Annotated in this window: 44 protein-coding genes, 1 tRNA gene and 3 pseudogenes (1 of these 48 running past the window's edge); 21 read left to right on the plus strand and 27 right to left on the minus strand. The window is 58.7% G+C overall.

The window, feature by feature from the left end; translation table 11 throughout:
• The 8 genes from P1K88_RS17150 (at position 1) to P1K88_RS17185 (ending at position 8,563) form a co-directional block, all read left to right on the plus strand.
• The gene (locus P1K88_RS17150; protein WP_276411462.1) at positions 1 to 408 is read left to right on the plus strand and encodes a PIN domain-containing protein; all 408 of its coding nucleotides are present in this window, start codon (positions 1 to 3) and stop codon (positions 406 to 408) included.
• A gap of 239 nt (positions 409 to 647) precedes the next feature.
• Positions 648 to 1,838, plus strand: a complete 1,191-nt coding sequence (gene glmU / locus P1K88_RS17155) for a bifunctional sugar-1-phosphate nucleotidylyltransferase/acetyltransferase (RefSeq protein WP_276411464.1) — start codon at positions 648 to 650, stop codon at positions 1,836 to 1,838.
• Positions 1,838 to 3,634, plus strand: a complete 1,797-nt coding sequence (gene glmS / locus P1K88_RS17160; RefSeq protein WP_276411465.1) for a glutamine--fructose-6-phosphate transaminase (isomerizing) — start codon at positions 1,838 to 1,840, stop codon at positions 3,632 to 3,634. Before glmU ends, glmS begins: the two co-directional genes overlap by 1 nt.
• Before the next feature lie 311 nt (positions 3,635 to 3,945).
• Positions 3,946 to 4,488, plus strand: coding sequence for a metal-dependent hydrolase (locus P1K88_RS17165; protein ID WP_276411467.1), 543 nt, complete (start codon positions 3,946 to 3,948; stop codon positions 4,486 to 4,488).
• Between the two features lie 301 nt (positions 4,489 to 4,789).
• On the plus strand, positions 4,790 to 5,686 hold the full coding sequence (locus P1K88_RS17170) for an alkaline phosphatase family protein (protein ID WP_276411468.1): 897 nt from the start codon (positions 4,790 to 4,792) through the stop codon (positions 5,684 to 5,686).
• 181 nt (positions 5,687 to 5,867) lie between these two features.
• Complete coding sequence (locus P1K88_RS17175) at positions 5,868 to 7,019, plus strand: glycosyltransferase family 4 protein (RefSeq protein WP_276411470.1); 1,152 nt, start codon at positions 5,868 to 5,870, stop codon at positions 7,017 to 7,019.
• A 150-nt stretch (positions 7,020 to 7,169) separates the two neighbouring features.
• Positions 7,170 to 8,183 carry a DUF1616 domain-containing protein gene (locus tag P1K88_RS17180; protein WP_276411472.1) on the plus strand — a complete coding sequence of 338 codons (1,014 nt, stop codon included), beginning with the start codon at positions 7,170 to 7,172 and terminating at the stop codon, positions 8,181 to 8,183.
• A 176-nt stretch (positions 8,184 to 8,359) separates the two neighbouring features.
• Positions 8,360 to 8,563, plus strand: a complete 204-nt coding sequence (locus tag P1K88_RS17185) for a hypothetical protein (RefSeq protein ID WP_276411474.1) — start codon at positions 8,360 to 8,362, stop codon at positions 8,561 to 8,563.
• On the opposite strand, the gene P1K88_RS17190 is transcribed toward P1K88_RS17185, so the two are convergent.
• Entirely contained in the window at positions 8,548 to 9,849 is a 1,302-nt protein-coding gene (locus tag P1K88_RS17190) for a sulfatase-like hydrolase/transferase (RefSeq protein ID WP_276411475.1), read from the minus strand. The two genes, P1K88_RS17185 and P1K88_RS17190, sit on opposite strands and share 16 nt — an antisense overlap.
• Before the next feature lie 192 nt (positions 9,850 to 10,041).
• On the opposite strand from P1K88_RS17190, the gene P1K88_RS17195 reads away from it, so the two are divergent.
• Complete coding sequence (locus P1K88_RS17195; protein WP_276411476.1) at positions 10,042 to 11,568, plus strand: flippase; 1,527 nt, start codon at positions 10,042 to 10,044, stop codon at positions 11,566 to 11,568.
• Between the two features lie 160 nt (positions 11,569 to 11,728).
• On the opposite strand, the gene P1K88_RS17200 is transcribed toward P1K88_RS17195, so the two are convergent.
• Together P1K88_RS17200 and P1K88_RS17205 are read right to left on the minus strand one after the other, a co-directional pair.
• Positions 11,729 to 13,054 (minus strand): sulfatase-like hydrolase/transferase, encoded by a 1,326-nt coding sequence (locus tag P1K88_RS17200; RefSeq protein WP_276411478.1) that lies wholly within the window; start codon positions 13,052 to 13,054, stop codon positions 11,729 to 11,731.
• 85 nt (positions 13,055 to 13,139) lie between these two features.
• On the minus strand, positions 13,140 to 14,708 hold the full coding sequence (locus tag P1K88_RS17205; RefSeq protein WP_276411479.1) for a hypothetical protein: 1,569 nt from the start codon (positions 14,706 to 14,708) through the stop codon (positions 13,140 to 13,142).
• A 580-nt stretch (positions 14,709 to 15,288) separates the two neighbouring features.
• Between P1K88_RS17205 and P1K88_RS17210 the strand changes: the two genes are divergently transcribed.
• Positions 15,289 to 16,920 (plus strand): hypothetical protein, encoded by a 1,632-nt coding sequence (locus tag P1K88_RS17210; protein WP_276411480.1) that lies wholly within the window; start codon positions 15,289 to 15,291, stop codon positions 16,918 to 16,920.
• 127 nt (positions 16,921 to 17,047) lie between these two features.
• Here P1K88_RS17210 and P1K88_RS17215 read toward each other — a convergent pair whose 3' ends face one another.
• Positions 17,048 to 18,202, minus strand: coding sequence for a glycosyltransferase family 4 protein (locus P1K88_RS17215; protein WP_276411482.1), 1,155 nt, complete (start codon positions 18,200 to 18,202; stop codon positions 17,048 to 17,050).
• A gap of 204 nt (positions 18,203 to 18,406) precedes the next feature.
• On the opposite strand from P1K88_RS17215, the pseudogene P1K88_RS17220 reads away from it, so the two are divergent.
• Positions 18,407 to 18,670 (plus strand): annotated as a pseudogene (locus P1K88_RS17220) (SIS domain-containing protein); the annotation flags it as partial.
• A 33-nt stretch (positions 18,671 to 18,703) separates the two neighbouring features.
• On the opposite strand, the gene P1K88_RS17225 reads toward P1K88_RS17220, so the two are convergent.
• Positions 18,704 to 19,093, minus strand: coding sequence for a CBS domain-containing protein (locus P1K88_RS17225; protein ID WP_276411484.1), 390 nt, complete (start codon positions 19,091 to 19,093; stop codon positions 18,704 to 18,706).
• A 148-nt stretch (positions 19,094 to 19,241) separates the two neighbouring features.
• Here P1K88_RS17225 and P1K88_RS17230 point away from each other — a divergent pair, with 148 nt between their 5' ends.
• Positions 19,242 to 19,688: an Hsp20/alpha crystallin family protein gene (locus P1K88_RS17230; RefSeq protein WP_276411486.1), complete on the plus strand. Its 447-nt coding sequence runs from the start codon at positions 19,242 to 19,244 to the stop codon at positions 19,686 to 19,688.
• Between the two features lie 57 nt (positions 19,689 to 19,745).
• Here P1K88_RS17230 and P1K88_RS17235 read toward each other — a convergent pair whose 3' ends face one another.
• The 12 genes and pseudogenes from P1K88_RS17235 to P1K88_RS17290 all read right to left on the minus strand — a co-directional run.
• Positions 19,746 to 20,351 (minus strand): hypothetical protein, encoded by a 606-nt coding sequence (locus tag P1K88_RS17235; protein WP_276411487.1) that lies wholly within the window; start codon positions 20,349 to 20,351, stop codon positions 19,746 to 19,748.
• 21 nt (positions 20,352 to 20,372) lie between these two features.
• Complete coding sequence (locus P1K88_RS17240) at positions 20,373 to 21,152, minus strand: DUF4330 family protein (protein WP_276411489.1); 780 nt, start codon at positions 21,150 to 21,152, stop codon at positions 20,373 to 20,375.
• A gap of 78 nt (positions 21,153 to 21,230) precedes the next feature.
• A complete protein-coding gene (locus P1K88_RS17245; protein ID WP_276411490.1) occupies positions 21,231 to 22,655 on the minus strand; it encodes a sugar transferase in 1,425 nt (474 codons plus the stop codon).
• Between the two features lie 120 nt (positions 22,656 to 22,775).
• The gene (gene aglF / locus P1K88_RS17250) at positions 22,776 to 23,531 is read right to left on the minus strand and encodes a UTP--glucose-1-phosphate uridylyltransferase AglF (protein WP_276411491.1); all 756 of its coding nucleotides are present in this window, start codon (positions 23,529 to 23,531) and stop codon (positions 22,776 to 22,778) included.
• A 133-nt stretch (positions 23,532 to 23,664) separates the two neighbouring features.
• On the minus strand, positions 23,665 to 24,651 hold the full coding sequence (locus tag P1K88_RS17255) for an NAD-dependent epimerase/dehydratase family protein (RefSeq protein ID WP_276411493.1): 987 nt from the start codon (positions 24,649 to 24,651) through the stop codon (positions 23,665 to 23,667).
• Entirely contained in the window at positions 24,644 to 25,573 is a 930-nt protein-coding gene (locus tag P1K88_RS17260; protein WP_276411495.1) for an NAD-dependent epimerase/dehydratase family protein, read from the minus strand. Before P1K88_RS17260 ends, P1K88_RS17255 begins: the two co-directional genes overlap by 8 nt.
• 3 nt (positions 25,574 to 25,576) lie before the next feature.
• Positions 25,577 to 26,749, minus strand: a complete 1,173-nt coding sequence (locus P1K88_RS17265; protein WP_276411496.1) for an NAD-dependent epimerase/dehydratase family protein — start codon at positions 26,747 to 26,749, stop codon at positions 25,577 to 25,579.
• A gap of 187 nt (positions 26,750 to 26,936) precedes the next feature.
• On the minus strand, positions 26,937 to 28,190 hold the full coding sequence (locus P1K88_RS17270; RefSeq protein WP_276411498.1) for a Glu/Leu/Phe/Val family dehydrogenase: 1,254 nt from the start codon (positions 28,188 to 28,190) through the stop codon (positions 26,937 to 26,939).
• Between the two features lie 123 nt (positions 28,191 to 28,313).
• Positions 28,314 to 28,616, minus strand: coding sequence for a hypothetical protein (locus tag P1K88_RS17275; RefSeq protein ID WP_276411499.1), 303 nt, complete (start codon positions 28,614 to 28,616; stop codon positions 28,314 to 28,316).
• Between the two features lie 49 nt (positions 28,617 to 28,665).
• Complete coding sequence (locus tag P1K88_RS17280) at positions 28,666 to 28,809, minus strand: rubrerythrin-like domain-containing protein (protein ID WP_276275408.1); 144 nt, start codon at positions 28,807 to 28,809, stop codon at positions 28,666 to 28,668.
• A gap of 111 nt (positions 28,810 to 28,920) precedes the next feature.
• Positions 28,921 to 31,800 carry a bacterio-opsin activator domain-containing protein gene (locus P1K88_RS17285; RefSeq protein ID WP_276411502.1) on the minus strand — a complete coding sequence of 960 codons (2,880 nt, stop codon included), beginning with the start codon at positions 31,798 to 31,800 and terminating at the stop codon, positions 28,921 to 28,923.
• Positions 31,801 to 32,010: 210 nt separating this feature from the next.
• Positions 32,011 to 32,388, minus strand: a pseudogene (locus P1K88_RS17290) (NUDIX domain-containing protein); the annotation flags it as partial.
• Between the two features lie 168 nt (positions 32,389 to 32,556).
• On the opposite strand from P1K88_RS17290, the gene P1K88_RS17295 reads away from it, so the two are divergent.
• Both P1K88_RS17295 and P1K88_RS17300 read left to right on the plus strand, forming a co-directional pair.
• Positions 32,557 to 32,629 (plus strand) — tRNA-Pro (locus P1K88_RS17295).
• A gap of 783 nt (positions 32,630 to 33,412) precedes the next feature.
• Positions 33,413 to 34,405: a transposase gene (locus P1K88_RS17300; RefSeq protein WP_276411503.1), complete on the plus strand. Its 993-nt coding sequence runs from the start codon at positions 33,413 to 33,415 to the stop codon at positions 34,403 to 34,405.
• A gap of 8 nt (positions 34,406 to 34,413) precedes the next feature.
• Here P1K88_RS17300 and P1K88_RS17305 read toward each other — a convergent pair whose 3' ends face one another.
• On the minus strand, positions 34,414 to 35,280 hold the full coding sequence (locus P1K88_RS17305; protein WP_276411505.1) for a hypothetical protein: 867 nt from the start codon (positions 35,278 to 35,280) through the stop codon (positions 34,414 to 34,416).
• Between the two features lie 528 nt (positions 35,281 to 35,808).
• Here P1K88_RS17305 and P1K88_RS17310 point away from each other — a divergent pair.
• Both P1K88_RS17310 and P1K88_RS17315 read left to right on the plus strand, forming a co-directional pair.
• Positions 35,809 to 36,498, plus strand: coding sequence for a 3'-5' exonuclease (locus tag P1K88_RS17310; protein ID WP_276411506.1), 690 nt, complete (start codon positions 35,809 to 35,811; stop codon positions 36,496 to 36,498).
• Positions 36,499 to 36,609: 111 nt separating this feature from the next.
• Positions 36,610 to 36,876: a hypothetical protein gene (locus tag P1K88_RS17315; protein ID WP_276411508.1), complete on the plus strand. Its 267-nt coding sequence runs from the start codon at positions 36,610 to 36,612 to the stop codon at positions 36,874 to 36,876.
• A gap of 147 nt (positions 36,877 to 37,023) precedes the next feature.
• Here P1K88_RS17315 and P1K88_RS17320 read toward each other — a convergent pair whose 3' ends face one another.
• From P1K88_RS17320 to P1K88_RS17355, 8 genes are all read right to left on the minus strand, one after another.
• Entirely contained in the window at positions 37,024 to 38,385 is a 1,362-nt protein-coding gene (locus tag P1K88_RS17320) for a restriction endonuclease (protein ID WP_276411510.1), read from the minus strand.
• A 179-nt stretch (positions 38,386 to 38,564) separates the two neighbouring features.
• Positions 38,565 to 39,359 carry a hypothetical protein gene (locus P1K88_RS17325; RefSeq protein WP_276411511.1) on the minus strand — a complete coding sequence of 265 codons (795 nt, stop codon included), beginning with the start codon at positions 39,357 to 39,359 and terminating at the stop codon, positions 38,565 to 38,567.
• A gap of 176 nt (positions 39,360 to 39,535) precedes the next feature.
• Positions 39,536 to 41,338, minus strand: coding sequence for an ATP-binding protein (locus tag P1K88_RS17330; protein WP_276411512.1), 1,803 nt, complete (start codon positions 41,336 to 41,338; stop codon positions 39,536 to 39,538).
• A gap of 6 nt (positions 41,339 to 41,344) precedes the next feature.
• A complete protein-coding gene (locus tag P1K88_RS17335) occupies positions 41,345 to 42,631 on the minus strand; it encodes a DNA double-strand break repair nuclease NurA (protein ID WP_276411514.1) in 1,287 nt (428 codons plus the stop codon).
• Positions 42,624 to 43,361 carry a hypothetical protein gene (locus P1K88_RS17340; protein ID WP_276411516.1) on the minus strand — a complete coding sequence of 246 codons (738 nt, stop codon included), beginning with the start codon at positions 43,359 to 43,361 and terminating at the stop codon, positions 42,624 to 42,626. The genes P1K88_RS17335 and P1K88_RS17340 overlap by 8 nt, the downstream gene beginning before the upstream one ends.
• Before the next feature lie 32 nt (positions 43,362 to 43,393).
• Entirely contained in the window at positions 43,394 to 45,352 is a 1,959-nt protein-coding gene (locus P1K88_RS17345; RefSeq protein WP_276411517.1) for an AAA family ATPase, read from the minus strand.
• Positions 45,345 to 46,544 carry a DNA repair exonuclease gene (locus P1K88_RS17350; protein ID WP_276411519.1) on the minus strand — a complete coding sequence of 400 codons (1,200 nt, stop codon included), beginning with the start codon at positions 46,542 to 46,544 and terminating at the stop codon, positions 45,345 to 45,347. The genes P1K88_RS17345 and P1K88_RS17350 overlap by 8 nt, the downstream gene beginning before the upstream one ends.
• Before the next feature lie 219 nt (positions 46,545 to 46,763).
• Positions 46,764 to 47,234 (minus strand): hypothetical protein, encoded by a 471-nt coding sequence (locus P1K88_RS17355; protein ID WP_276411521.1) that lies wholly within the window; start codon positions 47,232 to 47,234, stop codon positions 46,764 to 46,766.
• 181 nt (positions 47,235 to 47,415) lie between these two features.
• Between P1K88_RS17355 and P1K88_RS17360 the strand changes: the two genes are divergently transcribed.
• Positions 47,416 to 48,165: a hypothetical protein gene (locus tag P1K88_RS17360; RefSeq protein ID WP_276411522.1), complete on the plus strand. Its 750-nt coding sequence runs from the start codon at positions 47,416 to 47,418 to the stop codon at positions 48,163 to 48,165.
• 151 nt (positions 48,166 to 48,316) lie between these two features.
• Positions 48,317 to 53,026 carry an ATP-binding protein gene (locus P1K88_RS17365; RefSeq protein WP_276411524.1) on the plus strand — a complete coding sequence of 1,570 codons (4,710 nt, stop codon included), beginning with the start codon at positions 48,317 to 48,319 and terminating at the stop codon, positions 53,024 to 53,026.
• 62 nt (positions 53,027 to 53,088) lie between these two features.
• On the opposite strand, the gene P1K88_RS17370 is transcribed toward P1K88_RS17365, so the two are convergent.
• The gene (locus P1K88_RS17370) at positions 53,089 to 54,117 is read right to left on the minus strand and encodes a tyrosine-type recombinase/integrase (RefSeq protein ID WP_276411525.1); all 1,029 of its coding nucleotides are present in this window, start codon (positions 54,115 to 54,117) and stop codon (positions 53,089 to 53,091) included.
• Between the two features lie 775 nt (positions 54,118 to 54,892).
• On the opposite strand from P1K88_RS17370, the gene P1K88_RS17375 reads away from it, so the two are divergent.
• From P1K88_RS17375 to P1K88_RS17385, 3 genes and pseudogenes are all read left to right on the plus strand, one after another.
• A complete protein-coding gene (locus tag P1K88_RS17375) occupies positions 54,893 to 56,104 on the plus strand; it encodes a DPM/DPG synthase family glycosyltransferase (protein WP_276411527.1) in 1,212 nt (403 codons plus the stop codon).
• Positions 56,105 to 56,384: 280 nt separating this feature from the next.
• The gene (locus tag P1K88_RS17380) at positions 56,385 to 57,518 is read left to right on the plus strand and encodes a glycosyltransferase family 4 protein (protein ID WP_276411528.1); all 1,134 of its coding nucleotides are present in this window, start codon (positions 56,385 to 56,387) and stop codon (positions 57,516 to 57,518) included.
• Between the two features lie 139 nt (positions 57,519 to 57,657).
• Positions 57,658 to 57,671 (plus strand): annotated as a pseudogene (locus tag P1K88_RS17385) (NAD-dependent epimerase/dehydratase family protein) (its annotated part continues 1,102 nt past the right edge of the window); the annotation flags it as partial.

Consider the following 57,671-nt stretch of genomic DNA (forward strand, 5'->3'; position numbering starts at 1 on the left):
GTGGCGACGTACACCGCAGATGCCGTTTCGCTGCTCGTCTATCTCGTCGATGCGCTGCCCAGTGGAGCAGACAGGGTATTTGCCGAAGCCGAAGCCGGTGAAACAGTGCTCCAGGCACCGAGTACAGCACTCGCCGAGGTACTCTACTCAGTGTCCCGTGACAAAGACGTCCGCGGGGTCAGACTCACCGGCACACCGGAAGATGCTCGCCAGGCTCTGGTCGGGAATGGGCCAGTCTCGGTAGCGCCAGTGGGCGATACCGAACTGGTCGAGTACGCGCAGGTGGCAGCCGAGTTCAGTATCCACGACGGCCTGATCGTCGCCAGCCACCGGGCGCGAGAGACAGATGCAATCGTCACGTCCGATGGCGTCATCGATGACGCTGGCTACCGGACGGTCTGGACGTAGCGCCGCAGAGAGCGGTTCCAATCAGCCAGTCCGTCTGGCTGGAGAAGTCACCGCCTACCAGCCGAAACAAGCCCCCGCAGCACATGCTCGTCGGCGACTCGGGCAAAAGGAATCGATTCGGACGAACGTCCAGTCACGGTGGGATATCGTAACACGGTGTGCGAACGATCACCAGACATGTCTGTCAGAAATACTGTTAAGGCCGGCATATTGAAACCCCTTCTCCGACATATGGGAGTATGCAGATCGACACCGCGGTCGTCCTCGCAGCCGGGGAAGGGACCCGGTTGCGCCCGCTGACGCGAAACCGGCCCAAGCCGATGTTGCCGGCGGCCAACCGCCCAATTCTGGAACACGTCTTCGACGCGCTCGTCGAGGCCGGCATCGAGCGGCTGGTGGCCGTCGTCGGCTTCAAGCGCGACCGGGTCCAGGACCACTTCGGCTCGACGTACCGTGGCGTACCGATAACCTACGTCGTCCAGGAGAAACAGCTGGGCAGCGGCCACGCGCTTCTGCAGGCCCGCGAGGTCGTCGACGGGTCGCTGCTGGTGCTGAACGGGGACCGGCTCATCGACCCGGGGACCGTCGAGGCGGTCGCGAACTCGTTCGCCGAGACCGGCGACACGAGCATCTCGGTGGTCGAGCGCCAGGACACCCACCGGTACGGTGCCGTCGAACTCCGTGGCAGCGCCATCACCGAGTTCGTCGAGAAGCCCCAGAGCGACGACTACCGGCTCATCAACGGCGGCGTCTACGCCTTCGCCGAGACCATCTTCGACGCCATCGAGGCGACGCCGCGCGAGCACGGCGAACTGGGCCTGACAGACACCATCGAACGCCTGGTCGACCAGGACCGCGTCCGCGGCGTCGAGGTCGACGGGATGTGGGTCGACGCCACCTATCCCTGGGACCTGCTGTCGGTCGCCCGCGAGGTACTGGCCCGCGGTCGCCTCGTCGAGCGCCGGCGGGAGAACCGCATCTGGGTCGACGACTCCGCGACCGTCCACGAGCGCGCGGTGCTCCGGGGGCCCGTCGTCGTCGGCCCCGACTGCGAGATCGCCCCCGGGGCCGTCGTCGGCCCCAACACCGCGCTGGGGAGCAACGTCACCGTCGGCGCGAACGCCGTCGTCGAGCGCTCGGTGCTCGACGCCGACACGCGCGTCGACCCCGGGTCGACGCTCATCGATACCGTCACCGGCCAGGGCGTCGACCTCGGCGCGAGCACCGTCGTCCCCGGCGGCCCCGCCGACGTCCAGGTCGGCACCGAGGTGTTCGAGGACCAGCGTCTCGGCGCCGTCATCGCCGACCGGGTCAGCGCCCGCGGGAACGTGAGTTTCGACCCCGGCGCGCTCGTCGGCCCGAACGCCACGCTGCACGCCGGCGTGACCGTGAACGGGAACGTCCGCGAGAGCGCGGAGGTGGTCCGCTGATGTGTGGCATCATCGGCTGTGTCGGCCGCGATGACGAGACGCTCGAGACGCTCGTCCACGGCCTCTCGAAACTCGAGTACCGGGGCTACGACTCCGCCGGCGTCGCGATCACGAGCGCTGACGCTCCGGTCGACATCTGCCGGACCGCCGGCAAGATCGACGACCTCCGCGAGTCCCTGGAGGCCGTCTCGCTGTCGGGCACCGTCGGCGTCGGCCACACCCGCTGGAGCACGCACGGGCCGCCGACCGACGAGAACGCTCACCCCCACCAGGACTGCCACGGCGACGTGGCCGTCGTCCACAACGGCATCATCGAGAACTACCAGGCGCTCCGTGACCGCCTCGTCGCGGCCGGCCACAACTTCACCTCCGACACCGACACGGAGGTCATCCCCCACCTCGTCGAGGACGCCCTCGAGGACGGGGCCGAGCCGGAGGCTGCGGTCCGCGAGGCCGTCGCCCAGCTCGAGGGGAGTTACGCCGTCGCCGTCGTCATCGCGGGCACCGAAGCCGTGTTCACCGCCCGGCACGACTCGCCGCTCGTCCTCGGCCTGGACGGGGACGCGACCTACCTGGGGAGCGACGTCCCCGCGTTCCGCGATTTCACCGACCAGGTCGTCTACCTGGCCGACGGCGAGTTCGCCCGCCTCGACGCCGACGGCTGGGCCGTCACCGACAGCGACGGCGACGCCGTCGAGAAAGAGGTCAACACCATCGAGTGGGACGCCGAGGAGACCGGCAAGAGCGGCTACGACCACTTCATGCTCAAGGAGATTCACGAGCAACCGCGCGCCCTGCGCCAGTGTCTGCGCGGCCGCGTCGACGAGATGGCCGCCAGCGTCGACATCGGCGACCTGGGCGACCTCTCGCCGACGGGCATCCAGTTCGTCGCCTGTGGCACCTCGTATCACGCGGCGCTCCACGGCGCCCAGCTGTTCAGAGAGAGCGGCATCCCCGCCCAGGCGTTCCTCGCCAGCGAGTACGCCACGGCGCCCCCGCCGATCGGCGACGCGCTCGTCGTCGGCGTCACCCAGAGCGGCGAGACGGCCGACACCCTCTCGGCGCTCCGGGAGGCCCGGCGCCGAGGCGCGCGGACGATGGCCGTCACGAACGTCGTCGGGTCGACGGCAGCCCGCGAGTGCGACCACGCGTTCTACATCCGCGCCGGCCCCGAGATCGGCGTCGCCGCGACCAAGACCTTCGCCTCGCAGCTGGCCGCCCTCAACCTGCTCGCGCTCGGGATGACCAGCTGTCCCGACGCCCGCGAGGTCATCGCAGCCCTACGGGACCTGCCGAGCAACGTCCAGCAGGTCCTCGACGAGTCGGCCGCCGCCGAGGTGGCCGAACTCTACGAGGACGCGAACGCGTACTTCTTCATCGGCCGCGGCTACCAGCACCCCGTCGCGCTCGAGGGGGCGCTGAAGATGAAAGAGATCACCTACAAACACGCCGAGGGCTTCGCCGCCGGCGAACTGAAACACGGCCCGCTCGCGCTCGTGACCCAGCACACGCCCGTCTTCGCCATCGTCACCGGCGACGAGGAGCGCGCCCGCAAGACCGTGGGCAACGTCAAGGAGGTCGAGGCCCGTAACGCGCCGGTCGTGGCCATCTCCGACGGCCAGAGCGACGTCGACCGCTACGCCGACCACGTGCTCGAACTCCCCGAGACCCACCCGCGTGCGGCGGCCATCCTGGCGAACATCCACCTGCAACTGGTCGCCTACCACGTCGCCGCTCGGCTAGGGCGCAACATCGACAAGCCCCGCAACCTCGCCAAGAGCGTGACCGTCGAATAGCTGGTCAGTCAGCCCCGCCGGAGTTGCCACAGACTTGGCGTCTCACCCACCTACAAAGTTTTAGCACAGTGGAAGGTCGTGTAGGACCGAATTCGGTCGGCCGAACTGATTCATCGCGAATCGGGTCCAGAAGGACGATTTCCGTCTCTCTACGAGTGTGATGGGCTGCCATCTGGAGCAAAATAGGGGCACAGTCCTTCGGCGTTGTCCAAACATTCGTCCCAGTTGGTCTGTCTCTCCGTGACTAATTTCGGGGCGTAGTCATCCAGAATGCAAAGGATTTATAATTAGTTGAGTCCTGTCAGCCAATAATGTATCCACACGAACATTTTCTCCTCGCAGTCGTTCCTGTGGCCATGTTTTCGTTTCTGTTTCTGAGAAAACTTCCGTCTGGAAAGACGACACTGATCTTGCTTATCGCATCGCAATTTCCCGATCTGATAGACAAACCCCTCGCGTTCAGCTTGCAGGTGTTACCGAGCGGACGAATGCTCGCCCACTCGGTGGTCGTCTCCGTGCCTCTACTGTTGGCCCTGATAATTCTGGCAACTCGGTACGGGAGAACTCGGGACGCGTTGGTCTTCGTCTTCGGATATATGTCGCACCTGGTCGGAGATTTCTACAGGGTATTCACTCTCGGTACGGAGTATCACTTCTATCCGAACATTTTCTGGCCACTGTTGGAAGCCAATACAGGCAAGCGAGAGTCGTTCGCGGCGTTTTATCCAGAAAGCACGGCAGACTTGCTGATACCTGTCGGAATATTGCTGCTCGGTCTCGCGTACAGCGTCTTCATGATGTACGCATCCAGGAGTCACAGCCTCGAAAAGTCGCCTAAACCCGGCGGCCCCTGATCCGGATAGAGTAAGTAAATACAGAGAAATCTCATCTCCGTTTACAAGCTCTCTGTATGGGAGTGGTGACTTCATCTCGACAGATTGGTTGAATACCGTGGCTACCAGCCGACACGGACCGACCAGACACAGCGTTTCCTATTGTACCGCTGAGAATTCTGTCACAAGCAGCGGCGAAATCAAGCGTTCTACGGCCACACGGCCAAGGAGAGCCACCTCGAAGAGTTCCGACAGGGAACACGAGTCGGGTTCGGAAACGTGAGTCTAACTTTATTGGCACCGACCTGACCAAATCAATCAGATGGGTAACATCGAACCAGTTCTGACCGCCGTCGAGACGCCCTCGATGGCCCTGATGAAAGTGAATAAGATATATCAACAGATGGTGATCGGGGCGTACAATCCAAGCGGGGTCAAGATTCTCGAAGAAGACTGGGACAATTTGATAATACTTGATGCGTGTCGCGCCGACAAGCTCCAGGAGACTATCGATATGCGGGGTACGTTTGAGCAACGAACGTCTCGGGGGACCTCGACGCCACACTTTGTCCGCTCGAACTTCGCGAACCGTGAACTTCGGGATCTCGTCTACATCTCCGCGAACGGTTGGATAGTGAAGTTGCAGGACGAACTCGGGCTTGATTTCCACGCGATCGAATTTCTGGACGACACGAGTCGGCAGGATGACGAGGTGAGAGCGATTACGCCAGCTGCGGTGACAGAACGGGCCAGGCAGTGCGCTGATCGGTACCCCCACAAACGCCTGATCGTCCACTATGTACAGCCCCACAAGCCCTATCTCGGGGAGTTTGGACGGAGAACGTTCGGTCACGCGAAACGAAATCTCCAGCAGATAATGTCGTCGGGCGAGATATCGGAATCCGAGTTGGAAGAAGCCTACCTCGAGAATTTAGAACTGGTTCTGTCGAGCGTAAACGAGCTCATAGGGTCGCTAGAGGGGAAATCTGTCATCACGGCAGACCACGGCGAGTTGCTCGGAGAGCGCGTGTCGCCGATTCCGATAAAGGGCTACGGTCATCCGGATCATATCTATCACGACGCCTTGACCGAGGTTCCGTGGTTCGTCTGTGAGTACCAGACCAGACGTGAAATCCGCGAGGACACCCGGAAACAGGAGACCAGGGTAGGTGAGAAGCGGTTGAGCGAGCATCTCAAAGACTTAGGGTACGCAGTATAGGCCTTTCGTGGCCAGGGACGGACATAGTTCGCCGGCCGGCGCGAATCCCAGTTCTGTCGGGACATCGGCAGTGAAACAACGGCCGTGCGTCTTCCATTGTATACCTGCAGCGGGTGTGAAGCCGGACTGCACCACTATAGCCACCACATTCTCTTTATGTTGTTCTCTGTGGGTCGATACGATGGACGTAGCCTTCGTTACATCAGCGTACCCGCCGAGGAGTCCTGGTGGGGCAGGGACGAGCAGCAAGCTGATAGTGGAGGGGCTGCGAGACGCCGGGGTTCACGTCGATATTTTTGCTCTAACCGAAGACGGCGCAGACCCAGTGCGGATGCAGGATAACCGATATCATCTGCCAGATGGCACCCACTACGGCGTGCCCATAGCGATCGGTGAAAACCTCAGTGCGTACTTCCACCTCCCGGACTTGCACGAGTACGACGTGATTCACGTATACAACGTACGGCACCTTCCAGCGTGTGTTCTCCGTGCCGACCCACCGGTAGTTGCGACGTACAATAACCACATGTGGACCTGCATCGATCCGGTTGCGCACCTGAGTGACGGAGTCCCGGAATGTAGCCTCCGGCATAGAATACGGTATGCGAAGACGAAGGGGTATACCGGGGTAACATGTCTCCCTCGAGTTGCATTTAACATGCTCGGAAAATCCATCGCCCAGCAAGCCGACCTGCTCACAGTGCAGACGGAGGGAATGAAATCGGTCTTATCTAAAAGTGGCTACGAGAGCGATAACATCCGGAAAGTACCCAATATACTGGATGACCGGTTTATAGTAGAGCCTGAGAACGAAAAAGAGATACTGTTCGTCGGGCGGCTAAAACCGTCGAAAGGGCCGAAAACCGTTCTCGAGGCGTTTCAGTCGTTGTCTCAGCAGTACGAAGATTGGTCCTTGCGATTGTATGGGAAAGGAGAGCTAGAAGGGGAGATACGGGACTTGATCGAAGGCGATTCACAGGTATCGCTAGAGTATTGCCCGTACGATAGCCTTCCATCTGTCTATAAGAACGCAAGTGTCCTAGTCCATGCGTCCCGGTACACGGAGCCGTTTTCGCGAAGTTGGCTCGAAGCGATGGGTTCGAAAACCTCAATCGTCTGTTCGGAGAACCCGAGCTCGGTCGATATTCTCGGTGACATCGCTGTCCTGTACGATCCGTTCAGCTCGAGCGACCTGGCACGGACCCTGGAGAGGGTCCTTTCACGGCCGGCATTGAGAACCGAGATGGCACATGCAGGATACGACGCAGTAACGAAGTACAGACCGGAAAAGATCGTCGACGGATACATTTCTGCCTACGATGAATGCAGATAGCCGCCAGTTTGCGTCTCGGCGTGGAATGCTGAGTTATATTGTACGTCTCGGGCGAGTTTCATCACAACGCGACACCACCGGAATGAACAGTTTGAATCGCAAATATCGTCCACATTCCTATTTACCCCCACAGCCATCGTAGAAAACACAATGTCCGGGACGAACGTTTGGCGGAGGGTCTATACCCATCTCAGGCGAGTCCCGGTCGATATCGCCGTGGTAATCGTTCTGATTGCGCTGACAGCCCTGGTGGTCACGCTGTCTCATCCCGCTACCAACCTTCTCAGAATCGCGCTGGGGGTTTCGGTTCTACTCTTTGTCCCGGGTTACACGCTGATTGCAGCCATCTTCCCTGAGTCCGAGCTCCGTAGCTCGGATACACCGAGAGAGGGGACTGTAGAGGTATCTCCGTTGGAACGACTAGTTCTCTCGATCGCGACTAGCCTCGCGCTCATCCTGTTCACTGGACTCCTCTTGAATTTCTCTCCCTGGGGGATCAGATTACACCCGGTAGTTATCGGTCTCACCGTGCTGACGCTCCTTCTCTCCTGTATCGCGACTTTTCGACGTTTTCGACTTCCCGAAGAAGAACGGTTTCAGGTCGGGTATACGCAATTGACGTCGATCGAGTGGATCGAGAACCGTGGCCCCGACTCGACATTCGATTCGGTGCTGAACGTCATCGTCGTACTCAGTGTGCTGACGGCCGGTGTAACAGCGCAGTACGCGTTGACGAACCCCAACCAGGGCGACCGATTTACCGAGTTTTACCTGCTGAGCGAAGATGCGGATGGAGATCTCGTCGCAGACGACTATCCAACGGAGTTTCGACGGGGCCAGAGCCGATCACTGGTAATCGGCGTCGAAAACCAGGAGTACGAAACGGTCGATTACAGCGTCGTCGTGGAACTACAACACGTCGAGACGACCGGACCCGAGCCAGAAGTGATGACTGTCTCCGAAATCGGGAGTTACAATCTAACACTGGCCCACAGCCGAAGCTGGCAGTACCGTCATGAAGTTACGCCTCGGATGACGGGCCGGAACCTCCGGTTACAGTATCGGCTCTACAAGAATCCGGGCACGTCCCCCTCGAGAGATGAGGAACCCTATAGAGAGGTCCACTTGTGGATAAACGTTTCAACACTCGATGGGGACTTCTGAGCTCTTGAGACGATTCTCTGACCTCCGATTGGGCCCGGGTCTCCCTACTGTACTGACGCTGGTGATCGGCGAAATCAGCAAAGGACCGGTCTGTGGATATCAGAGTGAGTAGAAGGCAATCGGAACCGTGGGCAGCAGAAAGCGTATATATCTATGTGCAGAAATGTCATCAAGGAATGAGTACAAAGACGCTGGAAATATCCGGTGAGCTTTACGAGAAAGTGGAGAACCGGGCTGTAAATTCGAATTTCGAATCCGCCGACGAATACGCGGAGTATCTCATCCGGAGCGTGCTCCAGCAGTTTGATCCTGTGGACGAATTAGCCGATGAAGAAGCCGTGAAAGACCGTCTGCAGTCACTGGGTTATCTCGACACCTGACTCGCTGACAGGGCACTGTCACCGATGGCAGATCGCAGTCGCTTTTTCTCGATCTGTTTCGCCGTCTTCACGTTCGCTAGTCTTTCAAACTGCGCTACGAGGTCCCTGTTCGGGTCGGCTATGTTGGTCATTTCGTTCGAGTCTGCGTGCAGGTCGTAGAGTTCGGGTCCTTCCGGTGTCTGAATGTATTTGTAGCGCTTTCCCCGGATCGAACAGTAATGGGGGGTGTAATTCATTTTCTTCGCCCGTCGATTCGCTACCGGGATACTTTCTACGTCAGACAGTACGAAGTCGGTGGTCAGGTGACCGAGAGAATCTGCTCGACCTTCGGTTAGAAGCTCTACAAGCCGTGGAAGTGTCGACAATGAGAGAGGGTCCGTCACGGCATCGTTCTGGTCGGTTCCGTGAATCAACAGTGGAACACGGATGTTCTCCTCGAACAGTTGCTGTTCGTGCCCGTACGTTGCGTGGTCCCCGTGCGATTCCCCGTGATCGGAGTGCATCAACAGGATTGGCGCCGATGCCTCGAGGTCCTGTGCAAGCCGCCTGATGAATTCGTCAGCTGAGCGAGCCGCATCCCGGTAACATTCTTTCAGCCACTGTTCGGAGTGTTCTGACAGCCCTTCAGCTCGACCGCGAGCATAGTTCAGCAGCGAAAGGTACATCTTCAGGCCGCTGGAATCCTCCCGGAAATCGCGGGGGACGATATATGGCTGATGTGTGTCCATCAGGAAAATCCACACGAAGTACGGCTCGTCCAACGACCGTACGCGTTCTCTTATTTGGTCATAATATCCTGCCCAGTGACTCAACCATTCACGTCGGCTTTCCCACTTCAAGAAGTCGGTCTGTCCAATCTTCTCGAGAAAGTAATCGAACCCACGAACAGTCTTCATGTCAGTAAATGCGTCGACGCCGTTTTCCGAAGCAGGATTGAGCTCGACGAACTCATCGAAGATGTCGTCGAATCCAGTATCGATCGCTGTCCAGGGGTTCGCCGAAAAGCCGACCGTCGTATATCCCGATTGCGATACCCGTTCGGGGATGGTCGAATGAGTCCGAAGATGGTGTCTGATAGCGTTCCGCTGGGATCTCATGTGATAGCCGTCGTGTCTGTTGAATTCACCAGTCAACAGAACTGGTATCGAGGACGGTGTTCGGGGCCCTGGAGAGATCGCGTTTTCAAAAATCAGGCTGCGGTCGGCTATGGAACTAAGGAACGGAGTACAGCCGGTATCGCCGATAAACCCGCAGGTGTCTGCTCGTAAGCTGTCGACCGTAATCATCAAAATATTCCTCATCTTTGTTTTGGGTTTTGTTTCAATCTATCGTCATTATCACAACGATTTTATACCTCGGTTCTGATAACTAAATTGGTATTATTCCTCAATTAGAAGACCCGGTTTGTCTCTCGTGTACTTACACGAGATGGAGTTCCGGATACAATAGTTAGTTGCCACCAAACGAGGCCGACGAGAATGACTGAGACCTCACCGCTGGTTAAATTGGCTCAAAGTGCCGCGTTAGTTTTTGTTGCGTCAGTTGTCGGTCGTTTGTTAGGCTTGGTAGCGGAAATCGTAATTGTCAGGTCACTCGCACCAACGACTTACGGTCGAATCGCGCTGGCGTTCACGATCATCTCATCGCTGGGGAGTATCATTTTGCTCGGCGTCCACGAAGGTGTCACCCGACAGTTTTCTTCGCTCAAGTCGGACACAGAACAGCTGAAGGTAGTTCTCTCTGGCTACACAATTGTACTGGCATCTGGAATTTTTACCGCCCTGATCGTCTATTCTCTGCGTCACCCGATATCCGAGCTGGTAAACGACGAGAATATCGTCGTGCCTCTTTCGTTGTTCATTCCCTATCTAGTCATCTACCCACTCTCTGTAACGTCATTTGCGACACTCCGGGCGAGGGAACAGACCCTGAAGGCCATGATGTCACGCCCCTTGGGCGGTCGTCTCGTCGCATTGCTCTTACTCGGTCTCTTTTTTTCGCTCGGCGAGAACTATTACGGGGCGATCGTCTACTGGATTGCGTTCCCGGCGTTCACACTACTGTTCTCGGTCTATTTCATGCGAGATTTCGCGACTACTAACGCGGTGTCGGAGTCCCTGCCGGATCGGACGACGATAGTAGATCTGTTCGCATTTTCGTGGCCCCTTGCGATAAGTTCGGTCGTGTTTCTGCTGCTTGCAAACCTCGATATCCTGATGATCGGCTACTTCCTGGACGCGGAATCTGTCGGGTTTTATCGGTCTGTACAGCCGTTCAAACAGGTGGCGACGTTTGGAATGTCAGCGTTCACGTTCATATTTCTACCACTGGCTACCAGATATTACGAGCAAGATAGGATAGACCAGCTCGAGGAGATGTTCACTGTTTCGACGAAGTGGATCCTGCTTATTACCCTCCCACCCTTACTCGTCTTTGCGCTCTTTTCGGGAGCAGTTGTTCAACACTTCTTCGGGAACGAATACTTGCCGGCAAGTCCCGTCTTAGCGGTTCTGACCGGCGGTCTTCTGTTCAGGGCTATCAGTGGGCTCGATGGACCGATGGTCAAAGCGATCGACCGCCCCCGTATCGAACTGTATTCAGCGATCCCGGGCTTTGTCGTGAACTTCGTCATGAACGTGGTGCTGATTCCAGCGTATGGAATCGTCGGGGCTGCCGTGGCGACGATACTCGGCTACGCGGTCTACAATTCGATCGAGCTGGGGTGGATATATTTCAGTAAAGATATCCACCCGTTTTCGATAGACACGACCAAATTCCTCGTCGCGATGATCGCCTTCGGAGGGGGTCTCTCGGTGGTGATACCGAGGCCACTCGGCATTCTCGGACTGATCGGACTTGGCGTGGTTTTCGTCCTGGTTCAACCACTCCTCCTCCTGCTTACGAGGAGCATTGACGAGGAAGACATTAGGTTGATCGACGAGATAGAATCGCGATTCGGGATCGATCTGACCAAAGTGAAACAAATCGCGAAGAAAGGTGTCTGATACTGCCGGCTGTACGTTCGTAAAGATTCTCGGCACCCCGGGATGCCGAGTATTTTCTACATGTTACAGCCGGCAGTATGAGCCACACCGTCTGATGCCGAACAGCAGGACGCTGCCGACTTACCGAGCACTGTTAGGACGGTTCCCCACGACGTGCATTTTACATGTAGCCAAGTGATTCGAGTTGGTCTCTGGTGACCTGTGGGACGCTCCCGCTCTGACTCCCGGTCTCCCATCGGTCCGGGAGTTCTTCGTACAGTACTGTGGCGACGGAGTCGGGGATCTCACCGAAGGCCTCTTCGCCGTCGATTTTCGCCTCGAGTGTGACCCCGTCGGCTTTCGAGTGGACGAGCTTCCACTCGTTTCGATACACGGCCTTCCGTTCCACACCGTAGCGCGCTCCTTCGCAGACGACCGCACGATCGGTTGGGATTCTCTCGTGCCAGCTCCTCCCAGGTATGTCGTGCTCACCCGTGACAGATTCAAGCAGCGTCGCCGGGATGTCTCGTAGCGACCCCCATCCACCAGTCGGCGTGAGCGACTCTCCAGTCGGTGCCCAGCAACCAATCGGCACTCTCGAAACGACGTCAAAGGGCGTCCCTCCATGTCCCAAACAGTGGTTGGGTCGTGAGTCGGTTATCTGCCGGTCTTGAGCTTGGTGCTCCCACAACGCTTCGCCGTGGTCTCCACAGATAATCACCAACGTGTCGTCCTTTATCTCTTCAAACAGACTCCAGATGCGGTCAGAAACATACGCGAGTGCTGCCCGATGGAGCCGGAATTTGTGTTCTCTGTATCGGACACATTCAGGGTTGGTCTCGTCAAAGTCAGTCCGGTAGCGCCGAATATACCTGAGATCGGGAAGCGACATATCTACGTCGTGGTCGTCAAGATACGCTTGGGGCGCTCCGACTGGAGCATGAAGGTCTCCGAGATGAAGATAGCCCGCAGTGCGTGGGCGGCCCCGTCTCCAGTCCCGGTACCCTTCGATGACCACCGAGGCCTGCGCATCAGAATAGCACCGGTGGTTCTGGTACCAACCGGTTATTGCTTGGAACGGCATGGGAAACGCACACCCCGCATACGTATCGTAGCCTGCAGATTCTAACTTGCCGGGTAAATGTGGGTCTGCAGCAGTCTGTGCGGGAATCGCGAGGCCATCGTCGTTGGTGGCTGTATTTGTTACTGCGCCGTGCTCACTGGGTCGGAGTCCGGTATGCATGCTCGTTACCGACGGATAGGTCCAGGGGGCGGGTGCGATGGCGTGCGAGAACTCTATCGGGAGGTCTGGGACGAAGTCGGGGCGGAGAGCATCGATGACGATCAGTAATAGGTGAGGAGGGGCATCCGACCGCGGCTGAATTGGTTTCGACGGAGGCTCGTGCGCTCTGTCAGCAGAGAACGATCGATAACGAAAATATACCGATTTGAGTGGTTCCGCTGCTGCCTCCGGGAGAGCAGACGCCACACTCGAGACGACGTTCATTCGTTTCGTCAGAGTGGGCCCGCTCCGGTATGATTATAGAGGAGTTTCTCTCCACAGGGGACCGATATAGGAGTCAAAACAACGCTCACCGGAGATTGTAGATAGCGACCCCCCCATTTGAATAGAAGCGGTTGTACTGTCGGCTCGAATCGAGGGTTCGTTCCGGGTTCCACAACAGACGATATCGGCCACCCTTCAATCGCCAGACTTCCACGTTAGTGCGTATCGAGATATATCGATACCCGTGTTCTAGTAACGTGTTGTTCTTGAGCTCTTTACTCAAGAGCCCCTGGTCGTAAGTCGGATTCGGCACGGTCTCCTGGGGTTGATCGCCCCGACCCGCTGCTCTCTCGAAATCGACGACTTCATCGCCATAGTACAAGTCGGTGTAGACCACGTCCTCCACGTACTCGTTGCCGAAGTGTTTACCCTCGACTTCTTGGGTGGACAGATACTCACGTGGCGTCCCCGGAAAGTCCGGCATCGTGACGACCGCAAACGGATTCGCGATCAGAATCGCGAGTAAGACGATACCGGCCACAGAGCGGTGCCATCGTCTGGTAGAGCGTGCAAAGTGAACGATTCCGATTCCGATCAGCGCCGCGACGAAGGCCGATGCATACACGTAGGTGCGCTGAAATCCCGGACCGGCACCCACGATGCCAGGGAGTGTTACGCCGACCGTCACGAAGGCCGCAGCCTGGAGGACTCTCACGTTCTCCCGGGTATATTGACAGAACAATAGGAGTCCCGCGACAGCGCCGGTCCCGACCGTGATGAAAAAGTACGACAGGTTCCGGAGTTTGGTTACAAGCGGTGGGTCGATTGGAGTCGCTTCTGCCGGTTTAACAGGCGTGTATGCGGTCGGGACTTCGGCGAGCCCGAAGACATCGTAGATCAGTATCGTCGCCGTTTGAAAATATTCGGTGATGTACACCCACTGGACTCCGAGCACGACGATGGCAAGGGTCGTCGCCACTACCATTTTACGAAGCGAGACCTCTGGCGTGGAGAGACGCGTCAACGCGGTATACCCAACGCTGACCAATCCAATCAGGGCGAACAGAAAGAGGGGGATCTTGTGAGTCAAGCTCCCTGCGAGGGATAGTAAGGCGAAAACGACCCCCGCCTGCCATACGATACGGTTGTCGGGACTGATTACGAGTACGAGTACGATAGCAGACAGAAATATCGCGGCGAGTGCTATCGGGATCGGAGCGATCCCAAACAGGAACGTCGGTGCTCCGACGGTAACGACAGCAGCGGCAACTAACGAGGCGCTGTTGTCGCCTGCCACTCGCGCCGCTAGTGCACCTGCACTCAGAGGTAATGAGACTCCAACTGCGATAGGGAAAATCACGAAGGCACTGTCGACCTGGAGCCCGGTTACGAGCGAACTCAGTGCGCCGATTAGATTGAATCCCGGTGCTGCGGAGTAGAATCCCGTCGGGAGACCAGTGAGGTCGCCGTTTTCGATGATGACCCTGCTACGGACCGCATGAGCGTCCGGGTCCAATCGCATCATGCTCGGCGCGAACAGATACGCGTACACTCGACCGGCCACGGCGAGTAACGTGATCGTCACAATACCGGAGATTGGAGACGCGTTTGACCGGATGGTACTCACCAGAATCGCACACGAGGCGAGTGCCATGCCAGCCGGCAGACCGGGATATAAACGGCCCGTCATATGCGTATGCAGCATCGCCACTGTGAGTCCGACGGCACTGACGATAACGCCGAACTTTTGAGGCCGGTCCACATTGAACGCACCCGGTTGACGGGATATGAATATAGACTACCTTAGTTCTTCAAGCACGGCGATAGAGACGTGCCCGCGTCGGGAACCCGCGCCGTAGGTGGGTTCGGAAGTGGATAGGAAGGAGGGAGACTCGCCGTGACGGGCGCAGCCAACTGCCAACTTCGAGACACCAGTCGACGAGCGATGTGGGGAAGTTCTGTTCCCCAGGTCCGCGTCGCCACAAGCACACACCGAACGACACCGTACAACACCGGCGTCCGAGACGTCGTAATATGAGCTTACTCCGTATCGATTACAACGTCAGACAGCAGAGGAGAGCCCCCGTATGTCGGTACTGCGCGGTCAGGACGTGTCGTCTCCGGGCCGTTCGACTTGTCTCCCACGGGAGAACTCGCGGTGCTGCACAAAGTGGTACGTTTCTGCAGACGGCTGGTAAGAATCCATTACCCCGGATACCGGCAGGCACAGGACGATGGCAAAAGACAACACGGACGGTCGGGAGATAGCGCGCGGGGACGGGGATACCTCCAGGTCACCCTGGCACCGGAGGACAGTGTTGAAGGCGAGTGGCCTCGCGGCCGCGGCGGGACTTGGTCTCGGACGGGTCGGGACGGCACGGAGCGCGAAAAAGCCCGGTAGTAGTGGCGAGGGGGTCTACGTCGAGGCCGGCGCGCAAGTCGCATCGACGCCCGACGATATACAGGACGCGGTAGACAGGCTAGGCAGCGACGGTGGGACGGTCAAGCTCGAACCAGGCAGCTACGGCGACGGTGACTGGACGACGGGTATCGAGCTCCCCGACGGACTCTCGAAATCCACACTCATCATCGACTGCCAGGGCGCCAGCGTCGACCTGTCGTCGTGGGACGGCACGGCGTTCTTCGGGAAACCCGAGGAGACCAGCAGCGGCAACGTAGGGACCGTCGTGATCAAGGACCTGTATGTTAACTGCTACGGCGTGCCGGCTGGAGATCTCTCGACGTTCGTCAGGCTGCCGGACGTGACGCGGTCGACGTTACGCTACACCGCTATCGGCGAGTTCGACATCGGGACGTACATCTATGCGTCGGGGACAGCGAGCAGTTGCCACCACAACACGACTCGCATCGAGCACAAACTACCGGATATCGGGCTGAAACTGGGCAAGAAGAGCGCATCGCTGGGCGTTGACCGCGGCGAGTACCGGATGCAAGTTGACCGGGTGGGCGATGCAGGCTGCGAGGTGGCAAACGGTGGCTGGAACGAACTGTACATCCAGACGGAGAATGCACGCGCCGACGTGGCCGACGGCGCCGTCGACGGCGTCCGAACCCTGTCGGCGGCGGCGTCCGGCGGGGACGGCCAGGGTCACGATAACATCGTCAAACTGCTGCACCGAGTGACGAACGCCGACGATGCCGTCTCCGCCCGCATCGAAGGTGAACGGAATCGCGTCGACGCGCCGGGAGCGGGGTCCAACGCCAGCATCGACAAACTGGCGCCGATGGTCCCACCCGCGGATATTGATATGGCGGGCTGGACCGCGACCGAAGCGTCCCACCTCGATATGACCATTCGATTCGAGACGGCCACTCGCGGCGACGGTCAGGCGCCGACACGCAACGACTGGGGCCAGGTCCTGCTCGATGCCGGGACGGGCACCGGTGACACGTCCCAGCTGTCGGCAGCCGGCGAGGCGGACCTGGGCCGCGGTGCGATGGCGTTCGCCCGTGGCAACGCCCCCGGCAGTGGGGGCGTCCTGCGGGTCGGGTGGCGGGAGACGAGTGATACGTACGCCGCCATCGAACGAGACGTCTCCACCGACAGCATTCGCGTCGACGTGGTCATCGATGGGGCCTCGGTATCGGGCTTCCCGGTGGCGACCGACCGCGGTGCCGGGGGACGCACGGATCTGTACGCCTGGAACGGGACGGACGACGACGGCGACGTTCGGCAGTTCTGGGGTGTCAACAGCGAGATCGTCGCGGCAACGACAGCCGACCTCGAGGCTCTCGGGAACAGCACTGTCACGCCGGCGGTCTGGGCCACGAGCGACGGCACGGATACGCGCTTTGGCCTGACGCGGGCTGGGTTTGGCGTCCGTGACAACAACGCTAATTCCTGAACGTCGGCCTACCAGGCACGGTATATTCCGCAGCCCTGCGCGAGATGGACTGAGATCACTCCGTCGTTCCGGCTCTGAAGGGTCGTCGACGCAGTGCCTGCGAACGAACAGGGCGTTGCGTCAGTAGTCACAGCGGAGTCGAGTCTGAGTCCGCGGAGCGATAAAATACGTGTTCGAGTCGTGCAGCAGAACGTTCCCAGGAGTGGGACTCTGCCCAGTCGCGAGCCGTGTCACTCATCTCGGTGCGCAGGTCCGTGTTCTCCACGAGGCGTAGAACTGCTCTCGCGAATCGTTCGGAATCGTCCCCAGCAACCAGAAGACCAGTTTCCTCGTGTTTGATAGAGTCACGTAGGCCTTTGATATCAGAGCCGATGGCGGGTGTTTTACTTGCATTAGCCTCGATTATCGCGATCCCGTAGCCCTCGATACGGCTCGGCGCTAGTAGCACCCAGGCCGATTCCAGCAGGGCTAATTTCTCTTCCTCGCTCACGTAGCCATGGAACGTAACACAGCTCTTGTCGGCAGAGTACCGTTCGATCGTGCTCCGCTCGGGCCCATGCCGTCCGGCAATATCCAGGTGAATCTCCCGGGACGACATTCGACGGAGATGGTCGTAGATCTCAGGAATTCTATCTGCCCCCTTCTCCGTCACGAGGCCACCCAGATACAGTACTCGCGGGTGCGGTGATGGGTCCGAGAATGTGTATTTTCTGACGTCGACGCCGTTCCGTATTTCGTGGACGGTTTCCGGTGGGTGTCCCCTATCGACGAGTTCTTCCGTCGTGCTCGGACTCACCGAAACCGTGTGTACATCGCGGTCACGGTAGATGCCGAGACACTGCGCTACGTAACCGACCAAATTAGTCGGGAACGGGTGCGTTTCGAAGAATGAATCGAGAGAGATGTGATGATAGATTGCAACACGAGGCGCGAAAGCGATGACGGGCCAGGGAAGCGGGGTATTTACAGTGTAGACGACATCGGGAGACAGCTTGTAGAGGTACCAGTAATAGTACAGCGAAACGAGGAGATACGACAGGAAGAAATCTATTGCCCCGCCGAGTCGTTCCGTGTGGCCGACTTGATGGATAGAGACGCCAGAGTGAGATTCCACGGCGTTACGACCACTTTCGCCGGATAGCAGATGGACGTCGTGACCACGTTCGCTCAGATGGGTCAGCGTTTTTTCGAGGTTCCGCTCTGCCCCCCCAGGTTCGCTATCCAACCAGCTTCGCTTATTGAGAGCTAGTATACGAAGGGGTTCTCGGCTATTCACGTCCATATGTATCCCATTCTGAGATTTGCTCGGTGTCTTTCCTGCAGGCCGATCAGAGCGATATGCATACTCGACATCAGGGTAGGATACGGGAAGTGCATCAGGCCCTCTACTGGACGTAGCCGGTCAGCTATCTTCGTTACGTATCGGTTATAGCGACACAGATGGCGATCAAAGGAGTTTCACAGCTGTGTGCATGAGCGCCTCACCATCGTGACCGGCGACGACGAGCGCGCCCGCAAGACTGTGGGCAACGTCAAGGAAGTCGAGGCCCGCGACGCGCCGGTCGTGGCCATCTCCGACGGCCAGAGCGACGTCGGCCGCTACGCCGACCACGTGCTCGAACTCCCCGAGACCCACCCGCGTGCGGCGGCCATCCTGGCGAACATCCACCTGCAACTGGTCGCCTACCACGTCGCCGCTCGGCTAGGGCGCAACATCGACAAGCCGCGCAATCTCGCCAAAAGCGTGAGTCGGAAGAAGCCCCGAAGATATCGCGAACGCCTCTCAGGCGCCGAGCGACCGCGAGAGGTGGGCAGTCAGGTCCATCGTCGTGATGATGCCGACGACCTCGCCGTTGTCGACCACCGGCACGTGGTGGATGCCGTGGTCGAGCATCTTCGCGGCCACTTCGCTGACCGGCCGGCTCTTCGTCGTCGTCACCACGTCGGTGTGCATGAACTCGCCGACGGTCGCCTCCGGCGACACTGCGCCGTCCCGGATCATCTGGACGAAGTCCGTCGCCGTGAGGATGCCCGCCAGGCGGTCCGCGTCGGCGACGATGACCGCGCCGACGTCCTGTTCGATGAGCCGCGCCGCCGCCTCTGTGACCGGCGTCCCGGACTCGACGGTCTCTATCGGGCGGGACATGAGCTGGTCGACGTACGTCTCTCGCATACCCGTACCATCAATCGGTTGAATAATAAGTGGTTCGCGCACGCCGGCAACGAGGGTGATAAATCAGGGTGGGTCGGGGCGATTCTGTCCGTGGAATCGATAGAACTATTCTGTCAGGTATTCAATTATACTGGCGGAGGGCCAGACAATGAGTACACGCGGCAATCCCTTCGAGGAACTCGAACGACTGTTCGAACGCATGAGCCGCCAGTTCGACGAGGCACCGCAACCGTGGGAGAGCGAGGGTCCCCTCGCCAGATGGATGCCCGAGGCCGAATCGATGGCTATCGACCTCGTCGAGCGCGACGAGGAGTTCGTCGCCACCGTCGACCTGCCCGGGTTCGAGCGTGACGAGATCAGCATCGAGATCACCGACCACACGCTCCGCATCGAGGCCGAACGGGGCGAGGAGAGCAAAGAGGAGAGTGGCGACATCCTCCGTCAGGAGCGACGCCACACGACCACCAAGCGGTCCATTCGCCTGCCCGAGGAGGTCCAGGCCGAGGACGTCACCGCTAGGTTGTCCAACGGGGTCCTGACCGTCACGCTCCCGAAGCGTGAGGCGGAAGCGGCGCGGAGCATCGACATCGAGTAGACGGACGGGCAGATTTCGAGGTATTCGGCCCCACGACGGAGACCGGTGACGACGATGTCACCGTGTTCGAGGCGGCCGCTCGCTGTCGTTTGACTCCGACTCGTCTTCAGCAGGCATTTCAGGAGGCTCAAGCAGTGCAACAGCGAGGGCGTACGCTCGCGTCTCGGTCAGTTCGGCCCACGAATACCGTACCCGGGTACCGACGACTGCGAGCACGAGTACAGCGATACGAAGACTCAATTCGAGCGGCGTCATCGTCGCGGTTGCCAAGGCGAGCAGCGTGTTTACCGCGAGTGCGACCACGAGCGTCAGGCTCACGAAGCGAACTGGCTGGGTCTTGAAATCTCGCTCGATGGTGCCAGTGATGGTGTGGATTCGCGAAGCGGACCAGGCGCGTGTTGCAGTCGGGACGAGTCTGTCGAGAACCGCGAGAAACGGCCCGACAGTCACCGTCTCGCGCAGGTCGATGACGACGACGTCGGGTTCCGGTTCCGCGGTCAGCCACCGGAAGAGGTACGACTCGCGAACGAAATGTGCGAATCTGTCGATCCTCCGTCCGAGACGAGACCGGTGATAACTCGTCTCGAGCGCCGCCTGGACTGCGCGAGTCCGGTCTGCGAGTTGCTTGACCGACGACGCCTCGTAGATTTCCGCTGAATTCATTGGTTACGTATGATCTGAGGGCTACGTGCCGACCGACGCGTTCGTCGTTCCGACCGTGTAGACCTGGCCACGGAGCGTGGTGGTGTCCGTCACGATGGTCACGTCGTTGTCCACTCGGAGCGCCTCCCCATCGAACTGTGGCACCGGTTCAGTGTCCCAGGCCACGAGTTCGACGCCCACCAGCAACTGGCGTCGGTGCTCTGTTCGCGAGCGTTCGGTCACCGTTTCGATCCTCGCGACGCTTTCGTCACCGATGGTGGCCTCCTGTCCGGGTTCGAGCGCACGGGCAGTCGCATCTGTCACGTTCGCACTGAGGACGACGGGAACGCGCGTGGTCGGGATGTCGGTGGCTGTCTGATTGACCGCGAGAGCATGGGCAGCGACGCGGTAGGAACCCGTCGAGAGACTCGTCTCATCCCCGCCGTACAGTCGGCCGTCAGTTCCCGATGGCGTGCCGGTGTACGCCACCCGAGTCAAGACGTGGGCCTGGCCGTCGGTCGTGAAACTCCGGTAGACGTCGACGACCGTGAACGCCGTGTCCTCCCCCGGCGGAGTTACCGTATCGTCGACGCCAATGAGTGCCGCGTCGCTCGATAGTGGTGCAGAATAGGACAGTGTAGCGTATCGCGTCGGTGCTGGTTCGCTCGCTCCAGAGTTTCCACCACTCGATTGGACCAGCGCCACTCCCGCGACACCGACCGCAAGAACGAGCAATACGACGAGGAGGTCGACGACGTTGACGAGTCCGAAGAGCTTCCCCTCGTCGTCGATGAGTCCTGCAGATTCCTCCGGGTCAGTCATATTTCACTCCTTACACAGTCCATGTATTGGTCTTTCCATTCTGTGCGAGCACTTGTCTGTCGACCCTACCTCGATTGTTCATTCGTCGTCAGAAGTGGGGGCAACTATCGAAAGCACGTCGAGACCGACGCTGTAGATCTCTCTGATGACGATTTTCATGTCGAACCAGACGGACTGCCGGCGAATGTACTCGATATCGTATCGGAGTTTCTCCTCGGGATTGTGGCCAGTCACGTCGTTGATCTGTGCGAGCCCGGTGAGCCCCGGTTTGACGAACCAGCGGCTCCGCCACTCGTCGACATCAGACTCGATGTCGGTGTCCAGTTCCGGCCGCTCCGGCCGCGGGCCGACCACACTCATGTCGCCGACGAGTATCGACCAGAGCTGGGGTATCTCGTCGAGGTGGGTCTTGCGAAGGAGCCTGCCGACAGCCGTGACCCGCGGGTCGGTTCCCCCAGCGTCTTCTTCGCTCAGTTTCACACCCGTCTCTGCCTCGGCGTCAGCCACCATGCTGCGGAACTTGTAGACGTCGAAGGTCTCCCCGAACTCCGCGGTTCGGCGCTGGCTGTAGAGAACCGGGCCGGGCGAGTCGAGCTTGATGCTGACTGCGATGACCACAAGTAGTGGTGACAGGCCGATCAATCCGACAGCAGCGAACACGACGTCGAAGATGCGTTTCGCGACGTAATCCTGCCAGTCCCACGGTTCGAGGTCCGTCTCGACGATATCGCTGCCGGCGGCGTTCGTCACGAGGACGCTATCGGCGTGACCTCGGTGGACTTTCGCCTGGACGCCGTGTTCGTAACAGGTCGCGATAGCGCCGAAGAACTCCTGTCGGTCGGGTCGTTGGAAGCCAAGCAGGACGGTATCGACGTCGTACTCGACCAGGATTTCGGTCAGTCGTGAGAGTCCGCCGAGACGGGTGAGTCGTTCAGTCGAGTCCACGAGCATCCCACCATCCGGGAGTCTGCTCTCGGGTACCTGAACACTGGGTGGTGCGACGAACCCGAGGATCGGCACCTCGGCTGCTTCGAACAGCGTCTCCATCGTTTCGGAATCGTCGCCGACGAGGATCGCACGTGAAGACGACTGGGGCCGCTGTCGGATGTAGACGAACCACAGCGGCAGTACAAGTACGAGTAGAACGGTCACCCCGATGAGCGTCAGCCGCGGTAACCGCGTCGACCAGTCGAAGTACCCGATCGTCGCCAGCAGCGCCGCAGCCACCAGGATGCGCTTTTGGGCCAGCGAGATGACGTCGAGAATCCGGCGTGGACGCGGCTTGAACAGTGGCCACAGCGAACCGAGGACGATGACCAGTGTGGTGACGAGTTCGTCTCGGAGGTTCACAAGGCCCAGCGTCGTCGGTTCCAGTCGAGCAACGACCGGGAGCGAGGTCAGCATGGATTGGACGACTGCTGTATTCGCCACTGCAACGGCGGCTACGACAATCCCGCTTGCGCCCAGAATCGCGGTGAGTCGATACCGCCAACCCGTCCTCATTGTTGGAGTTGTGTTACCAACCAGATAAAAGGGTTCCGAGCCAGATCTCACGGGCGAGTCCGGGTCGCCTCCCAGCGTGGACAGACCTGTCGGGAATACTACCGTATTCTGGCCTCAAAGTCACTCGCTCGCGGCGAGATTCTCGGCCGCGAGGTCGGGGTTTACTTCCCCCTGCAACCGCTCCTCGGCTTCGTCGCGGTCCTCCGGATAGCCGATGTCGTTGCGCCAGCCGTCCATTCGGATCGCGTCGATCGTCCGGCCAGAGTGAAGCAGGAGGCCGATGGCGTCGGAGATCTCGTACTCGCCGCGGTTCGACGGTTGCACCAGATGACAGGCGTGGAAGATGGCCGGCGTGAACGTGTAGAAACCGGTCATCACCAGGTTCGACGGCGGGTCCTCTGGCTTCTCGATTACTTCGGTTATTTCACCGTACTTGTTTGTGTCACAGACACCGTACCGGCTCGCCTCGTCCCAGGGCACCTCTTCGACGAGGAAGGCTGCGTCCGCGCGGTCTTCGCGCTGGCGGTTGACGACGTCCTGGAGGTTCGCCTGGAAGATGTTGTCCCCGAGCATCAGCATGAAGTCGTCGTCGATGTGCTCCTCGCAGGTGATCAGCGCGTGTGCCAGCCCCTTCTGCTCGCGCTGGTGGGTGTAGGTGATGGGGACGCCCTCGAACTCGTCTTCGAAGTGGTTGATGATCGCTTGCTTCTTGTAGCCGACCACGACCAGGAGTTCGTCCGCGCCGAGGTCGATGAGCTGTTCGAAACAGTGAGCGAGGATGGGCTTCCCCGCGACCTCGACCATTCCTTTCGGCTTGTCTTCGGTGAGGGGGCGAAGCCGGGTTCCCTCTCCAGCGGCGAGTACGACAGCCTTCATGGTAGTCAGTTGGTCCGCCGGCCGGTAAAACTCTTGTCGAAGTCGTAACGTGACGTCCTCGCGACCAGATGAGAGGATCTGCGACGGCCCCGGACGACGATCTTCCCCCGGTACCCGAAGCAGTCGGCGTGACTCAGTCCAGTTCGGCGTCGAGGACCGCCTGAATCGTCGATTCGACGGTCTGCTCGGGTGCCCAGCCGAGGCGCTCGCGTGCTCGGGACGTGTCTACCTCGAACGAGTCGACGAGGGTCTCCTCTCCCGCACGCGGGTTCTCGACCAGTTCGACGGTACACTCCAGGTCCCGTTCGGCTGCGGCGTCTCGAACCATCTTCGCGACCGTGTGGACACCGGGGTCTTCGTCGCTCGCGATCTCGTACTTCTCGACGCCGGTGTCACCCTCGCCAAGTTGGTCGAGCATCCGCTCGGCACTCCGGACGTACGCACGAGCCACGTCTTTCACGTGGACGAAGTTCCGCGACTGCGTCCCCGGTTCGTAGACGGTCAGCGTCTCGCCGGCTAGCGCCCGCGAGAGGAAGAAGTTGATGACGGTCCCTTTCGAGATTCGCTCACCGTCTATCTCGTGGTCGCCATAGAGGTTCGAGATCATGAACTGGTGGGCGGGGAACGCACCGTCGGCGAAGTCCGCGATAGCGCGTTCGTTGAGCAGTTTGGTCCGCCCGTACCAGTTCATCGGATCCCGCGGATGGTCGACGGTCAGCGGGAACTCCTGGGGGTCACCGAGGACCGCCATCGAGAACGGGAAGATCAGCCCGGCGCCGGTCTTCCGGCAGAACCAGGCGACGTTCTCGGTCCCCTGGACGTTCACCTCGTAGGCGAGGTCCGCGTTCTCCTCGCAGTCGTCGACACCCGAGACGGCAGCCAGGTGCATCACGATGTCTGCGCCCGAGAGCGTCCGTTCCAGGCGGTCGCGGTTCCGGATGTCGACGTGCTCGATATCCAGGTCGCCGATTGAGCGAACTTGCCCGAGATAGAAGTTGTCCAGCGCGGTAATCTCCCACTCGGGGTACTGTTCCTGCAGGTCGTGGACGACGCGGCTACCGATGTATCCGGCCGCGCCGGTCACTGCAACGTGTGGCGTCTCGATAGTTCGTTCAGGCATTGGTGAACTCCGCTGCAAGGTCGCGGACGCCCTCGCGGAGCGTCCATTCGGTCTCGAATCCGGTACTCGCGAGGCGGTCGAAGTTGACGTGATACGACGGGCCCGGATGCTCGTCTTCGAGATAGGTCACGTCGACGGGCGCCACCTCGTCGGCCACGATATCAGCGATCTCCGCGACGCGGTAGTTGCCGGCCTCGGAGCCGACGTTGTACGCCCACTCGTCCCACGTCTCGGGATGTAACACGGCGTCGGCGTAGGCACGCGCGGCGTCTCGTACATGGACGAACGGGCGCCAGTTCGAGCCGTCGCCGTACACTGTAAGCGGCCGGCCGGTCAGCGCGCGGAAGACGAAGTAGTTGACCACGAGGTTGAACCGGACGCCCGGCGAGTAGCCGTAGTTGGTGGCCATCCGCAGCGAGGTGCCGGTCATGTCGAACTCCGCGCAGTACTCGCGGACGAGCGTCTCGGACTCGAGTTTCGTCTCCGCGTAGGGGTTGATCGGGTCCGGGTCGACCGTCTCGTCGATGTCGGTGCTGGTCGCGCGGCCGTAGACGTTACACGAGGAGGCGAAGACGACGTGGTCGACGCCGAGCTTCCCGGCGGCCGTCAGGACGTTCTCGGTGCCGTCGTAGTTCACCGCGAAGGTCTCCTCGCGGCGGTCGTGGGTGCTCGACGCCCCGGTGATGGCCGCGAGATGGACGACGCGGTCGACGCCGCGCATCGCGCTCTCGACGTCGCCGTACTCGCGGACGTCGCCCCGGCGGAAGTCCAGGTCGTCGCCCAGGGTGCCCAGCAGGGCACGTGGCGACCCCGATTCGAGGCTGTCGAGGACGGCCACTCGGTCGACGGTCTCGCTATCGCGCAGTATCGGCAGCAGTGCGCTCCCGATGTAGCCACACGCCCCCGTGACCAGCACGTCCATCGGTCAGTCCTCGCTGAGGACGCCCGGGAGGAAGCGGTCCTCGTGGGCCTCGATGGTGTCGGCGTAGCGGGTCAGCGTCTCGAAGATGTCTCGCACACCTTCCTCGAAGGTCTGGGACTGGCCGCCGATGAGGGCGGCGTAGCGGTCGTTCTCGATCTCCATCTTGTGGGTCTCGTCCTCGTCGCGGGGGTTCTCGAAGTGCTCGACGGCGACGTCGAGGTCGAACTCGTCGCCCACCTCGGCGATGGTCTCGGCGATCTCGACGATGCTGATGGCGCGCGTGACCTGGTTGTAGACGGTCAGGCCCTCGGGCCGGTCGTCGGGGTCCACGAGCGCGACCTGCGCCAGCCCCTCGACGGCGTCCTCGAGCGAGATGAACGGCTTGCGCTGCTCGCCCTTACCGTAGACGGTCACGGGGTAGCCGGCGACGGCCTGGGCGGCGAATCGGTGGCCGACGGTCCCGAAGTAGTAGTCGAAGTCGAAGCGGGTCTTCAGGCGATCGTCCGCGCGGGTCTCCTCGGTCTCGGTCCCGTAGACGATGGCCGTCCTGACGTCCGAGACGGGGATGTCGAACTGCGTGTGCGCGAGGCGCATGTTGGCCGCGTCGTGCGATTTCGTAAGATGATACCAGCTACCCGCCATCGCCGGGAACGGGACCTCGTCGCGCTCGCCCTGGTTCTCCATCGTCGCGCCGCCCTCGGGGATGGGGAACTCGGGTGCGCCGTAGACGCCCGTCGTCGTCGTCTCGACGAAGTGGGTGTCCGTGAGGTCGTGCTCTTCGAGGCCCCACAGGAGGTTGCGCGTCGCCTGGAGGTTGTTGTGCTGGGTGTAGTTGGCCCGCTCGCCGTTGATCTGCGAGTACGGCGCGGAGGGCTGGGCGGCCGCGTGGACCACGACGTCGGGTTCGTGGACCGCCAGCAGCTCGTCGACGAAGGACTTCTCGACGAGGTCACCCTCGACAAAGGAGAGGTTCGAGAGCCCGTGGACCTCTCGCGCAGCCTCGAGGCGCGCGTCGATGCTCGCGACGGGCGTGGCGCTGGTCGCGCCGACCTCCTCGACCCACTCGCGACGGGCGAAGTTGTCCACGAGGATCACTCTGTCGTCGGTTCGGTCCGCGATCCGCAGGGCCGCCGGCCAGCCGAGGTAGCCGTCGCCCCCAGTGACGAGTATCGTCATTAGTTACTCAATTCGTGAGTAACTCTCCTGTGGTAAATATCTTCTGTCCGTCGGGGACTCGGATCGGAGTGCTCGATGGACGGTTCGACGGCACAGCGAATGCGGCTCGAGCGGTGATGACTGCCAGAATCAGCGGAGAATAGTGAGCTGGCGACGAACGACGTGTCGAGCGACCGGGCGGGAGAGACTAAGGCCAGGTCCCGTTCTGCTCGCTGGCGTCGATGACGCGCTCTAGCGCGACGACGTAGGCGGCGGTCCGGAGCGACGGCAGTTTTCGATCCTCGTAGGCGTCGACGAGGTTCCAGAACTGCTCGACGATGGTCGAATCGAGTTCCTCGTTGACGCGCTCTTCGGACCAGTAGAAGCGCTGGCGGTTCTGCACCCACTCGAAGTACGAGACGACGACGCCGCCGGCGTTGGCGAGGATGTCCGGGACGACGAGGACGTCCTCGTCGCTGAGAATATCGTCGGCTGCGGGCGTGATGGGGCCGTTCGCCGCCTCTGAGACGACGTCGGCGGATATCTCGGGGGCCAGCGACTCGTCGATGGCGTTTTCGAGGGCGGCCGGAATCAGCAGGTCGACGTCGAGGGTCAGGAGCTCATCGTTGGTGAGTTCCGCCGCGGCGTCGGGGTAGCCGACGACGCTCCCGGTCTCACGCTTGAACTCCTTGACGTCGACGGGGTCGAGGGACTCTTCGTCGTAGATGGCACCGCTGGAGTCCGAGACGGCGACCACGTCGGCACCCATCTCGTAGACGAGTTTCGCCGCGATCCATCCGGCGTTGCCGTAGCCCTGGACGGCGACGGTCGCGCTTTCGAGGTCCTTGTCCAGGTAGTCGAACGCCTCGCGCGCAGCGACGACCGTCGACCGGCCCGTCGCCTCGACGCGGCCCTCGCTGCCGCCACTGGAGAGGTCCTTCCCGGTGATGACGCCGGGTTCGGTGGTGTTCTCGATGGTCTCGTAGGTGTCCTTGATCCAGTTCATCTCGCGCTGGCCCGTGTTGACGTCGGGGGCGGGCACGTCGCGGTCGACGCCGATCATGGGCGTCAGTTCCTCCGCGAAGGCGCGCGTGATGCGCTCCAGCTCGCTCTCGGAGTACTCGCTGGGGTCGATGACGATGCCGCCCTTGCCACCGCCGAGGGGGATGTCGCTCGTGGCCGTCTTGTAGACCATCCACCCGGAGAGCGCCTTGACCTCGTCGCGGCTCACCTCCGGATGATAGCGGATGCCGCCCTTGTACGGACCGCGGTCGCCGTTGAACTGCGACCGGTACGCGCGGAAGACCTCGATGGAGCCGTCGTCCATCTCGACGGAGAGGTTCGTCTCCAGGATCCGTTCGGGATTTTTCAGCCGCTCGAGCTGGCCGTCGGCGACGTCCAGGTACTCGGCCGCCTCGTCGATCTGTGTCCGCAGGCTCTGGTACGGATTGACGTCGGACATGTATCGACCAGGGAAATCGACGTACCAAAAGCTATCCATTCAGTCCGGAGATTTATACGAAATTATCGTATAGTTGTGACTGATCGTAGGGCTTACGTCGCGTGGTTTTCTGGAGTTATCTCACTATAGCACTACGTTTGTATCAAATTCTTGTACTATCAGACCACCCGGTTCCTCCGAGGCGCGGACAGTGGTGTCCGTCTCGAGTACCACGGCGTCGTTGACGCAGTTCACCGCACTCGCTGGAACGTCGACGTGGTCGACGTCCGGAAGGAGACAGTCGCGTCGCTCCTCGCGCTCGAGGAGGACGTCCCCGCTGGGGAAGTGCCAGACGTGTGTGACGGCCCGGAACGCCGGCACGGCCGTCGGGGCCTCGACGTACCTGACGGGGCGTCGTGCTTCGAGGCGAGTCTGGACGTCCGTCATGGCTGGGCCGAAGTGTGCAGGGGTGGCTGTGAGGGGTCGACCGACATCGTCACTCGAGTGGCGTCTGTCGGTTCCGCATCTCGCCACCGCAGCTCGGGCAGGGGTCGGGATTGTCCTCTGCGACGACGACGGCACCGCACTCGAAACACTCGTACGGCGTTTCCTCGTCGGGGGTTTGTGTGACATCTCTCATGGTGCGTTCACGAGCGCCAGTCGCCGGCCGCGGCACTCACGTCGACTGACGAACGGGACAGCTGAATACTCGGCAGTTGATAGTCAAAGTACGCTTCGGGACGGGAGTTTACTATTGAACCCCGTTGCTCGTCGGGACCGAGACGTTCCGCTCCTCGAAGAGGGTCGTGAACAGCTTTCGCTGGACCGTCCGGACGTGCTGGTAGAACGCCGGGGGGGAGATGTCGAGTATCGCCGCGACGTCCTCGCCGGTGCTCTCACGTGGCGACTCGAAGAACCCGCTGTAGTAGGCCGTCTGTACGACCTCGAGCTGGCGGTCGGTGAGCGCCGAGAGGAACCGCTCGTAGACGTCGTGTTCGGCGGCCTGGTCGAGCGTCTGCTTGCTCTTGAGAGCGACCCCGGCGAAGGCCTCGTCCAGCAACCGCGTGACGGTCCTGACGTCGATGCTGTCCGGGACGTCGACGGTGAGTGTCGTCGAGGTCGCGTCGGCGGTCGCCTCCCGGACGACGGCCCCGTGGTCGGCCAGCTCGAGCGCGAGGAACGGCCGCGCGAGTCCCAGGCGGAGGACGCCGCCGGTGCCCCCGTCGCTGATGCGTCGGACGTCGTCGACGCCGGCTAACTCCGTCGCAGCGGCCACCACAGTGTCTATGTCACCCTCCTCGACGGTGACGAACACGTAGCTCCCGTCGGTTGTCTGCTGGACGCCGCCCCGGTACGAGAGGGTGGTGCCGGTCGCCTGCGCCAGCCGTGAGAGGACGAACGTCTCGTCGTCGACGTCGAAGGCGATGCGTGTCGCCGACGTCGTGAGGAGCGCGTTCTTGCGCTCGATGGCGCTGAGGGCGGAGGCGATGGTCTCACCCAGTTCGGCCAGGACGGCACGGGCGGTCTCGTCGAACGCGTCGCGGACGTCGGCGTAGACCGTCAGGACGCCGTGCGTGAGGTCGTTGTACTCGAGCGGGATGCTCAGGACCGACATGAAATCGCGGGTGAGGGCGTCCGCGCGCCACGCGTCGTCACGGAGATCGGTCGCGACGTTCGACACCATCGTCACCTCGCCGGTCGCCGCGGTCCGGCCTGCCGGTTCGGTGCCGTCGGCGTCGACGTCGAACGCCTGGCTCTCGAGATACCCCTGCTCGTCGCCGGCCCACGCACGCGGTTCGAGCGTCTCGGTCGTCGAGTCGACGCCGCCGACCCAGACGAAACTGAACCGCTCGTCGCTGGCCAGCAGGTCGGTGACGGCGTGGTCGATCTCGTCGCGGGAGTCCGCCTGGACGATGGCCCTGTCGATGGCGCGGATCGTCTCGTTGATGCGGTTCAGCGCGGTGAGCTGTTCGTTTTGCTGTTGTAACTTCCGGTCCTGTTCCCGGAGCTGTGACTCGCGCGAGACGCGGTCGAGTGCGGCCTCGGCAGTCGCCGCCAGCAGGTCGGCGAGTTCCCGGGTCACGTCGTCGAACGCGCCGACGTCGGCCGACCCGGCGACGAAGACGCCGTGGTCGCCAAGCGGGACGTAGCCTGCACTGCGGAGGTCCGTGGCCGGGTTGTCGAGCCGGTCGGCTTCGTGGACGTCGTCGAAGAACAGCGTCGTCCCCTCGATGAATCCGTAGCCCGGGAGCGTGTCGCCGTCGACGTGCAACCGCGGCAGCGGCCCGTGGAGGTCCCGCATCGCGGGCGAGTGCGTGACGGGGCGGAGTTCGTTCGTGTCGGCGTCGAAGAGGTAGACCGCCGTCGCGTCGAGGTCGAGGACGCTCGGCGCGTCGTCGACGATGTGCTGGGCGATCTCGTCGTGCGTGCCCGCGTACAGAAATCCCCGGGCCAGCTCCTGGAGCGTCGCCAGGGCCTCCTCGCGCTGTTTCCGCTTCGTGATGTCACGACAGCTGTAGAGGAGCTTCCCACCCTGGATGTCGACCTCTCTGACGTTGACCAGCAGCGTGTGTTCCCGGCCGGCCTTGTCCGTCGCCGTGCATTCGATGTTCTTCAGGCTCCCCGTCTCGGCGAGTTCCTCGCGGTCGAAGAGGTCATCGCCCAGAAGGTCGCCGATGGTCTCTTTCTCGCGGATCTCGTCGGCCGTGTACCCGAAGATGAAGTGGACGTTCGGACAGACGTAGGTGTATTCGCCCTCCTCGTCGGTGATGAGGACGGTGTCAGTCATGTTATTGAGCGTCACGCGGTGCAGCTCCTCGGACTGGCGGAGGTCGCGCTCGAGCGAGACCCGCTCCGTGATGTCGACGCCCCTGATGACGATAGAGACGAGGTCGCCCTGTGCGTTCTCCACGGGACGCACGGACAGATCGATGACGCGCTCGAACTCGCTGGTCGACGGCGCAGCGATTATCGCGTTGCCCGACGTCCCGTCGCGGGCGGCCGTGACGAGCTGGCGGATGTCGTTCTGGATCGCCCCGGTGTGAGACCACCAGGGGAGTGTCCAGAACGACTCGCCCAGAACCGCGTCGTCGTCGATGTCGACCATCTCGAACGCGCGCTCGTTCGCCCGTGCGAGCGTCCCGTCCGGGTCGAGCACCCACGTCGCCGTCTGGGAATCGTGGAACACGGCGTCGAACTGCCGGGCCCGGTCACGCTGTGTCGTCGCCTGTCGCGTCGAGCGCAGCGCGGTGTCCACGCGGTCCAGTATCGTCTCGACCGCCCGGTCGACCGGGTCGTCGACCACGAGGTAATCTGTGACGCCGGCCCCGATCGCCTCGCTCGCGATGGCTTCGTCGCCGTTCGCGGTCGCGAGGAGTACCGGGACCGTCGGCTCGTCAGTACGGACGCGCTCGACGAGGTCGACGCCGGTCGCGTCGTCGAGCGCATACGCCGTGACGAGACAGTCGATGGTGCCATCGGAAAGTCCGTCGGCGGCCGCCTCCGCGGTCTCGGCCGTTCGGACTGTCGCATCGGTCTCCGATTCGATCCGGTCGGCGAGCTCGGCGAGCCACTCTGTCGTCCCTGCTAACAGGACGGTCACAGACCCCGTCGGTGAGAGAGCGTCCGTCATCAGTCACCCGTAGACGACGTGAGGGCCCGGTGTAGTACATCGGGCCGGGATTCGGACCACGACTGTACTCGCACTGGCGTCTCGAGCGTGGAGCGCATCGGTGGTTGATAGTCCAACCAGTCACAGATATAGATGTTTGGTACTGAACCACAGTGAGATTCCGTTCACCCGGACGGTGCGTATCCGGGCGACCGGACTTCCTGGTCGGCCTCACGCGATTTCGAACCGTTCGAAGTACTCCACGACGTACTCGTTGGCTCCCTCGGGCGGAGCCGTCACCACGCAGTAGTCGTCGTGCTGGCTGTCGAGCGTGATCGACTGTCCGGCTGCCGGGACCACGCGGTAGACCACGGGAATCGTGTGTCGCGTGTCGACACCGTCGACCGAGGTGGTGTCCCAGAAGTGCTCACTGATGCCGAGTCGCTCGACAGACACCGTCTCCAGGCCCAGTTCGTCGCGTGCGGTTCGATGCGCTGCGTCGTCGAGTCGCTCGCCCTTGTAGAGACGGCTTCCCGGCCAGAACCACTCGCCTTTCGCCGGTTCGTTCTGCCGTCTGGTCAGCAGGACGGCGTCGTCGTACTCGACGACGAGGTCGACGCATGGCTGGGCCGTGTATTCGAGACAGGTCGCGAACGTCTCGGTCGGAAGGTACTCGTCGTGAACGTCCGTACCAGTAGCTCGTCCGCTCCCGGGAAAGGCCTACGCGTTTCGCAACGATTAAAACCGCAGCACTCGTCGGTCTAGTTGCTATCGCACGGGCCGGTGGGGTAGCCTGGTATCCTTCGGCCTTCGGGTGGCCGTAACCGCGATTCGAATTCGCGCCGGCCCACTAAACCTTACGGCCTTTCAGGAGTCGAGGAAAATCGCCAGATAGCGACGGGTTCAGGGGTTCGCTTCGCCGCATTGCGCTCCGAGGTTCACACGCACTCACGGCCACAGGCTACGCCGTCCAGCGATTATCTAGAGCCGCGACCACTACGCGTCCGAACAGCTACCACACTCCTCGCGCCCGAGCAACCGTGCGCGCCACAGCAACAGCGCTGCCCAGGGAGTAACAGCTGGTCTCTCGATGACCATCCTCTCAAAAAGACTCGCAACCTCAGTCGGAAATCGGTGTTAGCGACTGCTCACAGGAGAGTCATGACCAAGAAAAACCCCTATTATGGGGAGTCTCTGATTCAAATTCGCTCAGCAAGCGAGAACATGATTCTAAGATGTCCGCGCTATCCCTGACGATTCGGAAGTATTCGTCGGAACGGAGGTCATGAACAAGGTCATTTCTAACCTGTCTCACATGTGCCATTTGCCCTACCAAGTCACCGGATAAGACCCCAAACCGCTGTAGCATCTGCTCTTTGTCTGGTTGGCTAAGGTTTTCAAGAAACTCAACAGTATTATTTGAGTCCTGATAGAACTCATCGACTAACTCTCGTTCGATGATTTCCACAGTATGATCTTCGATGACAACCTGCGTTAATGTAAGAAAGGGCATCAGTCGGTTAGCGAGGTGGATCTGATATAGTTCTTCAACATAGTGTTCAGTAATTCCTTTTTCAACCCGATGAGCGTGTCATAGAAACGTTCTCAGAGAAGGAAGCAGGGTGTTGGAACTGTGTCTACGAGCGCCAGCACCCTGCAAGACGTAGCTTCGGTAGACGACTTCTTGAATGTCGCGGCTACCGAGACAGTCCCGCTGTTCGAGCACCTTGAGTTCGAGTTTCTGCTGAATTACGACGTGTTCGCCCCCGCTTTGAGGGGGCGAACACGAGTGCATCAGCCACCAGACCTCTTTTGCGGCTTTCTGCACTGCTATTACAAGGACATCTACGGAACGCGTCCGGTTGCACGAGAACTCCAACACGGCCTCGTCTGGTACTACTGCGGACTCGACAAACCTCCATCCAGAGACACGGTTGACCGCTTTCTCACCGACCTCGAACACGTCATCGACGATGTCTTCGACAGGCTCGTCGAGCAGGCCGCCTGTCGGGGCCTGCTCGACTCGACGTACTCTATCGACTCAACGCACATTGAGGCGATTCAGTACAACGACGCGGCGTCATGGAACTACGATCCAACGGCCGAAGATTACTACTACGGCTTCGGCTGTACGATTGTCTCAACCGGTCCAAAGATACCGATTGCAGCGGAGTTCACACAGACCAAGCAAGCAGACCAGGAGACGGCGATGCGCGTCACGCGTAACGCGCTCGCCGTCGATACACCAATTTGGATGCTCGGAGACAGCGCCTACGACGTCCTCGACTGGCACGACCACCTGCTGGCCGCAGGGGTCGTGCCAATCACCCCATACAATCCGCGAAACACCGACGACCCGAAAGACATCGAGTACAGGGTCGAAGACCGCATCGAGGAACACAGCCAGGACGTACAGCTGAAACAATCCCTCTTGGACGAGACGTACAACCACCGGACAGGAGTCGAACGGACCAACGACGCAGTCAAGGACTGCGGCCTCGGGCACGTCCGCGCCCGAGGCCGCGTCCACGCACGAACAGAAGTGTTCCTTGCACTGTGTCTCCGGCTCGTCGTTGCAATCACCAACTACGACCGAGGAAACGAACCGGGCTGTGAGAAGCTATGAGATGGATTCTATGACACGCTCACCCGATCGTTGATAGCTCTCTCCAATTCAGGATCAGAAGGAGAGATGTCCTCATATCCAGAGATATATTCAATCAAAGTCTCTGAATTGATGATCCAGCGGAGGGTGGCGCGGGAGTCGAACACGATCCAGGGTTCGAAGCGGTATTTCTGGCTGAGCGTCCAGAGTTTCTGGAACGTGCTGAGATGGAGGTCCATGTTATGATGCCCAGTCATGACCTCGGCAATAATCGCGCGAGCACCCGGGAGGTGGGCACCGAGGTCAACATTGTACCCGCCGGGAAATGAGACGTAGGTGTTGATGTCTGCGTCCTTCGTGAGAGCGAGATGTAGCGCCGTGGTGCCGACGCCGACGCGGTGCGGGAGGAGTTCTAGCGAATCACCGGTCATTGCGGGGAGGTCAGAGTGGAGATGCAGCATTTTCTTGCCCTTCAGCGTCGGTGCCCAGGAGACTTGGCGGCGAAGGATACGTTTTGTCTGGAGGTGGGCATCGGTCAGTTCTGAGATATCGAACCAGGGGTAGTCGCCAAAGGCATTCTGGAGTTGCCGGTCGTGTTCCGTGAGCGAGGCGTGGAGCGGGTCAAGAGCGCTGGTGGGGATCGATCCGAGGAATTCGGTTGGTCGTGGGATTTTGTCGAGGATTAGGTGTGTCCCGTTCACGAACTCGCCGTTCCACAGACGGACCATCCGTTCAGCGCCTTCCTTGAGATCACCGCTCAGCGTGACACCTGGGCGTTTGTGTGCGGGAAGTTCCCGCGGATCGAGATCTGTGTTCGGCCCATCACTCGGCCGGCGTTTGAAAATCCCCTTGTAGTGGCCAGGGCTGATCCAGACTGCGGTCGCGGTGTCGCCCATCATGCTGTACATCGGGGTCAGCTGATCGAGGTCGTTGCCCCCGACGTTTCCTTTGTCGTACCAAAGGGGGTAGACTCGGGGATCCGGTTCGACCGGTGTTGGATCGTAATCGACGATCAGCTGTACGTCGCCTTATCCGCTGGGTGGATGAGACGGAAATCGTGGTCGTCGTAGGGGTTGCCAGAGGGCATGATTGGAGGTGGTTAGTTGATGGTCTCGTTGCCGGCTGCCTGCGGAGGACTGCATCGCTGTGTAGACAAGGCGTTGAGAAAAGGGTTAGACCCCGGTATTCGACCGTATTTGGGGCTCTATCCGTGTTTGAGAAGATGGAAACCGCCGGAAATAACGGGGAATTGCACCTCCGAGTTCGGAGGGGCGGGTGAGCCCGATACGTAGCTTTTCTTCGCTCACTTCCTCGGGCGAATTCTGTTTGATTCCGGTGCTATCCCTCGATTTCCATAGATACCGTGAAACGGCAAATGGCCAGCGTTTATACCGCTGTCAAAACTACAATTTGATACGATAGGGATGCTAGCAATAGACATTGAAACGGTACCAGCCGACCCCGATGCAAATGATACCGATCCCGACTTCCTCAACAGCCGGGAGTTTAGGTTCCTGGGGGTCGGTCTCGGTGTCCGATCACGCGAAACAGACGGCCGCGAGATCGAGGTGCTCTTCCGCGAAGACATCGACGAGCACTCGGAAGTCCGCCTCCTCAAGCGCATCTGCGACTGGATTCAGCAGTACGACATCGACACCATCGTCACGTATAACGGGACGAGCTTCGACTTCCGACACCTCCTCGGTCGCGCTGAAATCCTGGCGGAGAAAACCAACGCTGAGCAGTTGCCTGCGACAGTCGCTAAGTCCTTATCGCTGCCGTCACATCGTGACCTCTTCCTTGAGTACCGGCGTCGTCACGATTCGTGGGCCTCGCTCGAAGAGGCACTCGACGAGTACGGACTCGACGTGCCAGACCCGGTGTACTGGGACGACGAGAAAGTCACAAACTCGCGGATCCCACAACTCGGTGCTGACTATCTCTGTGGCCGAGCCGGACTGTCCCCCGACGTCCCGGTTGACGAGCTCGAGGAAGTCCTCCGGGAGTACACGCGACGAGACATCGAACCCCTGTTCGACCTCGCCGGCGAGATGGAAATCGGGCGACTGCAACGCAGGTGGCAAGAGAAAGCCCTCGCCGGCGCCGAGTGGTAAAAGATAGAAAACCAATGATCGCTGAACGTCGAGAACCTCGAGGAACACCGATGGCCAGCTCGGCCGTACCTCGCCTCGAAATCCAGCTACACGCACTCTCACCACCGGACAATGATTGAGCTCATCGATCATGCCGGCGTCGTCATCGTGCACACGGTCGATCGCGCCGGTCGGGAAGCATGGTACACAGCGAAGCGACATCCGGCCCCGCCCAATGGTGGGCGGGTTGAGGACATCCTCATCGACATCGACGGCACGATCCCGCGGTATACGATAGAACAGCTCCGGGAGCGCGGCATCGGTGTCGTCGGTCCGCGAGCCGCCCGTCCACAGCGATATGCACCAGAATACCGGCACCAGCCGACAGCTGAAGCGTAATGAGACTGGCAAGGAGAGCACGCGCGCCCCGTGTTCCGACGGGTCGCGGCCTCGGTGTGATCGCAGCGCCGAAGGGTCACTGCGAGTGTCATCGTCCCACTCAGCGTGACGCTACAGATGGGTGAATAGCGGTGACCCGTTCTGGACTCAGATGACGCCTGTCGAAACAAGGATACCGACGATGGAAACGATCAGTAGTAGAGCCGCACTGGCGGTGAGCGACTTGTTCTCCATCGCTTTCTGGTGGACCGGCATTGCGGCGTACTCGTCACGGAACGTTTCCAGGTTGTCGTCATCGTAGAAGTACTTCGTTTTCAGGGCGAAGCGTTCTGTGACGGCGCACCCAGTACAGACTGGGGTTTGTTCCAGCCGTTCGGTCTTAATGTGAGAGGGGCAGTTGATACTCCCGCAGTTCGCGCAATACGTATAAGTGGATGCTGAGTCATCGTCGCAGTGGACACACCGATGAATGCCGTCGTCGTCGGTAACCCGTGACGGGCCCGCAGCGTAGTATTCGTAAGGGTAGGAGTACTGCTGGAGCTGGACGGACTGTCTGATATTCGGGAGATACACTGGCTCGATGGATTGCACTGAGATATCGGACTGGTTGGGTTCGCAGGTCTTGTCGTATGTGACGTTGTTGTCGCCGGTATAGGTGACCGTCGTTGTGTGATAGTCTTGGAGGCGTTCGATGGCCCACTCCTTATACTCGGTTTCAGTCTGTCCGAAGCGGCGAACCTCGATGTCGTCAAAGAGGTCACTGAATCGTTCTTCGTCGAGATCGATCGTTTGGCGAAGATTGCTGGTCACTAACTCTCCGATGTCAGTATCCAGGATTTCTGGCTGCTGACGCTCGGCCCGAACGACGAATGTATTCGTCTCGTTGATTCGGTGGATGACGCCAACAGAGGTCTCGAAGACGGCGTTCGTCTGTGCGGTTATCGAGAGTACAGGTTCGAAGTCAGCTCGAGCAGTCGGCGTGGGGATGTCGTCTGCGTCGATATTTTCGATGTCTTGGAATGCTTCGCGGACGGGAGCGGCAAGGTCGTTCGTCGGGTCGAACGGGCGGAGTGTTTCGTCACACAGGATTTCGATGCGGCCGTTGTAGAGATCGAGTCCAACATCATCAGCGATGTCGCGGAGGTCGGTCCCGTCGATGAGTTCGATGGGGAAGGGGTCGTCGTTTTGCTCAAGTTCTGTTGCGTACTCTTGAGCAGGGTTCGTGAACCGCCCGGTGGTCACGACCATCCCTCGTTTCGGCCCGTCGTAGTCGTAGGTAGCGATGGCAGAGTGGAGTTTCTGGACGACAGGACGACCGACTGCATCGGTGTGTTTGCATTCAACGACGACAGCGCGACGGGTTCCGTCCACGACTTCTTCCATGACGAGGTCGCGTCCCTCGTCGGCTGTCTTGGCGGCTTGATGAACGTTCTCGTAGCCGAGGTTCCGGAACACATCTTCCATGAGGTCCTCGAATTCGAACCCGGAGAAGTCATCGAGGATCGCCATCAGTGTGAACGTTCCAGTTATGTTTGTCCTATTACTTGAAAATTTTCTGTCGCGTATCGTGTTGTATGCGCTTTGATCCTAAGGGTCGAAGAAGAGTACCCCAGATTCGAAGGGCGGAGCCGGTGAACGAGCAATTAATACGCTATATATAATATTAATTATCCATTCAGCGGCTATATTTATTTCTCATCCGGTTCGAATTGACTCTCTTCTTCGGGAATATTCGCAAAGGAACTAGATTTGAACAATTCTCGCAAATCTGGATCTTTGCCTACTCTATCAAGTATTACCAATTGATCTGATCTGAATACCCTGTCATTCGTTTGATCTCCGATCTGGTCTTTTGCTTCTACCCACATTCGACATCCAAACTCGCCGGTATCGTGCTTATGCCTGAGCCTCGAAATTAGGAAAATAATGTCATGATACATCGGGTTCTCTCCCTCTTGCTTCACCTGAACTTTCGGTTTTGCCTGGAACTTAACTCGCCTCTGCTCAGCTCCGAGTGCATTGGTTCTATTGTAGCCAGGTGCAGCAGAATCGACTCTTTCCATATTTTCTTTCCCCACTGAAAATGTTGTATCGTCATCCTGCTTGTCAGGGAAAATTTCAGTACATAATCGGATATTAGTTAACTCAGAACGTGTGTAGTTAGAGAGCGTCAAAACAAGGAAATCACCATCATAATCAACATCCTCTATTCGAATATCGCCCTGTAGCTCATACCGATGAAGTTTCCGTTGTTCGTCCAATATATTCTTTTGTTGAAGGTATAGGATAACTAATCCAGCACTTAGTAATGTACCAAATGCCGTATCGAAGGCTGTTAGCCCTTCCATCAGAGAAATTGGCGCTTTGGATGGGGTCAAAGTGATTATCCCGAATCCCAGTAAAAGATATATACCAAGACCGATACCCAAAAGAATCACAGCTATAATTAGCAAGAGCGAATTGAATCTTGAGGAGCCACTCATAATCTGGATTTTTGCAGCTACCTTCAAATAAATGAGTAACCTGTACTGAACACTCACAGATGACCGCTATGGGGGTTGGGAGGCACTTCTATGACGCGCTGCGAAGGTCGCCAGTTTCGGACTCCCGGGAAGGTGTATCATCAACGCTACCGGGAATAGTGGGAGATCCCGTGGAATTAGTTTGAGTGGTTAGTCACGCAGACATCTAACCCTTGAACTTCGACTGGGCGGACGTCTGGCGCGTCCACGACTGCTTGGCCCTTGTCGAAGGTGACAATCTGGTCTTCGTAGTCAGCAGGGATGCGGATACGCTCGACTACCTCAGGTTGGAGACCGAGATAGATTCGGGTGTTCGTCTGTTTGAGGATTTCATCGTCGATGTCCTGCGGATTCTGCGTGACCATGTAGAGGCCGAATTTGTCTTTCCGGCCGCGTTTCGCTGCCTGGCGGAAGTTCTGGACGAGATATTGCTCGCGGGGACGATCTGTGCTGGAGAGGTATTCGTGGGCCTCGTCGACGCAGAGGAGCAGCGGCGTTCCTTTGATTTGGGGATGTTCGACGCCGGTGTCGATCTTGTTCTCGACGATGTGGGTCATCAAGGCCAGGAGAACTAACTTCTCGGTTTCACCGCGAAGGTGGCCGGTCGGGACGACGGTTACCTGGCCGCGATTGAACATATCGTTCGTGTATTCGTCGAGACTGGTGGTTCCGTGGTCGAAGACACGGTCGTAGATGGGGCCAGTGACGCGGCGTTCGACCGCGGCGAGAATGTTGTCGTTATCGACGATCTGGTCACCGTTCAGATCGAGCCAGGTCTCGAAGTCGTTGTACGTCGGCTCGTCGTCGCTGTCGTCGTCGAATCGACCGAAGTACGCGTTGAGGACGTTCCGAATCGCGTTGAACGTCGGGTCTTTCGGTCGTGACGAGAGCAGGAGTTGAGGGCGGTTTTCGACAACGGAGAAGGGGATACCGAAAGTGCGGGTGTCATCGAGTGTCGGCTGGCTATTCGCTGTGACTGGTGCGAAGACTTGGAGATCGTCGTCCAGACCGCCAACGGCGACGCCCTTATCCTCAAGTTCTCGGGCCTTTTCCAGAGAGAGTTCCGGGTTGTCATCACGCATTTCGACGTATTCGTCCTCGGGATCGATGACGAACAGATTCAGATAGCGGTGACGGATGTCATCGTCAATGCCGAACGCTTCCTGCTCCTCGGGCGGGACTTCGATTGGGTATTGTTTCGAGACGGCGCACTGCCGGAGGATATTCTTCGAGAAATGCGTTTTCCCCTTCCCAGTGCTGCCCGCGACGAGGACGTGGCGGAAGATTGCGGGTTCGCCTTCGTCAGCGGTTCCGTCTGTTGAGTTCGGGTTCGATAGAAGGTACGTGAGCGGGTTCTCATCGTTGGGGACGAGGTCACCGCTAACGGCCATGTCGCCTATGTAGATGCCGTCACTGGGGATATTGAGGCCGACGCGGAGAACTTCTTCGTCCTCAATAAGATGGACATCTTCTCCGGGTTTCGGCGGTCGATCGACGGTCTGTCTGGTGAGGGCATCTTCGACGCGGTCGTGCTCGACGATGGCGATCGGGTCGAGATGGGAGACGTAGGCGAGGTTTTGTTCGCCGAAGTCACTGTAGCCGCCGCCATCGACCCAGTCATTGATTTCGGTGATCGGTCGGTATTCGAGGCGGTCAATCGCGGCGAGGAGGACTTCGTCTTCGTTCGGCTCGGTTGTCGCGTCAGGGTAGGGGATGCAGACGTAGTTGCCGACGCGGAGACCGTCGCGTTCGTGCTGGTCGATATAGGCGATAATCTGCATTTCGCTCCGCCCGACGAACAACTGTGAGTCTTTGAGCGCAACGTGTCCAAGACTGTCGTCGCCGAGAACAGGGTCTGCCATCGCTTCGTCCTCAGGTTCGGCCGCAATACTGTTTTGGTCGCCGTACTTTGCTGCGATGTCGTCTGTTGAATCAGTCATTGTGGATCACTCCTGGTTGTTGAGGTCGTTATAGCCGCGGAGCTGATTGTAGGTGCGAACCGATGTCGCGTGTTGGAGTTCCCGCCGTAGCCGCTGTCGGTTCTCCCGGCTAATTGTGGCAGCTTCGTCTGCGGCTTCGATCGCAAAGGGAATGCTTCGAGTCGCGGCGATTTCAGCGAGAACTTTCTGTTGGAGTCGCTCACGGTCTGTTTCGTCTCGAACCATCATGAGCGGGGCTTCGACGCGGACGACGGTGTTTTGAAGCGGGATGCGAGCGTAGAAGAACGCCGTCTGGTATTCGGCGGCATCACCGCGACGGAATTCGATGCCGTCGAGACCTTCTAAGGGGACGAACGCGCTATCCGCCTGCGCGGGTGACATCTGGCGCTGGACGAGCCACGTCGTATAGCTGATGACAGCGCCGTCGTCACCGTACCAGTCGTCGGGATTGTACAGAGCTTCGCTGAAGAACAGGTTATCGTTCCCCCAGCGTAACGGCGTGTCTACCTCGTCTGGCGCTTTTGCCTCGATCGCGGAGACGACTTGGGTGCTGGTCGGGGATTTGACGATCCCGGCGACTGGGAGGTCGGCTTGGTCCTGGCCTTCGACGACGCGGAGGTAGTTCGTGACGATGTCGTCGATCATGTCCGGCCAGAAGTCGAGCGGTGTCTCTCGGGAGTCCGGGGTTTGTGCGAACATCGTCCAGAGCAACACTCGACTCGGGTACAGCGGGCCGTCGATGAACAGTGGCCCGTTGATGTCGTCTAGGTGGCGGCGGGCGTGCCACCCCTCCGCGTACGTTCGTGCGATCCCGGTCACCCAGTCGGCGAGGTCACGCTGGCGAGACGAGATCGTTGGGAACCGGAATACGTCGGCGTCAACGTTGTCGTACTCCGCGCGGAGGTCATCGATGTCGAATTCCTCATTGTCGAAGTAGACGACGGTCGTCAGGGTGCTTTCCTTGGCGAGGTCAGCACGGTCAGTCCGGCCACCGATCCCGAGTTTGGCGTTGGCAGCCCCGAGTAGGAGGCCGTTGCTGAATTGGAGCGGCTGAGTGGTACTCGCGTCAACGCCGTAGGTCACCGGCCACGGATCATCCCAATCTTGGACGTTGTCAACGAGTTCGTGGTTGATGGCTGGTTGTTCAAGTGCCTCAATGTCGCCTCCGGGGCGGGCAACGTATTCGAACAGATCAGCAGCGGGGCGTTCCTCTTCGTCGGCAGCGTCGTCAACACGACCATCGATGGAGCTGAAGACGTCCCGGAGCGCACCGAGTGTATTCGGATCAGTCATCGTCTCCGGCGACGCCTTCTGTTCCGGACTTTCCGTGACTCGGCGTGACTGTACTCGCATCCTCGGTGGGATCCTTTTGGGCGTGGAGCGCAGCGTCCGCGTTCTGGATGAGCCGGTCGTTGTGGCTCACGACGAGGATCTGTGGGACGTTCCATTCGGAGATTGCTTGGATGACGGAGTGGAGTTCGTCTACGTGGTCGTCGTCGAGGAAGCTTGTCGGTTCATCGAGGATGAACGGTGGGAGACGGTCGCCCCCGGAGCTATCGCGTTTCGCCACAAGGCGGTAGACGCCGGCGCGTAGCGCGAGATTGACGACTGTGCTCTCGCCCCCGCTCGTGACTTCGGGCTTCATGTGGGCGCCATCGCTGGTCACGAGGCTGATTGTGTAATCTTGGTCGATGTGAACGCCGGCGTAGCTCTGGTTCTGGTACAGGTCGTTGAAGACTTCGTTCGTGTAGGCGTTCAGCAGTTCGACGTTCTCCTTGCGTAGCTGGGTTTTGACGTCCTCGTAGCCCGCGATGATGTCATTGATATCCTCGACGACGGTATCGCCCCATTCTTTCTGCTCGGTGAGTGTTTCGACGCGCTCCTCCTGCTGTTCGACCGTATTGAGCGCCGCATTCTTGTCCGCGCGTTCCTGGACGAGCGTTTCGTGTTCCTCTTCAGCGGTTTCTTTCTCCTCGGCAGCGGCTTCTCGGTATCCTTCGTACTCCTCGATGTCCGACTCCAAGTCCTCAACGTCGATGTCCGCCAGCTCGTCGTCTATCTCTTCGATCTCGTCTTCGAGGTCGTCGATGTCCTCGAGAGCTTGCGCCGCATTTCGCGGGCGTGTTCGATATCTTGCTCATATTGGTCGATGTCTCCCGCGAGGTCCTCGATCTTCTCGTATTTCTCGCAGGCTTCCTCGACGGGCTCTTTGATGCCCTGAAGCTCCTCGATCTGATTCTCGACCTCTTCCAGATCTCCCTCGAGCTCTTCGACGCTGTCCTGAGCGTCTGCTAGCTCTTCTCGGGCCGCTTCGAGTTCTTCTTTTGCCTCCTCGACTGCTGCCTCTTGGTCTTCAAGTTCACCCTCCAAGCGCTCGATTTCCTCTTGTATATCCTCTAAGTCATCCTCCAGGTCCTCAACGGCTTCTTGCTTTGCCAGCGCGTTGTTGACATCCTCTCGGAGGTCTGAGAGCGCGTCTCGTTGCTCACTCAGTCGTTCGCGTTTCTCGTGTAGGTCTTCGATGTCCGACTGCGTGTCAGTGAGCGCCTGCTCGACGCTCTGGCCGTCGGCTGTGTGTCCACCCTCATGTTCAGCGCCACAAACCGGGCAGATGCCATCGTCGCCGAGGTCGCTCAGTTGTTCTTCTTTAGTCTGGAGGCGCCCAATCTTGTTCCCGAGTTCTTCGCGCTCGTCGGCCAAATCGTCACGTGCGTCTGGGATTTCGTCGTCACGAAGCGTTTCCAACGCAGCATCCTCTGGGACGGGGAGGTCAGCAGTTCGTGCTCGAACCTCGTCAACTGCGGCTTCAGCTTCGTCCTCGGCTTCTGCAATCTCTGACTCCAGCCGTTCTTTCTCCTCACGCTCTGCTTCCAGATCCTCTTCGAGCTGCTCGAATTCGCCTTCGACATCGTCCAAGTCTTCTTCGCGCTCGTCTTTCTCACCCTCCAGACGCTCAACCTCCTGCTTCGCGTTTCGGAGGTCGGCATCGATGCCTGCTTTTTCTTCCTGCTCGTCGCTCAGCTCTGATTCGATGTCTTCGAGCGCCGCTTCGGCCGCCTCAACTGAAGACAAGTCGTATGTATCAATGGCATTGTCGAGTTCTGAGATTCGCTCACGTGCCTCCGTCTGTTGCTGTTCGGCCGTCTCTTTGTTCTCCTTCGCTTCTTCCAAGTCTTCGCCGAGGGACTCGTATTCGCCGCGTTTCTCTTCCAGCTCGTCTGCCAGTTCTTCGCGGTCGTCCTTCAGGTCGTCAACTGTCTCGAGTTGCTCGCGCCAGTCCTCTAACTGCTCATCGATCTCCTCAATGTCGTCTTCATACCCCTCAATCTCGGCTGCCTTCTCGTCGATTTGCTCGCTTAGTTCAGCAATCTCCGCTTGGAGGGTGTCTTTATCAGGAAGGTCATCGAGCTGGTCACGCGCCTCTGCAAGGCGGTTCTTCGCCTCGTCACGCTTGTTTTTCGCCTCCCTGCGCGCCTTGACTGCGCGGTCAATCAAGTCATCGACGCGACTCAGACCGAGGAGGCCGTCAAGAATCTCCTTCCGGGTGTCTTCGTCAGCGTGAACGAGACGCGCAATGTCACCCTGCTGGACGTAGACGCTGCTGACGAACGACGACGCATCCATCCCGAGAAGATCTTGGCTAATTGTGTTCTCGACCTTCCGAACACCGGATACTGGTTCGGTTAGTGCTTCCGACTGGAGTTCACAGGAATCCGTGCTGCCATCGGCGTCGATGACCCACTCGACGGTGTAGTCCTGCCCACCGGCTTCGAACGTGAGCTCAATGCGGCCCTGATCTTCGTTATGGCGGACGAAGTCAGCGAGATTGAAGTCCGCCCCAATCTCGTGCTTGCCGCTCTGGGGGAAGAGTCCGCCGAACACGCTCCGGAAAATCGTCGATTTCCCGGCGCCGTTCTTCCCGTAAATGAGCGTCTCGCCGTCCTCGAAGTCGATCGTTTCGTGCGTGTGCTCTGGATGTTCTCGATGGTGAGTTCGCGCAGGAGCATTACGCATCACCCTCCGTTTGCTGGCCGTCCTCGATGTCGTCGAACTGTGCTTCGCGCTCTTCCTCGAGAATCTCTGCGACATCATTCCGGACGTGGGATTCCTTGGTTGCGTCCGTCGCCCGAACGACTTCCTCGATGCGTGAACTCGTTGGTTGGATGTCTAACTCGCTAATCGTCTCGTCGATGAGTGATTGGATATCCGCGACGTCAGTTTCCCCACCTTCGAAGTCGAGATCGACGCTTGCGCGGCGTTTGTCTTGGACGTGGACGACGCCAGCGCCCCGAGAGTCAACCAGCTCGTAGACATCTCGCTGGGAAACCGTCGTGTCGTCCCCGTGTAGTTCGACGACGACAAGCTGCTCGTCGAGGACCTCGTCGGGGCTGAGCGCTTCGTCAAGGCGTTGCTCGACGAGTCCGAGGCCATCCTGTTCGCCGAATTGCACCGGGACTTGGAGGAAGTCACGTGGCGCTTCACCCGCCGGAGTATCGAGTGTACGTCGCCGGATCTCGAGGTCACCGGATTCGACTTCGAGCATCAGGGCACCCCGTGGCGCTGATTCCTTTGTGGAACAGCGCTCGGTCGAGCCGGGATAGAACGCCTGGACGCCGTCTACTGTTTCCTCTGTGTAGCCGTGATAGTCGCCGAGTGCGATCGCTGTCGGAGTGATATACAGTCGGTCGATGACCTCTTGGAGTTCGTAGTTCGCCTGTTGCGGCGGGACAAGTTCCTCGAAGAGGTGATGCATACAGACGATAGTCACGTCGGCTGAGGCCGGTGGCTCCTCCAACTTGAACTCGTAGGTATTCCAGGATGGCGCCCGGATGGCGTCGATACCGTAGAGGGCGACGTCGTCGTTCACGAGGATTGGTGTCTCGTCGAGATGGTGAACGAGGTCAAAACGGTCGATGAGGTCGAGCCACTGCTCGTCTAATTTGCGTTCGTGGTTTCCGACGATTCCGTAGAAGGGGATGCCGGCGTCGTTCAGTTTGGCGAGCGTGTCGAGACACCGGTTCACATCTGGGACGCCTGGCTGTGGGTCATCGAATAAGTCGCCCGTGTGGATGACGGCATCTACCTGTTCACCGATGGCGAGGTCGATCGCTGCGTCGAAAGCGTCAGCGAAGTCCTCTCGACGGGTGTCATCGCCGTATTGGCGTTTCCCGAGGTGCGTGTCGCTAACGTGGAGGATACGAGTCATGACTCTTGAGTGGAATAACAAGTAGTAGGGTCATAATGCTGGTCCAATCGGAGTGAAAGTGATTAGTATCATCAATTGGCTTCTTACTCGGCCGGTGGGGCAGGCTCAGAACCCGGAGGAAGATGTCTCCGGAGTGATGCAGAGCCACTCCTGGAACCGGTCTGAGTTTCCGATGACGATTGAACGGCCACGACGCCAAACGCAGATGTCCTCTCAGAACTAGCTTCCATCGAATTCCTTCTTGGCTTCTTCTACCGCTGTCGTGATTCGGTCGGTCAACTCCTCTTCCCACTCTGTTCCGATACTTTGATCGTAGAGACGAATCAGTCGGAAGAATCCGAGAAGCATTAGCTCAGATTCCGTTTCGTCCAGAAACTCGTCTTGACTTTGGGAAGCTAACACCTCCAGTAAATTCAAATCCTCCACTGCCCCGACCATCCCGAAATCAACGAGAGCCGCTGCAATGTCCCGCTCTAAATGAGTATGGCCTGGGTGATCCTCATCAATTCCATCTTCTAATACCTCGCTTAGGAACTCTATAGACCGACCACTCAGGAATCCAGTTCGGTAGGTTGTCGTCCTCGGCGGTACGCTATCGCCCTCTGAATCATCTGTTAGTGGTTCTCCACACTGACCGCAGTAGTAGTGGGCCTCTTCAGTTTCGTTGCCACAGTTCGTGCAGTACGGCATATCTGGATATAGGATGATTCAGACAATGATGGTTATCTCGCAGAAGGGGAATAGCGTCAATAGAGGGTCGTGGTGACTGAACCGAACAGTGAGGACCAATACACCAGGCTGCCTGAGCTCGTCCCTTGAGTGTGGAACCTATTGCTCCCAGATTTATGCAGCTGTCTCCGAATTATGAGCTATGAGTGGCGGGATTCCGTATGAGACAACGCTCACGATGCAGTCATATGTGCAGATGCGCGACAAAGCTGAACTTGATTTTTTGGATGTGTTCACTCCGTCAACACGCTTAGAACGGGAACTTGGTTGGGACATGGAGATTCGGAATTTGAAGGGGGTTGTATTTCAGTTCAAGCGGCCGAAACTCTCGAAGGATGGGACGCGGCGGTTTTCTATACGTTACTCCAATCAAAATCCGCCACGCCAACTCGCTACTGTCAAAAACTACGCCGTAAAGTACGGGGAAGACATTGCCTATTATGCGCTGCCGCTTGTGACAGAGCATGACGAGTTAGAGGCGACTCTTCTCCGCACAGCCTTCGTGAAGGCGCTTGCAATACCCGAGTACACCTCCGTTATCCATATCCCAAAACAGTATTGTCAGGACGGGAGTCGGAATTCGAACGAATCGATTACAGCTTATTGCAGTTACCCGTGGGATACGGACACTCGCTGGAAAGAATCGATTGCACCTTCAGATGTTTTCGGCTGGGAGGACCTCTACGAACGTATCGAACGATGTGACGTCGGGTTCAAAATCCGCTATCATAACGAATCACAGAGAGAAAGGTATCACGACGATCATCGATACCTTCCGCACAACGACGAAGAGCACTGGACTGACTATAGTACTGAGGAACTTTTCGGACTTGCCCAAGAGAGTGCGCCGTACATTACACGGTTTGGGTCAAGTGAGGACGTATTTGGGTAGCAAATCTTTGATTGTTTGGTCGGGTGAGAGATCGATAGCTAGTGATCTCACCTCTAGCTAATCCAATTCACGCCGTCCGGTGTTTCATAGGCCGTGGATCCCACACGATGACCCATTAACATTTAATCATAGCCGATTCTTGAATCGGGCTATGGATTCACAGGCTGATAGAAGCCAATTTTCTGACGTACCTCCATCCTCTGAGCGCGACGCGGAGCAACTGATAGAGGAAATACGCGGATATCGGCAGGCTCAGCGTACGGCGACACCCGACGAGGAAGTTGCGAAGTTCCAACGGATGCAGGAAAGGATTTTGGAGAGTTTAGACGACGCCTCTCAGGTCATCCCCGAACTGCTACAAAATGCAGACGACGTGGGTGGAGACTGTACAGAGGCTACTCTACAGCTCACAGATGATGCATTGGTCGTTACCAACCACGGTGAGCGAATGACTGAAGCCGAAATCGCTGCGCTCGGGGAGTTCACAAGAAGCACCAAGCACGATCTTTCTTACATCGGCCATTTCGGTATCGGCTTCAAGACCGTTTTCAGTGTAACCGACAGTCCACGCATAGAAACCGGATACACGAGCTTCAAATACGACAAGTCGGATTCGGAGCTGCCGATTTCAGATTCAGGCGAGTACGTAGATGGTACGCGGATACGGCTTCCATTCGCTGACGACTTATCAGAGACGCGTTGGGAAACGCTCAGAAGCAAACTGGAATCGATAGACCGACTTCTGCCATTCCTGAATAATCTGGAATCCATTCGTGTTGAGGTTGATGGGGAAACCAGGATCTACGAACGTATTGAGACGGGAGGTAATACCCGCACTATTCAAGAACGAGTCCCGGAGGACAATTCCGTTCGTACCGTTGCCCGATATCGACTCTTCTCGGAATCATTAACGACCGATTCTGAGGTTTTTGAGATGTTGGCAGACGAACGAGAGTTCAACGCCGCAGATCTTGAGGAACGAAACGTAGAATTGGAGGTCACAGTCGCCATTCCGGTTTCCGATGAGGGTGCCCCAGTGTCACACCAAGATAGTCGGCTCTTCTGTTATTTCCCTGCCAGCAATGATACCCTTCTCCCGTTCGATGTTCAGGCTGATTTCCTATTGAAGTCTAATCGAGAAGAGATTCGTCCGGGACATCCGTTGAACGAACGGTTCCTCTCAGTAGCAGGGGGACTCGTTGAAACGGCAATCTCTGAATTCAAGGCTGATGATATTGCCCCTGAGGCATTGCTGGAACTGGTCCCGGACCTTGCAGAAGACCGGCCTTCCTATCTCGACCCGCTCCTAAAGCGAACCAGAGAATCTGTCTCAAGACAGGAAATCGTTCCTGTTGCATCTGGAGATGTCTACCGACCGGAAGACGTAGTGATCCTTCCAGAAGAGTTGCGCCCGCTTCTTCCGCTCGGTGAGTTTGCACAAGCGTATTCTGACGCTGAGGTCCACCCGGAAGAGGATCTTGAAGACCGATATTACGAACGCTTAGAGGTGCTGGACAGGACTCAATCGCTCTCGATGGCGGAAACGCTCGAGGAGCTTTCGGATATGGATCTCTTGCAGAGCCTCGAAGTGTCCGACATCGTTGAGCTCTTGGCCGCGGTCGAGAGGTATCTGGATGGTCTTAATTCGTATAGAGAGGAGGAAAAAGCGGAGATCGAGCGGACAATAGCCGCTTTGGAATCGCTGCCAGTATTTTCATTCCAAGGACGGACCGAGTTGGAGGGGCGACATACGCTGACCGAAGCAGGAGATACTATATATCGGCCAGCCCGACAGGATGAATCGGTTTACGAAGCGTTCTATGACGAGTTAGACCTGTTGAGTGGCGATTTGGTTGCAGAGCTGCGTTCTCAAACCATCTCAGACACAACGACAGGACGGGTTCAGGACCTGCTTGCGGATCGATTGGGTATTGAGGAACTCACTCATCGAGATATCGTTCGAGACGTCATCAACGAAGCGTTTTCGAGCCCCGGAGAGCTTCCCGATGAGACGTTAGATGATTACCTCGAGTACGTCCGTGACCATGCTCGAAGACATCTTGACGCTTCTGAGATCAGGCTACGAGCGAACGATGGCACGTATGTAGAGCCTGAATCACTCTATCTCCCAACCGCGTATAATGAAGGCCGCTACCGCTCAACTCTTCTCTTCAGTACTCTATCTGACAAAAAGGCTGTTAGTGAATCCTACCTTGAGCGAGTCTCCGAGGAAACAGAAACGGACACGGAGAGTTGGCGAACGTTCTTCGTTGATCTTGGAGTTCAGAACTATATTCCGGTTTCCAAAGACGCCGACCAGTGTACGAAAGAGACATTCCAGTCGGCCGCCGAGATTCGTGAATTCCTGACCGAACACGACGATGAAGGAACTGATGTCCGGAAAGACAAAGATACGGTTCCGTATGGTGGACGGGGCTGTTCTTGGATGCGTTCGACGGATGCTCGTCATGGACTCGTCGATTGGGCCTTTTCGAGTTCGTTCGAGAAACGGTTCCAGGAAGTGGTCAAGGAGAACCCGGACTTAGGGGCTGAATTCGCTAGGATGCTTGATGCGAATTGGGAAGAGGTCTACCAAGATGCTGCGTATCGGGAGTATTACTTCTCGGTCAGTGATAATGGATACGCGACGAGGACGGAGACAAGCAAGTGCCCGACGACGTTCACTCGCTTCCTACGATCTACCGAGTGGCTTCCTGGAGAGGATGGAGAACTCTATCAGCCGAGTCATCTATTTGAGCATAATTCTGTCACAGAACGAGCGGACGTAACGTTGCTCGCTGAGTCCGTTGCGGACATCTCATCGGAACTTTACAATCTATTGAACGTAAGAGATGATGTTGGGATCACTGAACATAAAATCGGCATTGAGCAGGCGGTTGCCGAGCGCACAGAACGAGATTCTGATGCGGTTGATTCTGAGATTCGATCGCATCTGCATTCTTTAGCCGATCAGGTAGAAACAGCTTCTGAGGACGAAAAATCGCAGTTATCCGATGAGCTTCAGGATTGTCCATTTATTTACATCCCTGAGGCGGATCCGGAATTCCGGACGCCCGAGCGAGTTGCATGGAGCGAGGGGTTGGGAGAGTATATCGTCCCAATCAACACCTACTACCGGGGTCTACACGATTTGCTGGTAGAGGTACTTGATATCCCGCCAGAGCCGACACTGGACACCTATATTGAGTTCTTCCAATACGCCGACGAGCAGCGTTGGTCGGCTATCGAGGAGGCGTGGCGCGAAATTGTTCGTCGGGTAGTCCGTGATGACTCTCCCGAGCAGGATGCCACGGATATTGCTACAAAGCTCAGGGAAACAGGCTTGATCCCAAATGCGAATGAGTCTCTTGTTCCGTACGACGAAATCGAGTATGTTGCTCGACGGGAAGGAGTAACTGAGAGACTCCCCGATTCAATAGCAAATGCTGTTGCGTTTCCTTCATACGACCAACGGTTCGATCGTGACGAGATAATTGACTCCTTGACGGCGATCCTTGATGCTGATGCATTGGAAGAGGCGATGGAGCAGACTGTCACAGATCCGCCATATGAAGAAGAAAATCGAATCCTGTACGATGATTTCGCCCAAAGTCTTGAGGTCGGGAACAGTGTCCTCAGGGATCGAGATGCGATGCAAGCGGCAGAACGTCTCGTTTCTGTCGCAGATTACACTCTTCAGCAGGTAACCCGCATCACCTGTGAATACCGTCTCAAAAGCCAACAGCGAGTAGACGGGCATGAAGTAACGGTCTACATAGATGAGGAGAATGAACATATCCTTATCAAGGATGCAGAGGCTGCTCGACTCGACCTCGTCGATGCGCTTGCAGCAACTCTTGACCTGACAGGCGCTGACAAGAACGCGTTTGTTGAATTTGTAAAGGGGGCTGTAGGTAAGCCTCCAGAGCTAATCGATGCATATCTGGAGGGTGAAGATATTTCACGGATCCCAATTGCCGCTGATACGACTGAAAGTTCAGAGGCGAAAAAGAACGAGGAGGTCATGCGGCAGACAGAGGAAATGGCTGGAGATGTTGAAGAAGAGACCAGCCAAGGGGCTAATTCTGGTACCCTAATAGACGATACTTCCGACCGGAGTCCTGAGGTCGAAGATACTTCGATTCAAGTGACCAATATCACCACTTCAAGTGGTTCGCAGGATTCGGTTGAGATGGGAGATGTGACCGCCGAAGTAGAAGAGAGAGACGACACGAAGAAGGAGGGATCTAGTTCCGAGGAATCGACGGGTACTAGTTTCGATGAGGATGATCTCAGCCCAACAACGCCCACGGACCAGGGGAATTCAGGCGGGGGTGGGACGCGAGCGAATACGGTTGGCCGTCAAGGTGAAGAATTCGTTATGGACTATTTGAAGGAGCTACTCGAGGAGGCCTTCGACGCGAACCCAGAAAGTGAGGAAATCCAGAGCGGATTCTGTCTTAGGGGGGAACACGATGGTGAGACTCAAGAGATCCAGATCGCTTTCGTTCCAGATAAGAGCGACCCTCATTGTGATATCCTCGTCACTGGGGCTTCGCTGCGGCGCAAAGAGGACGAACTGTTAGTTGAGTCAATCACTGCTAATGCACGAGCCTTAGTGGAGGTCAAGTCGGCAGCTGCTGAGAGTCGGACATTCGAATTGAGCGGTCTCGAGCATAGGGATGCGCAGAATCACTCCGGGGACTACTTTATTGTCCGCGTTGTTGACACCGAGAGCGAGAAGCGGCGAGTGGAGACAGTATTTGATTCGGTTCCGGAGTTGGAAACCCGGGTCACAAATGATAGTCGTCTAAAGTTAGAGAACTACACATACAACTATTCGCTGGTATTGTCTTATTGACAACAGTTTGGGTATCTCGAATTGATTATAAATAAGTACAGTTCAGCTATTCCAAGTCCTGCCTAGTCAAAACTGGGCAGGTGTTCGCGCCGCTGGTTCATTTTCTGCCGTGACGATCGCGCGTCATAGTGCTCATCGAGTGTTTCCTTGCTTACGTTCATTCTGTCGGACACAACTGTATCGGGCACGTCTTCTGATAGGAAATGCGTGATCGCGCCACGCCGAAGCGCGTGCGGCGACCGCGATGACGGACATTTACTCGCCTCGTACCGTCGGTCCCGCGCGTCGCACTCTTCAGGATCTCGGTCATGCGGACATTCCTCTCCGGCCACACACGGGCGGGTCAGCTGGTACGTATAGTAGCGAAACGTGTTCGTCGTCATCCGGCCATGCCCAGTCGCCAACAGGGGCTTCCGTCCGTGCTCGTCAGTCACCTCCGGGCGCTGTTCCTCGATGTAGTCGCGTAACACGCCGACCAGCTGCGACGACAATGCGATATCCCGCTCGCCGTGCGCTCCGTTCTTCAGCGGCGTTCCGGTATCGGGACGGTGGCGGATTTCGATGTACGCGTTTCTGAGGCGCACGTCGTCGAGGTCGATTGCCAGGAGTGAGCCAGTGCGCGCGCCGGATTCCCAGAGTAACCGTGCGATCACATGCTCGTGGGTCGCGTACTCGTACTTGTCGAGATACGCGAGAAGGTCTGCGGCCCGCTTTGAGGGAAGGATGTCGCCGCTCTGTTTCTCGTTGGCGTCTAACGTCGGACTCGTCACTGATTCGGCGACGCCGTCCCGTACCGCGTCGATGTCTTCGCAAAATCGGAGGAACACGCGGAGCGTGTCCATCTGGCTCTTCAGGGTGGGTGGGCTCACCTCGGCTTTCCGGTAGAGCTTGAATCGATGGGTGTCCCGGCCGGTGATTTCGTTCAGGTTCTCGATATCCCGCTCGTCGCACCATTCGACGAATCGCTGAAGCCGGTAGCCATGCGACTGGAGCGTGGCTTCTGAAACCTCGTCACGTCGGTCTTGTTTGTACATCGAGACGCCGTCCTCTGGAGTCAGTGGTTCGAGATCGCCGGAGTCGTTGGGTTCCATGGTTTGCTCAGCCTTGCGCTCCGATCCACGGGGATTCCGTACGGCCACGGTGGATGGCGTTGCCAGGGTGGCCCGGGGGCTCGGAAGCCCGGAACGGCGCGACCGAAGGGAGCGCCGCATGCCCGGACCGAGGCAACCGCCTCACGGTTAGCGCTGGTGTTCCGTGGAAGCCCGCCCGGCACGCCGGTAGGCGTGCCCGGCAGGACCCGCGAAATCGGAGTTGGAACGTGGACTGGAGCGCCGGCCCATTCTCCGCAGAGTGACCGACCAGTGAGAGCCACCACCTACATGTAGTCTAATCAGTACTGCAAGAGAGCAGATCTCTCGCGGTCCCCCGTCCGGATATCCCACACCCGAATAGAAGAGCTTTATTCGGGGACTGCCGGTTAAATATAGCGCGCGTGGAGAACACTCGCCAATAACGCATCATTTACGGGACCCAGCAGCTATCCGGGTCGTACTGGCAGACCCCCCCAATCAAGACTATTCGATATTAAATATATCTGTCATAGTGTCCCGAAGGCCTTCAACAAGGCACTCACGTGTCCTCTCCGCCGGCAAACAGCCCCTCTAGAACCCAGTAATCTCATCGTAGTAGTCCGTTAAGACATTGTTTCGGTAGTATGGTGAATATTACCATTATCTAAGAGGATAGAATAAATCTACAATATGTTTCCGAGGTTAGAGGTCAGTGGGACCGGTTCTGTTCGTTCTGGAAGTATAGATCCCCCCTCATCAAAGTGATGATTCATTAACTTTTCTAAGTTTACCGCACATGTCAAAAGAAGACATCGCCCATGATGGGCGCGAACCGGTCGACGGCCAAATGGGGGGCAGTGGGTATCTGGTCACGCCGCAGAGCGATGCGGAACCGGAGATGAGCGTCGTAATGCCGACACTCAACGAGGAGGAGGGTATCGTCGAGTGTGTCAGGCGGATTCGGACGGCAATCGAAGCGCTCGAGATATACACGGAGATCGTCGTGAGTGACAGTTCGACGGACCGAACACCGACGATAGCACGTAGCCTCGGTGCGAGGGTCGTCACGCCGGATCAGTACGGATACGGCTACGCCTATCGGTACGCCTTCGACCGGACACGAGGGGAGTACATCGTGATGGGCGACGCGGACACGACGTACGACTTCGAATCAATTCCACGGCTACTCGAACCCGTCCGGAACGGCGATGCGGACATCTGTATGGGTAGTCGATTGAAGGGAACAATCGAGAAGGGGTCGATGCCGACGTTGCACAAGCACATCGGGAATCCGCTGTTGACCAAGTTCCTCAACAGTTTCTACGGAGCAGGCGTTAGCGACGCTCACAGTGGATTCAGAGTGTTTTCGCGGGAGGCGCTCGAAACGCTCGATCTACGATCGAACGGTATGGAGTTCGCCAGCGAGATGATAATGGAGGCCGGGGCGAAGGGGCTCGAAATCGCCGAGGTCCCGATTGTCTACCACGAGCGTGAGGGCGAAGAGACGCTTGAGAGCTTCCGAGACGGCTGGCGACACGTTCGGTTCATGCTCGTCAACGCTCCCGACTACCTATTTGCCTATCCGGCAATCGGTGCCGTGACGGCCGGGGTAGTCCTGATTGCGCTGTCGCTCGTAGGGATAACTCTCGGGAGTGTGACGTTCGGCCTGGGGACGCTGATGAGCGGGGTGGTGGCCACGCTCGTCGGGTACCAGATCCTGGCGCTCGCGCTTTTCAGCTCCATCGCAGGGGATCCGATTCAAAATACGGACAACCGGCTCATAGAGAACGTCCGACATCGGTTCCAGCTGGAACAGGTGCTCCTCGGTGGCATCATAGTGGCTGGCCTCGGCCTCGCGTGGTTCGGCCACGTGATGGGTCAGAGCGATGCCATCGAGACGGTCGGTTCCTCAACCATTGGAGCGTTACTACTTGCGTCGACGGTCGTGGTCATCGGGCTACAGACGGTCTTCAATTCGTTTTTTCTCACACTGATCGACCGGCAATGAGCAGTACTGTCCACTCCGGCCCTGGCCGTCGAAAGGGAGCGGTATTACAAAAGGGGTTGTCGGCCCCCGTCCCAACCGACACAGACATGAGTCGATCGGTGCACTCGTCGGCGGCCCACCAGTGTGGTCTGTCCGACGTCGGGTTGGGACGGGGAACCTCGAGACGTTGGAATACGGGGGGGAGCCTCGCGTTTCAACAACCACCGGTAGTGATCCAGGAACGACTCTCACAGGCATCGATCGGAGCAGACTACACGATCATCGCTGGGCGTGGTTCACCGTGAAGATCGCGTTCGTCTACGATGCTGTCTATCCCTGGGAGAAGGGTGGGGCACAGAAGCGGGTGTGGGAGATCGCTCGCCGACTCGCGTCGGACCACGAGATCCACATGTTCGGGATGAAGTACTGGGACGGGCCGGCCGTCATCGAACGAGAGGGGGTGGTCCTCCACGGGGTGTGTGAACCTTACGACCTCTACACCGACGGCCGTCGGTCGATCACGCAAGCGATACAGTTCTCGCTGCACCTGGCCCGACCGTTGCTGTCCGAGGAGTTCGACGTCATCGACTGTCAGCAGTTCCCCTACTTCCCGATATTCGTCTCATCCCTCCACGAGACTCTGACCGGGTCCTCGCTGGTCGTGACGTGGTACGAGGTCTGGGACCAATACTGGATGGACTATCTCGGCTACAAGGGCGTGTTCGGGCGGTCGATAGAACAGATTACTGTCAGGTTACCGGACGAGATCGTCTCGATTTCGGGCGCGATCCAGGAGGACCTTCGCGGTATCGGGCGGCGGTCGAACGTCTCGGTGGTTCCGAACGGCGTGGACTTCGACGGCCTCCAAGCGGTCCCCGAATCCGACGCTGATCCGGACATCGTGTACGTCGGCCGGCTCTCGGAACACAAGAACGTCGATCTACTGTTGGATGCGGTGGCACAGATCACTGCCTCCTCGACGGCCGACGTGTCGTGTACAATCGTCGGCGACGGCCCGGAACGCGAGCGTCTAGAGGCACATGCCTGCGAGGTGGGCGTCGCGGAGCAGGTCACTTTCCGCGGCTTCGTCGAAGCGGACGACGACGTCGTCGGGATCATCAAGTCGGCGACGGTCTTCGTGTTGCCCTCGGAGCGGGAGGGGTTCCCCAACACGATTCTCGAGGCGAACGCGTGTGGCATCCCCGCGATCGTCGCCGATTACGAGGAGAACGGCGGAACAGCGGTCGTCGACGACGGTGTGAACGGGTTCGTCGTCGAGCCCACACCTGAAGCCTTCGCCGACCGCATCGAACACGTGCTGACCGACGAGACGGCACGGGCCGACCTGGCGACCGACGCACGGGAGTTCGGAAAGCGCCACGATTGGGACCGGATCGTCGACCAATTAGCCGATAAATACCGGGATCTAGCGTGAGACGCTGCACGGGCACTCCGCGAAAGTTGTACATACCAATGGGTATCTGCTGAAATTTTCATCCGCTATGGCAACTGCCGAAACGAGAGCGGTGGTAACCGGGGGTGCCGGTTTCATCGGTTCATAGCTCACGGAACGACTACTTTCCGACGG

The organism is Haloarcula halobia, assembly GCF_029338255.1.
GTDB lineage: Archaea > Halobacteriota > Halobacteria > Halobacteriales > Haloarculaceae > Haloarcula > Haloarcula halobia.

What these genes read in the sequence shown, in the direction of transcription:
- P1K88_RS17315 (WP_276411508.1), top strand. Translation starts at nt 36,610, where the DNA reads ATGATTGAGCTCATCGATCATGCCGGCGTCGTCATCGTGCACACGGTC.
- P1K88_RS17350 (WP_276411519.1), bottom strand. Translation starts at nt 46,544, where the DNA reads ATGACTCGTATCCTCCACGTTAGCGACACGCACCTCGGGAAACGCCAA.
- P1K88_RS17275 (WP_276411499.1), bottom strand. Translation starts at nt 28,616, where the DNA reads ATGACGGACGTCCAGACTCGCCTCGAAGCACGACGCCCCGTCAGGTAC.
- P1K88_RS17240 (WP_276411489.1), bottom strand. Translation starts at nt 21,152, where the DNA reads ATGACTGACCCGGAGGAATCTGCAGGACTCATCGACGACGAGGGGAAG.
- P1K88_RS17225 (WP_276411484.1), bottom strand. Translation starts at nt 19,093, where the DNA reads ATGCGAGAGACGTACGTCGACCAGCTCATGTCCCGCCCGATAGAGACC.
- P1K88_RS17310 (WP_276411506.1), top strand. Translation starts at nt 35,809, where the DNA reads ATGCTAGCAATAGACATTGAAACGGTACCAGCCGACCCCGATGCAAAT.
- P1K88_RS17320 (WP_276411510.1), bottom strand. Translation starts at nt 38,385, where the DNA reads ATGGCGATCCTCGATGACTTCTCCGGGTTCGAATTCGAGGACCTCATG.
- P1K88_RS17285 (WP_276411502.1), bottom strand. Translation starts at nt 31,800, where the DNA reads ATGACGGACGCTCTCTCACCGACGGGGTCTGTGACCGTCCTGTTAGCA.
- aglF (WP_276411491.1), bottom strand. Translation starts at nt 23,531, where the DNA reads ATGAAGGCTGTCGTACTCGCCGCTGGAGAGGGAACCCGGCTTCGCCCC.
- glmS (WP_276411465.1), top strand. Translation starts at nt 1,838, where the DNA reads ATGTGTGGCATCATCGGCTGTGTCGGCCGCGATGACGAGACGCTCGAG.
- P1K88_RS17305 (WP_276411505.1), bottom strand. Translation starts at nt 35,280, where the DNA reads ATGGGCGACACCGCGACCGCAGTCTGGATCAGCCCTGGCCACTACAAG.
- P1K88_RS17210 (WP_276411480.1), top strand. Translation starts at nt 15,289, where the DNA reads ATGGCAAAAGACAACACGGACGGTCGGGAGATAGCGCGCGGGGACGGG.
- P1K88_RS17185 (WP_276411474.1), top strand. Translation starts at nt 8,360, where the DNA reads ATGAGTACAAAGACGCTGGAAATATCCGGTGAGCTTTACGAGAAAGTG.
- P1K88_RS17345 (WP_276411517.1), bottom strand. Translation starts at nt 45,352, where the DNA reads ATGCGTAATGCTCCTGCGCGAACTCACCATCGAGAACATCCAGAGCAC.
- P1K88_RS17265 (WP_276411496.1), bottom strand. Translation starts at nt 26,749, where the DNA reads ATGACGATACTCGTCACTGGGGGCGACGGCTACCTCGGCTGGCCGGCG.
- P1K88_RS17330 (WP_276411512.1), bottom strand. Translation starts at nt 41,338, where the DNA reads ATGACTGATTCAACAGACGACATCGCAGCAAAGTACGGCGACCAAAAC.
- P1K88_RS17205 (WP_276411479.1), bottom strand. Translation starts at nt 14,708, where the DNA reads ATGGCACTCGCCTCGTGTGCGATTCTGGTGAGTACCATCCGGTCAAAC.
- P1K88_RS17355 (WP_276411521.1), bottom strand. Translation starts at nt 47,234, where the DNA reads ATGCCGTACTGCACGAACTGTGGCAACGAAACTGAAGAGGCCCACTAC.
- glmU (WP_276411464.1), top strand. Translation starts at nt 648, where the DNA reads ATGCAGATCGACACCGCGGTCGTCCTCGCAGCCGGGGAAGGGACCCGG.
- P1K88_RS17375 (WP_276411527.1), top strand. Translation starts at nt 54,893, where the DNA reads ATGTCAAAAGAAGACATCGCCCATGATGGGCGCGAACCGGTCGACGGC.
- P1K88_RS17215 (WP_276411482.1), bottom strand. Translation starts at nt 18,202, where the DNA reads ATGGACGTGAATAGCCGAGAACCCCTTCGTATACTAGCTCTCAATAAG.
- P1K88_RS17245 (WP_276411490.1), bottom strand. Translation starts at nt 22,655, where the DNA reads ATGAGGACGGGTTGGCGGTATCGACTCACCGCGATTCTGGGCGCAAGC.
- P1K88_RS17175 (WP_276411470.1), top strand. Translation starts at nt 5,868, where the DNA reads ATGGACGTAGCCTTCGTTACATCAGCGTACCCGCCGAGGAGTCCTGGT.
- P1K88_RS17230 (WP_276411486.1), top strand. Translation starts at nt 19,242, where the DNA reads ATGAGTACACGCGGCAATCCCTTCGAGGAACTCGAACGACTGTTCGAA.
- P1K88_RS17195 (WP_276411476.1), top strand. Translation starts at nt 10,042, where the DNA reads ATGACTGAGACCTCACCGCTGGTTAAATTGGCTCAAAGTGCCGCGTTA.
- P1K88_RS17170 (WP_276411468.1), top strand. Translation starts at nt 4,790, where the DNA reads ATGGGTAACATCGAACCAGTTCTGACCGCCGTCGAGACGCCCTCGATG.
- P1K88_RS17255 (WP_276411493.1), bottom strand. Translation starts at nt 24,651, where the DNA reads ATGCCTGAACGAACTATCGAGACGCCACACGTTGCAGTGACCGGCGCG.
- P1K88_RS17370 (WP_276411525.1), bottom strand. Translation starts at nt 54,117, where the DNA reads ATGGAACCCAACGACTCCGGCGATCTCGAACCACTGACTCCAGAGGAC.
- P1K88_RS17235 (WP_276411487.1), bottom strand. Translation starts at nt 20,351, where the DNA reads ATGAATTCAGCGGAAATCTACGAGGCGTCGTCGGTCAAGCAACTCGCA.
- P1K88_RS17360 (WP_276411522.1), top strand. Translation starts at nt 47,416, where the DNA reads ATGAGTGGCGGGATTCCGTATGAGACAACGCTCACGATGCAGTCATAT.
- P1K88_RS17365 (WP_276411524.1), top strand. Translation starts at nt 48,317, where the DNA reads ATGGATTCACAGGCTGATAGAAGCCAATTTTCTGACGTACCTCCATCC.
- P1K88_RS17180 (WP_276411472.1), top strand. Translation starts at nt 7,170, where the DNA reads ATGTCCGGGACGAACGTTTGGCGGAGGGTCTATACCCATCTCAGGCGA.
- P1K88_RS17335 (WP_276411514.1), bottom strand. Translation starts at nt 42,631, where the DNA reads ATGACTGATCCGAATACACTCGGTGCGCTCCGGGACGTCTTCAGCTCC.
- P1K88_RS17165 (WP_276411467.1), top strand. Translation starts at nt 3,946, where the DNA reads ATGTATCCACACGAACATTTTCTCCTCGCAGTCGTTCCTGTGGCCATG.
- P1K88_RS17270 (WP_276411498.1), bottom strand. Translation starts at nt 28,190, where the DNA reads ATGTCCGACGTCAATCCGTACCAGAGCCTGCGGACACAGATCGACGAG.
- P1K88_RS17190 (WP_276411475.1), bottom strand. Translation starts at nt 9,849, where the DNA reads ATGATTACGGTCGACAGCTTACGAGCAGACACCTGCGGGTTTATCGGC.
- P1K88_RS17325 (WP_276411511.1), bottom strand. Translation starts at nt 39,359, where the DNA reads ATGAGTGGCTCCTCAAGATTCAATTCGCTCTTGCTAATTATAGCTGTG.
- P1K88_RS17260 (WP_276411495.1), bottom strand. Translation starts at nt 25,573, where the DNA reads ATGGACGTGCTGGTCACGGGGGCGTGTGGCTACATCGGGAGCGCACTG.
- P1K88_RS17200 (WP_276411478.1), bottom strand. Translation starts at nt 13,054, where the DNA reads ATGAACGTCGTCTCGAGTGTGGCGTCTGCTCTCCCGGAGGCAGCAGCG.
- P1K88_RS17280 (WP_276275408.1), bottom strand. Translation starts at nt 28,809, where the DNA reads ATGAGAGATGTCACACAAACCCCCGACGAGGAAACGCCGTACGAGTGT.